Genomic DNA, 57671 nt, shown 5'->3' with positions numbered 1-57671 from the left:
TTTGCTGCCCTCAAAGTATACGGCACCAGTGTTGTTACCTCGGTTACAGCCCAGAATACCTTGGGAGTACAAGGGAGCTACGATCTGCCGGCTGATTTTGTAGCCCGACAATTAGATTCTGTTTTGGGGGACATAGGGGCTGACGCGGTAAAGACGGGTATGCTGGCCAATGCTGAAATAGTTAGCACAGTGGCCGCTAAGCTCAAAGAATACGGTGTTACAAGGTTAGTTGTGGACCCTGTGATGGTAGCCAAAAGCGGCCACTTCCTTTTAACTCCTGAAGCTAGGGAAGTACTGAAGAAGGAGCTTTTTCCCTTAGCCCTGGTAGTTACTCCCAATATAGATGAGGCCGAGGCCCTCACCGGTTTATCCATACAAAGTGAAAAAGATATGGTGGAGGCGGCCCGGCAGATACGGGAGTGGGGGCCTAAGTTTGTAGTAGTTAAGGGTGGCCATTTAGCGGGGGAAGAAGCTCTGGATATATTATTTGACGGGAAGGAAGTGTTACGTTTTAGCAGCCCCCGCCTTACTACTTCTAGCATCCACGGTACAGGCTGCACTTTTGCAGCCGCCATAACAGCCTTTCTGGCCAGAGGGTGGGAGGTACCCGAGGCGGTGGAGAAGGCAAAAGAGTATGTCCGTCAAGCCATGCTCGCCGGCAGACCGGTAGGTGCAGGTTACGGCTGCCTTCATCATTTAGCACCGTATTACTCTTGGGAAGATAATTAAATGGCTTAAGGAGAGAGGTAAAGGCGGAACATGCCTGTGTTATTGCTGACCCTGGTAGTTCTCTTAACTGATCAGATAAGCAAGCTGCTGGTACGCCAGTGGTTAGAGCCCAACCAAAGCATTCCCGTGTTGAAGAATATATTTCACCTGACCTACATCAATAATCCCGGTGCGGCATTTGGCATTTTGGCTTACCAAACCCCTTTATTTATAATTTCCACCCTGGCTGTCATAGCGCTAATTGTTATAGCTTACAAGCAGTTTCCTGTTCACCGGCTTACCCTTAAGCTCGCTTTGGCTCTCCAGCTCGGTGGAGCTCTGGGTAACCTTTTGGACCGGATACGCTTCGGTTATGTAGTGGACTTTTTGGATTTTCGGGTGTGGCCGGTATTTAACCTAGCTGATGTGGCAATCGTTTTGGGGGTAGGGCTTACCATATGGGAGCTGTGGAGAAGGGAGGAGAAAGAGGGAGCCCAGTGACCGGGCGCTTTTCTGTAGAGGTCAGACCTGAGGAGGCCGGAAAGCGCCTGGACGTGTGGCTTACAGAGAAGCTGCCCGGTATTTCCCGCTCGCGTATCCAGGAACTTATAGAACAGGGCCTAATATTGGTGGAGGGGAACACGGCAAAGGCCAGCCATAAGGTACGGCCGGGGCAAAAGATCTGGGGAGAGGTACCGCCGCGCCCGAGCCTTAAGGCCCGGCCGGAACCCATCCCCTTGGATATAGTTTACGAAGATGAAGATTTGGTCGTAGTTAATAAACCCCAGGGAATGGTAGTGCACCCGGCGCCAGGGAACGAGAGCGGAACCCTTGTAAATGCCTTGCTTTATCATTGTGGTGGCCTATCCGGGATGGGTGGTGCCATTCGCCCCGGGATCGTTCACAGGCTGGACAAGGACACCTCGGGTCTACTGGTCGCGGCAAAAAACGACTTCGCTCACAGGTCCCTTGCTGCTCAGATCAAAGCCAGGAAGGTAACACGTGTGTATCTGGCACTTGTATATGGAGAAATTAAAGAGGCCGCAGGGAAAATAGAGGCTCCTATCGGCCGTCATCCTGTGGACCGCCAGAGGATGGCGGTAACTTTAAAAAATTCGCGTCCAGCCCTGACGTATTACCGTGTTCTTAGGCGTTTTGACGGTTTTACCTTGTTGGAGGTGCGCCTGGAAACTGGGAGAACCCACCAGATACGTGTCCACATGGCTTATGTGGGACACCCGGTAGTGGGCGATGCCTTATACGGACCGAAGAAACAGGCCTTTAAAGTTCCAGGCCAGCTTCTTCATGCTGCAAAACTGGGGTTTTATCATCCTCGTAGCGGGGATTATCTGGAATTTACAGCCCCTTTACCCCAGGCTTTTTTACATGTACTAGAACTTTTATCGGGCGAAACAAATATTGACATAACCCTACTTTTTTCCTGAAGGAATTGGGGTCATTGGTGTCAAATAATTCCTCTGATACCAAGTTATAGAAATATCTAAAGGAGAGGTGACACCAATGGCCAAAAAAGGGAAGCCCGCTCCTGTTCCTAAAGTGGCTAAAGTTCAGGTTACGGGCAGGCTAGATTCCCTCACAGACCTCTTGAAATTGCGCCTTTTTGAATATTCGCCCCAGCCTGTAGACGAATTGGTTACTGCAGCCCAAAAAAAGCTTTTAAGCGGCCAATCTACGGCTAAAATCCAGAAGAATGTCAACCGTTGTTTAAGCAGGAATCCCTGCTTTCGCCATGAAGGCAAGGGATTGTGGTGCCTTCGGCTGGATGGCTTAAAAGAGAACGATCCGGCTCACAGGCTCCTGCAGAGCAAAGGTGAAGCTCTACGCCTTGATGAGATCAACGGGCACTTGCGGGATATGGGTCAGCCTGAGGTGCAAGGGGAGCAGAAGCTCGTCCATGATGGTAGATTCGTCCGGCTTAAGGATGGGAGATGGGGGTTAATCCACTGGTCCTACGTAGAACCTTCCGAGGAAACAAAAAGGGCGCCAGAAGTTGAAGAGCCCATATATCCTTTGGCTAACCCACCTAAAGAACCTGAGGAGCAAAAGCAGAAGGATCTTTGGGATAAACTTCTTCCCTTGCCTTCCTACGAGGGCGGGAAGTTTACGCCCTTTGCCGCTGAACTTGTTTCGGTTTCCGAAGAAGTAGCAGCAGGAGCCGAGGTAGCTACTCTCACCTTGGTGGAAGGGGGTAGGTCAAGCCGCACGGCAAGTAGTAACCGGGAAGCCAGTGGATCCCAGGAAGATAATGAGGAAGTACTAGCCTTGCGCCAGGAAGTGGAAGAACTACGCCGGGAAAACAGAAACCTTCTCGCTGATTTGGAAAAGCTACACCAAAGAAAAGAGGAACTTAGGCAGGAGTTGACACATGTAGAGGAACAACTAGTGAGCTTACGTGTAGAAAGGGATGCCCTAAAGAAAAGGGTGAGCCACCTGGAAACCCGGCTTATGCAACTGCAAGGCGCCCTAAATAAGGCCGTGGCTGATGCCCAGGCTGAGCAGGCTAAGTTAAAACAACAATTAAGGGAACAGGAATATCGGTTACAGACTACCTTAATCGCCAATGAAGACCTAGAAAGGGCGGTGGCTGAACTCCAACGGGAAAAACAGGAGTTAAAGAAGCAACTTTCTTTGTGGCCCGTAAGGCTAGCTCTCAGATTATGTAGCTTATTGGGGCTTAACTATTCCCGGCAGAGGGTAAACTTAAGACCCTTAAACAGGTAGGCTCGGTTTTATAGCGTTATTTTAATAGCCTATGCTTGAAGAGGTAGATAGGAGGATAAAAGAAAAGAACAGAAAACCCTACAAGCCAGAGGATATGGAGCCAGGCAGTGCTAGTCGCCTGCCCTAAGGCCAGGGGACGTACTAATTCCACAGTATGGTAAAGGGGAGACGAAAAGGCAAGCCCCCGGGCAAAAGAAGGCATCGCTTGTACAGGGAAGAAAACACCGGAGAAAAGGAACATGGGGGTAATGATCAAGGTAAAATAATAACTAAAAGTATCGATTTTAGGTACCAAGCCCGTCCATATCATGCTCAATTCAGCAAAAGTAAAACACGATAAAGCTAGTACAAGAGGGATAAGGAGGCTTAAGGGAGAAAGGATGAGGCCTAACGCGGCCTCCACCAATAGTATTACCGTTCCGTATAAAACCCCTTTAAAGGTGCCGAAGAGTAGCTCGCCCAGGACGATCTCTTCAAGGCTTATTGGGGTAACGACGAGAGCATGGTAGATCTTTTGGTAATGCATCCGTGTGAAGCTATCGTAGGTGCATTCTGAAGCTGTAGCCCACATGGCAGAAGAGGCGATGATACCAGGGGCTATAAATTGGAGGTAGGTTAACCCTTCGATGGAAGGTACATAGGCTCCTAACCCCAGTCCCATGGCCCCTAAATAGAGAAGGGGTTCTACGAAGTTAAACATTATATTGGCCAACCAGGTCTTCCGGAATACGACAAAATTTCGCCAGAAGACCTTCCACGTGCGGTGGGAGATCTCTAGCCTCAACCGGCTAAGCCTCCTTCTGAAGCAGAGTTTACTTTGTTAGTCCCCGGCCCGTTAGCTTGAGAAACACATCTTCCAAGGTAGCCGGCCGTAATATCTGGTGGCGAAGATAGCGGTGGCGCCCGCTGATATCCTGCCAGATGCTACGGCCGTTGTTGGAGTACAAAAAGAGGGTTTCTCCCACGAGTTGGTATCCCAAAACCTTGGAGGCCAAGGCAGCAACCAGCTTTTCCGCTTGGGCCTCCTGAACGGGGGCCAGCTCTATTACTTCTTTACCAATATATTTGTTCACCAATTCCCCTGGCGAGCCTTCGGCCAGTATCTGGCCTTCGTCCATAATCAGAATCCGGTCGCACAAGTAAGCGGCTTCTTCCATGTAGTGGGTGGTCAAGAGGAGGGTTACCCCCCGTTCTTTTAACTGGCACAGCTTTTCCCATATCAGGCGCCGGGCTTCCGGATCCAAACCGGTCGTCGGTTCATCAAGAATGAGAAGTTTGGGATTGTTGAGCAGGGCTCGAGCGATGGCTAGGCGCCGCTTCATGCCGCCAGAAAGCTCTTCCACAGGGGTTGAAGCTTTATCCTTTAGGTCTATAAAATTCATCAATTCCTCCGCCCTCTGCTGGGCCACCCGGCCCGGCAGGTCGAAGTAGCTGGCATAAAGGAGCAGGTTTTCTTTCACAGTCAGCTCGGGATCCAGGTTATCTTCCTGGGCGACAACTCCTACTTGCGATTTAATAGACCGCTGGTGACGGCGGGCATCAAGGCCTAAAACATACAGCTCGCCGGCGGTTATAGGAAGAAAACAGTAGATCATCTTAACTGTGGTACTTTTCCCAGCCCCGTTAGGTCCCAGAAACCCCACACATTCCCTCGCTCTTATAACGAAATTTATTCCCTTTACTGCCGGGATTCCGTTATAGGATTTAACGAGGTTTTTGGCCTCGACAACAATATCCGGATACACACCCATTTGTAATCGTCTCTTTGCTCCTCCGGTTTGTTCGTTCCATGGAGAAAGAGTTCGACGGCAGCTATTATTATAGCCTGTTGAAAGATCCGCAGCAACTTGCTCGGGAGCAGCTCTTATGTTATCTATGGTGATAGATACTCGGTTAGAAAGATTTAATCCCGGGAAGGAGCTCGTTGCATGTTTATTTTTGGTAGCATTTTAAGCCCTTGGGCTTGGATACTTATTCTTGTGCTGGCGTTGATTTTGTTTGGCCCCGGCAAACTGCCCGAGCTGGGTAAGGGCCTCGGTAAGGCAATTCGCGGTTTTAAGGAAGAAGTAAAGGATAAAGAGGATAATGTAGAATAGTGGGTCCTTTTTTTGAGGTGCAGATCCGTAACACGTTTTATAGATATTAGGCTAAATGGGAGCAAACAAGTTAGAGGTGAATAGGGTTGAAAATTGCCATCCTGGGCGCAGGTAGTATGGGTAGCCTCTTCGGGGGTTTTTTGGCGGAGGCGGGAGAAGAGGTATGGTTGGTGGATGTCTGGAGGGAACACGTTGAGGCTATAAACAACAGAGGATTAATTCTTGTGTCCCAAGGCAAAGAGAAGAATATAAAAATTAGGGCCGTTACAGATCCGGTTTTGGTGGGGGAAGCCGAGCTTGTGTTGGTTTTTGTTAAATCTTATTCTACCGAGGAGGCCCTGCGGAACGGCCTTCCTACCATAGGGAAGAATACAATGGTTCTGACCTTACAGAACGGCGTGGGTAACGCGGAGAAGATAGCAGAGATAGTAGGAAGGGAGAAGGTGCTGGCAGGGTCAACTGCTTTTGGGGCTAATGTCTTAGAGCCGGGCAGGATCAGTTACGCCGGAAGCGGGGATACGTATCTGGGTGAGTTGGATGGCAAAATTACAGATAGGCTTAATCTTATTGCACAGGTTTTTGAACGGGCTGGACTTCGTCCTGTGGTTACTGACAATGTGATGGGTGTATTGTGGACTAAGCTGTTGGCTAATGTAGGTATTAACGCTCTGACAGCCCTTCTTAAGGTGCGTAATGGGCAACTTTTGGAGATTGGGCCGGCAGAGGTACTTATGGAGAAAGCGGTACTGGAGGCATTGAAAGTTGCGGAGGCTAAAGGTATTAGACTGGTAGTTTCCGATCCTCTCGGGTACGTAAAGGAAGTGGCCCGAGCTACAGCAAACAATATTTCTTCTATGAGGCAAGACGTTGAGCGCTTGCGCCCGACCGAGATAGACGTGATAAACGGGACGATCGTTAGGGAGGGAAAAGTTTTAGGGATCCCCACCCCTTACAACGAGAGCTTAATGCTTCTCATTAAGGCTTTGGAGAAAACATATCTATAAAAGCTTAAGCTTTTTTGGTTGCAGGAGGTCATAGATATGCCCAAGAGAAAGGTGACTATTCCGGAGTTGCTGAATATGAAAAGAGAGGGAAAAAAGATCCGGATGGTAACTTCCTATGACTATATAACGGCTCTACTGGTCGAGGAAACGGATATTGAAATGATCCTTGTCGGAGATTCTCTGGGTATGGTAGTCCTCGGTTACGAAGGTACTGTGCCAGTCACCATGGAAGAGATGTTACACCATATTAAGCCCGTAGTAAGGGCAGCACGTAATACCTTTGTAGTGGGTGATATGCCCTTTGGGTCGTACAACGAAAGTATAGAAAGCGCTATCCATAACGCCAACAGGATCCTTAAAGAAGGTGGAGCGGATGCGGTCAAACTGGAAGGCGGTTTGAATGTAGTGAAGACCGTAGAAGCGTTGGTCAGTGCCGGAATCCCGGTTATGGGGCATATAGGGCTTACTCCACAGACGGCTACCCAATTAGGCGGGTTTAAAGTACAGGGGAAAGATATAGAGGCAGCTAGGAGGTTACTAGAAGAGGCTCAAGCTCTAGAAGCCGCAGGAGCTTTTTCTATAGTACTTGAGTGCATACCTTCTCCATTGGCGAGGGCCATTACGGAAAGGGTAAGCATACCGACTATAGGTATAGGCGCTGGACCCTATTGCGATGGACAAGTACTGGTCATACACGATATGCTGGGTATGTTTAAGCGCTTTGTACCTAAATTTGTGAAGAAATATGCGGATCTTGCGCCTCAGATCCTGGAAGCTCTTAAGAGATATGCTTCCGAAGTTGCTGAAGGGGTATTCCCAGGGCCGGAGCACTCTTTTGGGATGAATGAAGAAATTTTAAGCCAGTTAGCGGCCGGCGAAGGTAAAAGATGCTAAAGCCCGGCTATTGCAAGACTGCCCTTAACAGGACGGGGATCCCGGGCTACCGTTACTGTTTGAACCCTTACTCAGGATGTTCCCATGCATGTCGTTACTGTTACGCAGATACGGTGCTCAGGTTTTACGGCCGGGAAGCCAAGTGGGGAGAATTTGTGTATGCCAAGATCAATTTTCCGGAGGTGTTAAGCCGCGAGATAAGGCGGAAGCGAGCTCCTTTAGGTAAGGTTATCTTAGGCACTGTGACAGATGCCTACCAGCCGGCAGAGGGCGAATACGGACTTACTAGGGCCTCGCTGAGGGTTCTTGCGGAAGAAAGGCCGGAAATAAACATCGACCTACTTACCAAATCGGACCTTGTAGTCCGGGACATAGAGCTCTTTAAACAACTTAGAAACTGTTCGGTCGGTTTTACCTTAACCACCCCGGATGATGCTGTTGCGAATATTGTGGAGCCGGGAGCCGCTCCGCCTTCAGCGCGCCTTCAAGCTGCAAAAAAGCTTGCTGGTGAAGGTATAAGCGTGTGGGTATTTATAGCCCCTATCCTTCCGGGATTAACCGATGCACCGGGGGCGCTGGAAGAGCTTCTAGCCAGTCTAAGGGATATCGGGGTTAGAGAGGTCTATCTGGATCCTTTAAACCCCTACCCGGCAGCCGTAGAGCGGCTGCGGATTACCTATGAACAAAAGCTTTCCTGGGCGTTAACACATCTAGAGCGCTTTCTCCGCGACCCGCGCGGGTACCTGAAACTTTTAGCGAAGAAGCTGGAGACTCTTTCCCGGAGGTACAAGTATAATTTGAAGCTTTAGTGGCGAAGTTAAAAGGCGGTTGATGGCCAAAGCAGAAAGCCTGGTTAGGCGTATAAGCCGGGGAGATACCTTCTAGGTTGCTGGCCAGATTATGGCTTGCCCGGCGGCTGCCTTGTTGGGGGTGGCCGCTTGGGTGAAGAGCGCTCGTTTGCAAGTACAAGCAGCCCTCTCCTGAAAAAAATGGCAGTAACTCAAAACAATTAGCTATTGACAGGGCAGATAAGAGTAATATAAATTAGAGTAAGCGAGCATCCTTTAAGTTAGTCCGGTGAGGCTAGCAAGGAGTGAACAAAAAACTCCTTACCTGGATAATGTGGTGCTAAACCTGCGCCGGATGAGCGTGGGTTTTTTTGTGCATGAGGGGCGGTGGGATAATTTTGAATGTAAAGGCTCAGATTATGGATGCCGATAAAATGCGAAGAGCCTTGGTAAGGATCGCCCACGAGATCTTGGAACGTAACAAGGGCACGGAGAACCTGGTTCTCGTGGGTATCAGGCGCCGGGGCGTTCCCTTGGCCAAGAGGTTACAACGAATAATAGAAGAGATCGAAGGGGTGAAACTTCCCTTAGGGGTTCTAGATATAACTCTTTACCGAGACGATCTTACTACCTTAAGCCCGCACCCCGTCATCCATAGCACAGAGATACCCTTTAACATAACTGGGAAGAAAGTAGTGCTGGTAGACGATGTGCTATTCACCGGGAGGACAGTGCGGGCAGCACTAGATGCTTTGATGGATTTGGGTAGGCCCAGGAGCATTCAACTTGCGGTGCTGATTGACCGGGGACACCGGGAATTACCCATACGGGCGGACTATGTAGGTAAAAACGTTCCCACTTCCCTTAAAGAGGAGATTGCAGTACAAGTGAAAGAGATAGACGGCGTGGATCAAGTTCTGATCTGCGCCGTACCGGAAAGAACAGCCGGTCCTTGAAATTAGTCCCGTGAGGCTAATAAGGACGGCAGGAGACCTCCTTATTAGCCTCGGGCGATAAGGAGGTTTTTAATTTATATGGTTCTTAAGAGCAAGCATCTGTTAGGGCTTAAGGATCTCACTCGCCAAGAGATCGAACTTATACTGGATACCGCCGGACCTATGAAAGAAATAATCCAGCGTGATATTAAGAAAGTCCCCACGTTGAGGGGGAAGCTGGTGGTCACCCTTTTCTATGAACCCAGCACCCGCACCCGCACCTCCTTCGAGCTGGCCGCCAAATATATGGGCGCGGATACTGTGAGCATAGCTACTTCTACTAGCAGTGTAGCTAAAGGAGAGTCCTTACGGGATACAGCCCAAACCCTGGCCGCCATGGGGGCTGATGCGGTGATCATCCGGCATTCCGCGGCAGGGAGTCCGGTACTACTAGCGAGGTATATCAAGGCTTCGGTAATCAACGGCGGAGACGGCATGCATGAACATCCCACGCAGGCTCTCCTGGATATGTTTACTATTCGGGAAAAGATGGGTCGTATAGAGGGGCTTAAAGTGGTAATTTTAGGAGATATACTTCATAGCCGCGTGGCCCGGTCCAACATTTGGGGATTAACTAAGATGGGAGCGGAAGTGAGGGTAGTCGGGCCACCGACCCTGATACCGGAAGGGATAGAGAACTTAGGGGTAAAGGTATTTTACCGGGTGGAGGAAGCTTTGAGAGGTGCTGACGTAGTAAACGTCCTACGCATCCAGAGGGAGCGGCAGAAAAAGGGGCTGTTCCCTTCCCTACGGGAATACGCCCTCCTTTATCAGCTCACACCAGAAAGGCTCCGGCTGGCCAAGCCCGGTGCACTGGTCCTGCACCCCGGCCCCATGAACCGCGGAATAGAGATCTCTCCGGCTGTAGCCGACGGCTTGCAGTCGGCCATAACTGAACAGGTGACCAACGGGGTGGCTGTCCGCATGGCTTTGCTGTACTTGCTCATTGGAGGTGGAAGATGATGAAAATCTTGCTCCGGGGTGGAAGGGTTATTGATCCCTCCCAGGATTTGGATAAAGTGGCCGATGTTTTAGTTTCCGGTGACCGTATAGCGGCTATAGGAGAAAATTTAGAAAAGGACCGGGAAACTAAAGTCTTAGACGTGGGCGGTTGCATTGTGGCTCCCGGTTTTATTGATATGCATGTACACCTCCGGGAACCTGGCTACGAGCAGAAGGAAACCATAGCTACGGGGACTCGGGCCGCAGCGGCCGGGGGTTTCACCGCGGTGGCTTGCATGCCCAATACCCAGCCCGTAGCTGACAATGCAGCGGTTATTGCATATATAAGGGAAAGGGCGAGAGCCGTTGGGGTGGTTCGTGTCTATCCCATAGGTGCTCTTTCCAAAGGTTCGAAAGGCGAAGAGCTGGCCGAGATTTACGATCTGGTGGAGGCCGGGGCTGTAGCCATTTCCGACGATGGGAACCCTGTTATGAATGCGGAAGTTATGCGCCGGGCGCTAGAGTACACCCGGTTATTTAATATTCCGGTGATATCCCATTGTGAGGATCTTAACCTTACTGCCGGAGGAGTAATGCACGAAGGTTTCGTTTCCACGATTTTGGGATTAAGAGGTATACCCGCCGCTTCCGAGCAAGTTATGGTCGCACGTGATGTCATCCTGGCCGGGCTTACGGGAGGCAGGCTTCACCTCGCACACCTAAGCAGTGCGGGGTCCTTGCATATTTTAAAGGAGGCTAAATCCAAGGGGGTCAAGGTTACCGCTGAAGTAACACCCCATCATCTCTGTTTAACCGATGAGGCAGTAATAGGATACGACACTACTACTAAAGTCAACCCTCCCTTAAGGAGCGAGGAAGACCGGCAGGCCCTGGAAGAAGCCTTAAGGGATGGCTTACTGGATGTCCTGGCCACGGACCATGCCCCGCACACAGAAGAAGAAAAGGACGTGGAGTACGATATTGCTCCCTTCGGCATATCCGGTCTGGAGACAGCTATACCCCTGGTGGTGACCCGGTTGGTGGAAAAAGGAAGATTATCCTGGCAGCGTCTCATAGAGGCTTGGAGCTGCCGCCCAGCCAGCATCTTAAATATTCCCGGTGGCTCCCTTAAGGAAGGAAGTATAGCCGATATTACAGTTATTGCACCCGACTGGGAAAAAGAAGTAGATGTGGATACTTTTTATTCCCTGGGTAAGAACTCACCCTTCCAGGGGTTAAAGCTTAAAGGCTGGCCTTTAGTTACCATTGTGGCCGGGCGGCTAGTAATGGAGAATGGACGGGTCCTGTATTAGAGAATTAGGCCGGCCCGAGTTACCAGGTCTGGTTTTAGGATATTTGAAGTAAGCTGTTTAGGAGGGGATTTCCAGTGGAAGCTTACTTGGTCTTAGAAGATGGGACCATATTCCAGGGGGAAGCCTTGGAAGAGGGATATTTTTGCCACGGAGAAGTGGTGTTCAACACCAGCATGACCGGCTATCAGGAAATCCTCACCGACCCCTCCTATTGTGGCCAAATTGTTGTTATGACTTACCCCCTTATAGGCAACTATGGTGTAAATGAGGAGGACAGGGAGGCTCCACGACCACAGGTTCAGGGGTTGGTAGCCCGAGAGATTTGCCGGGAGCCGAGCAACTGGCGTTTGCAGGAAAACCTAATCTCTTACCTTAAGAAGCACGGCGTCCCCTTTATCCAGGGGGTGGACACGCGGGCTTTGACCCGCCACCTGCGTAGTAAGGGTACCATGTACGGGATTTTAACTTCAGGTCCAGTGGATTTAGAAGAGATTAAGCGTCTTGTACGGGAGAAACCTCCTTTGAGTGGAGATAAGCTCGTACCTACGGTGACCAACAGCCGGCCTTATGTCTTGGGAGAGGGTTCGCCCAGGGTAGCTGTCTATAATTTGGGGGTCAAAGGTAGCATCTTAGAATGGTTTGTAAAGCAAGGTTGTAGCGTCATCGTTTTTCCGGCGCATAGCACTGCCGAAGAAATTCTTGCTTCTAAGCCTGACGGGGTAGTGCTTTCCAACGGGCCCGGGAACCCTAAGGATGTGCCCTACGGGGTGGAAACTGTAAAAGGACTTTTGGGCAAGGTGCCCATCTTAGGGATATGTTTGGGGCACCAGATCTTGGCCCTCGCTTTGGGCGGTGACACCTTTAAACTTCGCTTCGGCCACCGGGGAGGTAATCATCCCGTTAAGGATCTTGCAACCGGTAAAGTATACATTACTTCCCAAAACCACGGATATGCGGTTGTGGCCAGCTCTTTGCCACCGGAGGAAGTTTGTGTTTCTCATATTAATTTAAACGACGACACCGTAGAGGGTTTCCGTCACAAGTTCCTCCCCGTAATTTCAGTTCAATATCATCCCGAAGCGGGGCCAGGACCTACAGACAGCGAGTATATCTTTAAGGAGTTCTTAGAGCTTATACAAAATAGATAGTCCAGTATGCCGAAAAGTTCGAGACAGCTCATATATTTTGGGGAGGTGAAGGAAGGGATGCCCCTGCGCAAGGATCTTAAAAAAGTCATGGTTATAGGATCGGGTCCTATAGTTATAGGCCAAGCTGCTGAATTCGATTATGCGGGCACCCAAGCTTGCCGGGCCTTGAAGGAAGAAGGCCTGGAAGTTGTACTCGTTAATTCTAATCCCGCTACCATAATGACGGATACCGAGATGGCGGACCGGGTATACCTTGAACCCCTAACCCTAGATTTCGTCGTGCCCATATTGCGCCGTGAGCGCCCCGATGGGCTCCTCCCTACTTTAGGAGGCCAAGTAGGCCTTAACCTGGCGTTTAAACTTGCAGAGGCCGGCGTTTTGGAAGAGTTGGGAATAGAGCTTTTGGGTACGCCTTTAAGCGCGATACAGAAGGCAGAGGACCGGGAGCAGTTTAAGTCTTTGATGGTATCTATAGGTGAGCCTGTTCCTGCAAGCTGCATCGTTACTCGAATTGAGGAAGCCCTAGATTTCGCCCGGCAGAACGGGTACCCGGTGATAGTGAGGCCTGCCTACACGCTGGGGGGCACCGGGGGCGGTGTAGCCCGTAACGAAGAAGAATTGAAGGCGATTGTATTAAAGGGACTTAAACTTAGCCTCATAAACCAGGTTCTTGTAGAGCAATGCGTTATTGGCTGGAAGGAAATTGAATACGAGGTTATGCGGGATGGCGCCGATAACTGCATTACCATTTGTAATATGGAAAACATCGATCCCATGGGGATCCATACAGGAGATAGCATAGTCGTAGCCCCGTCCCAAACCCTTTCCGATAAGGAATATCACATGCTCCGTGCCGCAGCACTAAAGATCATTAGGGCTTTAGATATTAAGGGAGGGTGCAACATCCAGTTCGCTCTGGATCCCCAGAGCTGGCGGTATTATGTTATAGAAGTTAATCCCCGTGTAAGCCGTTCGAGCGCCTTAGCTTCTAAAGCCACCGGATACCCCATAGCGCGTGTGGCGGCCAAAATAGCTTTGGGTCTAACCCTTGATGAGATACCTAATGCTGTGACGAGAAGCACTAAAGCCTGTTTCGAACCGGCACTTGATTACTGTGTAATAAAAATACCTCGCTTCCCCTTCGATAAGTTTTCTTTGGCTGACAGGACCCTGGGGACTCAAATGAAGGCTACAGGGGAAGTTATGGCTATTGACCGCACTTTTGAGGGAGCACTGCTCAAAGCCGTACGTTCTTTAGAGCTTAAGCTCGACGGCTTGTATGTAGAAAGCCTTGCTAGATTGACGGATAGCTCCTTAAAGCAAAAGCTTAAGGAAGCCGATGATGAAAGGCTTTTTGCTGTGGCTGAGGCTTTAAGAAGAGGTTATGATATTAAGGAATTAAACGAGCTTACGGGTATAGATCCCTTTTTCCTGGTGAAGATACGCAATATAGTGGAAATGGAGCAGAACCTCAGGCGGGCGGGCGCAGGAGGCCTTACGGCGGATCTTTTACGCCAGGCCAAGGAAATGGGCTTTAGCGACTCCCAGATCGCCCGCTTGACAGGGCTTAAGGAAGGGGAAATAAGGCAGCAGAGGAAGCTTTACAACCTTAAACCGGTATATAAAATGGTCGATACCTGTGCAGCAGAATTCGAAGCTGTTACACCCTATTTCTACTCGACTTATGACCGGGAAGATGAGGGTAAGATCCTGCCGGGGTCCAAAGTAGTAGTCCTGGGTGGTGGACCCATACGTATTGGTCAAGGTATAGAGTTCGATTACTGTTGCGTGCATTCGGTGTGGGCCCTGCGGAAGGCAGGGATACAGGCTATCATCATTAACAACAATCCGGAGACAGTGAGCACTGACTTCGATACTTCTGACCGCCTTTATTTCGAGCCCCTCACACCTGAGGACGTAATTAACGTACTGGAAAGGGAAGAACCTCAAGGAGTGATTGTTCAGTTCGGAGGCCAGACGGCTATAAACTTAGCCCGGTTTGTGGAAGAAGCCGGTTTCCGGGTTTTAGGTACCGCAGTGGAAGATATCGACCGTGCGGAAGACCGGGAGAAATTCGACAACCTTTTAGAGGAGCTGGGTATCCCCCGACCCCGCGGTGGAGCGGCAAGCTCGGTAGAGCAGGTAATGCGCACATCCAAAGAACTGGGCTTCCCGGTGCTGGTACGTCCTTCTTACGTATTGGGCGGAAGGGCTATGGAAATAGTGCATAATGAAGGAGAACTCCTGGAGTACGCTACCACGGCGGTAAAAGTTACACCCGAGCACCCTATTCTAGTGGATAAATATCTGCCCGGTAAGGAAGTAGAAGTGGATGCTGTGAGCGACGGAGAAGAAGTACTCATACCGGGTATCATGGAACACGTGGAGCGCGCAGGGGTACACTCCGGGGATAGTATAGCTCTATACCCGGCCCGCTCCTTAAGTAAGGAGATCAAGGATAAAATTGTTGATTATACTTTTCGCTTGGCCAGGGCCCTTAAGGTCAAAGGAATGCTCAATATCCAGTTTGTGATCTACGAAGGCGAAGTGTATGTACTGGAGGTAAACCCGAGGTCTAGCCGTACAGTTCCCTATATAAGCAAGATAACTGGTGTACCCATGGTATCTCTGGCAACCAATATCATGCTCGGCCGGAGTCTAAAAGACCAGGGTTATGCGGGAGGATTGTTGCCACCTACTAAATATGCGGCTGTAAAGGTGCCCGTATTTTCCTTTGGGAAATTGCTACAGGTAGATACTTTCCTGGGCCCGGAGATGAAATCTACCGGGGAAGTGCTGGGTATAGATGTGGACTTCGAGCGGGCTCTATATAAAGGCTTAGTAGCGGCAGGTTGTAATATACCTGTGCAGGGTACGCTGCTGGCTACAATAGCGGATAAAGATAAGGCCGAAGCCGTTCCCCTTCTTAAGGGTTTTGCAGAGCTAGGTTTTAAAATTATGGCTACCGCCGGTACGGCCGGCGCCCTGGCGGCGGCAGGACTGTTTGTCGAGCGTGTCGCCAAACTACGGGAGGGTTCCCCGCACATTCTAGATTATATACGGGAAGGGAAGGTGGATTTTATTATAAATACCCTGACACGTGGAAGGATACCAGAGAGGGACGGGTTTAAAATCCGGCGAGCGGCTGCAGAGCTGGGCATACCTTGCCTCACTTCCCTGGACACGGCCAAAGCATTATTGGAAGTGGTAAAATCCTGGCGCAAAGGTTCGGTGTTTACCATCAAGTCGCTCCAGGAATATTTGGAAGAGCGGGGGGAGTAACTTTGTCCAAAGAAAAATTAAAGGAAAGGTTGATAATAGCCCTGGATGTTCCCGAATTAGCCAAAGCCGAAGAGCTTGTAAATAAACTTTTGCCTTTCGTGGGTATGTTTAAGATAGGTCTTGAACTTTATTCTGCCGTAGGCCCCGCCGCCGTAAAACTTGTAAAAGAGCTAGGTGGCCGGGTTTTCGCCGATCTAAAATTACACGATATCCCGAATACCGTAGCGGGGGCTGTGCGGAGCCTGGTACGGCACGGGGTCGATATGCTTAACGTCCACGCGGGAGGTGGGAGGGAGATGCTCCTTAGGGCCCGGGAGGCGGCAGAAAAGGAGGCGGCCCTTCAGGGGCGGAAACCTCCCTTACTTATTGCTGTAACCGTCCTCACCAGCCTGGACAGTACCAGCTTAAGGGAAGATGTGGGGATTGAGCGGCCTCTAGAAGAGCAGGTCGTCCACTGGGCGCTGCTTGCCCAGAAGTGCGGTCTTGACGGAGTTGTGGCTTCTCCGCAGGAAGTGGAGACCATCCGCCGGGCTTGCGGCCCCGATTTTATCATAGTTACCCCCGGGGTCCGGCCAACCGGAACCCTTCTTGATGACCAGCGCCGGGTTTTAACTCCGGCCGAAGCTTTACGCAGGGGGGCTACTTACTTGGTAGTGGGACGGCCGGTACTTTCTGCTCCGGACCCTGTAGCTGTGGTAGCCAACATATTGGGGGAGATGGGCTCTATATAGATGGTACGGTAGTTATCGTAGAGCACCATGCCCGGACGGGCTCCAGGGGGTTTACGAACATGTTTGGCCAAAGTATAGTCTACCGACACGCGGCCAGCCTGGCGGGAGCGGCTGAAGTACGCAGCCAGCCCGGCCGCTTCCTCTAAGGTGCGCGGAGGGACAGGCCTTCCTTGGGTACGAATAATCACGTGGGAGCCCGGTACGTCTTTGGCATGGAGCCAGATGTCTTCGTCGTCGGCCACTTTTAAACTTAAAAGATCGTTTTGACGGTTGTTCTTCCCGATGAGTATGGTGAAGCCATCACTAGAAATAACTTTTAAAGGCTCGAAAGCCTTCTTGGAAGGAGCTTGTACTGCTTTTTTGTTTTGTTGAGCAGGTTCTAAATAGCCCGACCGGACCAGCTCTTCCCGGATCTCTTTTAGATCCTCTAAGGCCTCGGCCATCTCTAAAGCCTGCATTACGGAATTAAGATAAGCAATTTCTTCCCGGGTTTCTTTTAGCTGCTCGGAGGCCTTTTGAGCAGCATTTTTGGCCTTCTGGTAGCGTTGAAAATATCGTGCTGCATTTTCAGTCGGCGTAAGGGCAGGGTCTAATTCGATGACTATTTCGGGCGATCCCGCTTCATAAAAGTTTTCGGTTGTAAGCTGGCGGTCTCCTTTCTTGAGACGGTAAATATTAGCCATGATAAGTTCTCCGTAAAGCCTGTAACGGGAGGCTTCCTCCGCAGAAGCTACGGCTTCGGCTTGGATGGCCTCTTTTTTTAGGCAGCGCTTTAGCTCCCGCTCCACCAGGCTAGTGAGGGACCGTTTTTCAGATATAAATAGGTGGCGAATTTGTTTCTCCTTATAGAAAGCTTCGCAGGCCTGGGAGGGGGAGGTAAAGCGCTCACGCTCAAAGCCGGTAAACTGTTTAAGGTCGAAGGCCGCAAAGGCCAGGGCTCCCTTGAAGGGATCCCTTACTACTGTCGGTTCCCAGGAAGGGGGGCGGTTTAAAGCCAGCACTTCCTCCAAGGCTTGGTGCAGGCGGACCAATTCGTATTCGCCGCAATCTTGCGGTTTAACATCTTCCGGTAGACCGGCCCGGTAGATTATTTCCCGGGCTGTGAGAGGACCTATTCCCTCCAGGCGTTCTACCAGCACTTCTTTAAGAGGTTTGTCTAAGGGTTCCCGCCAGATCAGCTGTGCCAAATCTTCTCCCAACTCCCGGGGGTCCTGTTTCCCTTGATACGGCGGAGGGACGTATTCCCTACCGGGTAATACTTCACGATAGCGGCTTACCGCGTGAGTATATCGTCTCAAGGCATCTATTATGGTAGGCCCGGAAGGATCGAGAAGCAATAAGTTAGAATGCTTGCCCATGATCTCAGACACCAGGTAGCGTTCCAAAGGCCGGCCTAACTCATCTTTAGCCTGAAAGACAAATTTTAAGACTCGTTCAAGTCCAGGCTGTTCTACTTGCGCCAGTACCGCACCGGAGAGGTGTTTACGCAAGACCATGCAAAAAAGCGGGGGTTCAGGCGGATTAAGGAAATCGGCCTCCGTAAAGTGGATACGGCAGTACTCGGCATGGATAGATATAAGAAGTTTCCTTATTTCCCGGGCTTTCCGGAGATGAAGAAGAACCGTATCCTTATCAGGCTGATAAATACGGTCTACTTTGCTACCTACCCAACCCAACAGTTCCTCTCTAATAGCGCTTAAAAAAAGCCCGTCGAAGGCCATGCTTTTTCTCCTTTCTTAAGATTGTTCTTCTTCCCCGAACGATCTGGGTCTTCAAATCCTTTTGCCTAGAAACCAGTATATCACTTAAAGTCGATTTTGCGAGTATCACCAAGCCTACCGGTACCGGTAGGAAAGCGGTTTTGTTCGAAACGGCGCCTTCAAGGTGTCTTGACCTTTTTTGGACCGCAGGTGTTCTTTTGCCGTGGGGACAGGCATACAAATTTAAGGTGGGGGCGATGGGGTATGCATTTGTCCGTTAAGTGGTATCAGATGGATGGAGGGCAGGCCTTAAAGGAGCTAAAAAGCGACGCAGAACGGGGTTTGACCAGTCAGGAGGCCCGCCGTAGGTTACAAGAAAAAGGGTTTAATCTTCTTAACGAGCAGGGGCAGGTTTCCCCTTTTCAGATCTTTCTTCAGCAGTTTAACGATTTTATGGTATGGGTACTTTTGGCCGCTACGGCTATTTCAGCTTTCTTGGGCGAAGTAGCCGACGCCATCACCATTGTAGCCATTGTAATTATAAACGGCTTTCTCGGGTTTATCCAGGAGTACCGTGCCGAGCGTTCCATGAAGGTTCTTAAAGAAATGTCGGCTCCCTTTGCCAGGGTAATTAGAGATGGAGAACCGCAAAGGGTCCCGGCCCGGGAAGTAGTACCGGGCGACATACTCTTGGTGGAGGCAGGCGACCGCGTGGCTGCTGATGCGCTGCTTTTATGGTCTAGTGCATTAGAAGTCGAGGAAGCGGCTCTCACAGGAGAATCCCTTCCCGTGGTCAAGGAACCCGGGGCCTTAAAAGGAGAAGTCCCCCTTGGCGACCGTAAAAATATGCTGTTTCAAGGCACCCTGGTTACCCGGGGAAGGGGGAAAGCCTTAGTTGTAGCAACGGGGATGGACACAGAAATAGGAAAGATTGCCGGTATGCTCCTAGAGGTAGAGGATGAAGATACGCCCCTTAAGAAGCGCTTAGCCGGACTGGGGAAATGGCTGGTAGGCATCTGCCTTTTCATATGCGGGCTTATGGTGGTGGCCGGTGCTGCGCGGGGTGAAAATCTATACAACATGTTCCTTGCAGGAGTAAGCCTGGCGGTGGCGGCCATCCCGGAAGGGCTACCCGCTATAGTTACGGTTTGTCTGGCCTTAGGGGTACAGAGGATGGCTAAGCGCCAAGCTATTATCCGCAAGCTTGCAGCAGTGGAGGCCTTAGGATGCGCAACCGTCATCTGTTCGGACAAGACCGGCACTCTTACACAGAATCAAATGACCGTCAGAGAGCTTTGGGTAGATAATAAGGTATATCAGGTGACGGGAACAGGATATATTCCCCAAGGAGCTTTTTATGTTGAAGGCCGCAAGGCAGAGGTGGACGAAGCCCTAAAAGCGCTTCTTACGGCCGCAGCTTTGTGCAATAACGCCACGTTAAAAAGAAACGGGTTAACGATCAAAGGATGGTTACGGGGTAGAAAGGGCAGTCCTGTATGGTCAATTAACGGGGACCCGACAGAAGGCGCCTTGCTGGTGGCGGCCGCCAAGGCCGGAATTTGGCGGGAGCATCTAGAGCGTGCTGCCCAGCGCCTTCAGGAGTTTCCCTTTGAACCCGAACGCAAAAGGATGAGCGTCGTTTACCAGAGAAATGGCAGGCGCTGGGCGTACGTTAAGGGGGCTCCGGACGTTGTTTTGGGCCTGTGCAATTCTGTTTACCATAAGGGCAAAAAGGTTCCACTTACAGCGGAACGGGCACAGGCTATAGAACGGCAAAATGAAGATATGGCCCGCCGAGCTTTCCGAGTTCTGGCCCTGGCCTTCCGGGAACTGCCTTCAGGGGTGAGTAGCGCCGAAGAGGTAGAGCGAGATCTCACCTTCCTGGGTTTGGCCGGTATGATCGATCCTCCCCGGCCGGAGGCCCAAGAAGCAGTTCGGATCTGCCAACGCGCTGGGATTAAAGTAGTGATGATCACCGGAGACCACCGGCTTACAGCCCAGGCCGTGGCGCAGGAGCTGGGGCTTCCTGCAGGAGACGATCAGATCTTGACAGGTTCCCAGCTGGATTCTTTAAGCGATCAAGAACTGATCCGGGCCGTCAAAGACGTTTCCGTGTACGCTCGCGTTTCACCGGTGCACAAACTGCGCATTGTCCGAGCACTCAAGGCTAATAGCCACGTAGTGGCCATGACCGGTGATGGAGTAAACGATGCACCTGCCATTAAGGAAGCTGACATAGGGATAGCTATGGGTAGAACGGGCACCGACGTAGCCAAAGAGTCGGCGGCCATGATATTGGCAGACGATAACTTTGCGACCATAGTTGCTGCTGTGGAAGAAGGGAGGGCCATCTATACCAACATCCGGAAGTTCATCCGTTACCTTTTGTCTTGTAATGTGGGAGAGGTTTTAACTATGTTTGTAGCCGCGTTAGCAGGCTTACCTTTACCCTTGCTTCCCATTCAGATACTATGGATGAACTTGGTGACGGACGGGCTACCAGCCCTGGCTTTAAGTCTAGATCCACCCGAACCTGGGCTTATGTCCCGCCCGCCTTACCCGCCGGGAGAAAGCATATTTGCTCGTGGTCTGGGTTGGCGTATCTTAAGCTTAGGGATGGAGATAGGTTTGGTAACCTTGGGGGTGTTCCTTTTAGGCCTTTTTTTGGGGGAAGGGGACCTACCTACGGCCAGGACCATGGCCTTCACCTCTTTAGTTATGGCCCAGCTGTTTGCCGTCTTCGAGTGCCGTTCAGAAACCCAATCTCCCTTTGCTGTGGGGTATTTCAGCAATAGATACCTAGTACTGGCCGTAGCCTGCTCTTTGGCCATGCAGCTTTTAGTACTTTATGTACCGCTACTTCAAGCGGTCTTTGATACAGTTCCCCTCAATCCCTTTCAATGGTTATTAGTTCTTCTGGCTTCCGGGTGGCGGACGTACCTGGCCGGTATAGGTTATTACCTCATAAGACCGATTTGGCGTATCTTGTTAGAAAAACCTAGCGCATTAGGCTGAAATCGTGTTAAAATAACCCTCGAGATGGCTAAACTACGGAGCCACACGGGGGAAAGGAAATGCACACCTTGCGTTTTACCAAAATGCACGGGTTGGGCAATGATTTCGTGCTGGTCAACGGTTTCCGGGAGAAAATAGAAGGGGATATGGGGCAACTTGCCCGGCGCATCTGCGATCGCCGGTTTGGAATAGGGTCTGATGGCCTTATTTTTCTTTTGCCTTCGGATGTGGCAGACATAAAGATGCGCATGTTTAACCCGGATGGCAGCGAAGCGGAGATGTGCGGTAACGGGATCCGTTGCTTGGCTCGCCTGGCCTATGAGGAAGGACTGGTTAGGGGTACGGTTATCCGGGTGGAAACGCTGGCCGGTGTCGTTGTACCTGAACTAATTTTGGACGGGGGTAAGGTAAGTCAGGTTCGCGTGGATATGGGTGAACCTAAGTTTTTGCGCCGGGAGATCCCTATGCTGGGAGAGGGGGATACGGCCGTAGAAATTCCTCTAGAGGTAGAAGGGGAAATATGGAAAGGTACGTGTCTTTCCATGGGCAACCCCCATTGCGTAATCTTTGTACCACGGGTAGAGGAGGCTCCGGTGAGCGAAGTGGGACCCAGGTTGGAGCATCATCCGCTATTTCCGCAGAGGACGAACGTGGAATTTATCGAAGTCCAAAGCCCGGCCGAAATAAAAATGAGGGTATGGGAGCGAGGAGCGGGAGAGACACTTGCCTGCGGGACCGGGGCTTGTGCGGCTGCGGTGGCCTCGGCTTTAACTGGCCGTACCGCGCGGGAGGTTGTTGTACATCTTACAGCCGGGGACCTTAAGATCGAGTGGGCAGCCAACAATCACGTCTTCATGAGCGGACCGGCAGTACGGGTCTTTGAAGGTATATACTACTTAGAAACCTAGTGTTTATAACACTCTCGCGTTGGTATAAGTATGTTTTGACTGCAGCTATCTACTAGAGCTTCCCCTTTACGTTATTTCCGGTCGTCGTTAACTTTAGGCTATGGTCTCTTTATATTACGAATTGGCCACTTCCTTTTAGAGCCCGGCCTCCCGGTCGAGCCCAAGGACAGTCTTTATTCTTACTTTGTTTCTTTAGTAAAATGAGCATACATAAGTAAGGAGGTAGGCTTATTACCATGGAGCTATCACAACGTCTTCAAAAAATACCCCCTTATCTTTTCGCCCGTATTGAAAAAAAGATCGAAGAAGCCCGGGAAAGGGGAGTAGATATCATAAGTTTAGGTATAGGAGATCCGGATTTGCCTACCCCCAGCCATGTCATCGATAAATTAGCCGAGCAGGCCCGGAATCCTGAAAACCACCGCTATCCTACTTCTGTAGGCCTGCTTTCATTTAGAAAGGCCGTTGCCAACTGGTACCGTGAGCGTTACGGAGTGGACCTCGATCCGCATAGAGAAGTAGTTACCCTGATAGGTTCTAAAGAAGGTATCGCACATATATCTTTTTGTTATGTCAATCCTGGAGACATAAATTTGGTTCCAGATCCCGGTTACCCGGTATATGGTTTGGGCACTCTACTTTCTGGGGGAGAACCCTACATTATGCCCCTTAAAGAAGAGAACGGTTATCTTCCGGACCTTACCTCTATACCTACAGATGTAGCTAAACGTGCCAAGCTCATGTTCCTCAACTATCCTAACAACCCCACAGGTGCCGTAGTACAGTCCAAGTTTTTCCAGGAAGTGGTGGAATTCGCCAAGACTTATGATATAATAGTCTGCCACGATGCAGCCTATTGCGAGATAACCTTTGATGGGTACCGTGCACCGTCTTTCCTAGCTACCCCGGGAGCTAAAGAGGTGGGTATCGAGTTTAATTCTTTATCCAAGCCCTACAATATGACAGGGTGGCGCCTGGGATGGGCATGCGGAAGGGCTGATGTGATAGAAGCCTTGGGCCGCCTTAAATCCAACCTGGATTCAGGTGTGTTCCAGGCCATACAGTATGCCGGTATAGCAGCCCTTACGGGGCCTCAGGATAGCCTGGAAGAAGCGCGCCGGGTTTACCGGTCCCGCCGGGATTTGGTGGTAGAGGGACTTAACTCCTTGGGGTGGCGTCTAACCAAGCCCTTGGGGACCTTTTATGTCTGGGCTCCGGTGCCTCCCGGTTACACATCCGAAAGTTTCGCAGAAACGTTACTGGATAAGGCGGGGGTTATTGTAACACCGGGTAACGGCTACGGGCATTATGGAGAAGGATATTTCCGTATAGCCTTAACTATTAGTGAGGAACGCATTAAAGAGGCACTTGAAAGGATAAGGCGCGCTTTGGGAAGGGTGAAATTTAGCTGATGCTTTGCAGCATGACCGGATTCGGCCAGGGTGAGGCCAAAGGAGAAGGTAAAATAGTAAAGGTCGAGATCAGAACCCTCAATAGCCGCTTCCTAGACATAGTAGTAAAACTTCCCCGGCCGTATCTAGCCCTGGAGGAGCGGGTCCGGAAAGAAATCAAAAATCGCCTTGCTAGGGGGCGTGTAGACGTATTTATAAGTATTAGCGAAGAAAATCCCGAAAATCAGCCCATATCCGTTGACAAAGGCCGTGCAATAGCTTATTATAGTGCTCTGAAGGAATTGGCACAAATTTTGGCGATTCCGGAGGATATTACCGCTTACCAGATTTTGTCTCTGCCGGACGTTTTGGTTATAAACGAACCCCAGTGGTCGGAAGAAGCCTTGTGGCCCGTAGTCCGAGAAGCTTTAGAGAAGGCTTTGGAGAAGTTAATGTCCATGCGCCTTTCCGAGGGGGCACGGTTACAGCAAGACCTGGAAGAGAGGGTGCAGACCCTGAAGAGGTATGTAGAGGCTATTTGCCAGCGGGCCCCTTTGGTGCCGCAGGAATATGCTTTGCGGCTACGGGAGCGGATAGCCGGGCTTGCGGGCGAAGGAGTATATTTGGATCCCGGGCGCCTGGAGGCCGAAGTGGCTTTTTTGGCCGAAAGGTGCGATATCCAGGAAGAGATAACGAGGCTTCGGAGCCATCTGGAGGAGTTGGATCAAAACCTTAAAGAAAGAGGACCCGTGGGGCGCCGAGCGGAGTTTATACTGCAAGAGATGTTCCGGGAGATTAACACTTTAGGAGCCAAGGCTAGCGACCTAGAGATAAGCCGCTGGGTTATAGCCTTTAAAACAGAGCTGGAGAAGATACGGGAACAAGTCCAGAATGTGGAATAACTTCTAGGAGGAGGCTATATGGACAAACTTATAAATATAGGTTTCGGTAATATCGTTTCTGCACGGCGTATTGTAGCCATAGTAAGCCCGGAGTCTGCCCCTATCAAGAGGATAATCCAGGAGGCACGGGACCGGGGTATGCTCATTGATGCTACTTACGGCCGGCGTACCCGCGCGGTTATTATCACGGACAGCGACCACGTTATACTTTCCGCAGTACAGCCGGAAACGGTGGCCCACCGCCTTTCTTCTCGGGAAACAGCCTCCAACGAGGAGACGGCCGAATAAATGAGAGGCCTACTTTTAGTAATATCAGGTCCCTCGGGGGCCGGGAAAGGTACTATTTGCCGTGCCTTACGAGCAAAAATACCTCAAATAGGTTATTCCATCTCGGCCACCACCCGCCCTCCGCGGCCGGGAGAAGAAGACGGAGAGAGTTATTTTTTTGTTGACCGGGAAAAGTTCCTAAAGATGGTAAAAGAAGGGGCGTTCTTGGAATGGGCAGAAGTATACGGGGAGCTATATGGTACCCCGCGCAAGCCGGTTGAAGAAGCCCTGGCCCGGGGTCAAGATATCATTCTGGAAATAGACACCCAAGGGGCGGCCCAGGTAAAGAGGTGTTATCCCGAGGGCGTCTTTATATTTGTTATCCCCCCTTCCTACGCTGAACTAGAGAGAAGAATTAAAGGGCGGGGTACGGAGAGCCCGGCAGCCATCAGTGACCGCCTCGCCTGGGTTAAAAAAGAGATGGACCAGCTCGATCTTTATGATTACGTGGTGGTAAATGACCGGGTGGAAGATGCGGTGGCTAAGATTGAAGCTATAATCATAGCTGAGAAATGCCGCACCAGGCGGCTAAAAAATACCGATTGGTATGAGCTCTTTTGGAGCTAAGGAGGGATCCTATGGACCGTCCTTCCATTGATGAATTATTGCGCCAGATAGATAGCAAATATGCACTAGCCGTTTTAGCAGCTAAGAGGGCGCGTATGCTTACTCACGCTCAATTTGAAAACTTGTACCCTAAGGGTACCAAACCTGTAACTGTGGCTTTAGAAGAGATAGCCCAAGGCAAACTTAAGATGGAATGGGGTAAGAAAAAGGCGTGAAAGTACTACAGGGCAAGAAAATAATCCTTGGTGTTTGCGGAGGCATAGCGGCCTACAAAGCGGCGGACCTTTGCCGGCTGCTGGTAAAAGAAGGAGCTGAGGTACAAGTTTTAATGACCCGGGCGGCCCGGGAATTTATCGCTCCATTAACTTTCAGTGTTCTTTCGGGCCGCCCGTGTTTAAGCGAAATGTTTGGGGAGGAAGGGGTAAACCCCCTGCTTCATATTGAGGTAGCTCAAGGGGCTGACCTGCTTTTGATAGCCCCGGCTACGGCCAATATCATTGCCAAGTTAGCCTGGGGGCTGGCCGACGATCTTTTAACAACCACGGCTTTGGCTGTCACCTGCCCGGCTATCCTTGCACCAGCCATGAACGTAAACATGTACAACAACCCTGCTGTACAAGAAAACTTGGACATTCTTAAGAGGCGGGGTTGGGGAATTGTAGAGCCTGAGGAAGGTGAGCTGGCCTGCGGTGTAAAAGGGAAGGGGAGGCTGGCTTCTTTAGAAAAGATAGTAGCTTATGCACGCAAGGCTTTATTTCCGCAGGATTTAGCCGGGAAAGTTTTTCTGATAACAGCTGGGGGTACCCGTGAGCCCTTAGATCCCGTACGTTTCATAAGTAACCGGAGTTCGGGGAAGATGGGACATGCTCTAGCCCAGGCGGCATGGGAGAGGGGTGCACGGGTGTTGCTTGTTAGCGCAGCTCAAGGGATAGAGCCGCCCTGGGGGGTAGAGTATTACCCGGTAGAGACAGCAGCCGATATGGCTGAAAAGGTGTTATCCCTGTTCCCCGAGGCAGACGTAGTTATAAAAGCTGCTGCGGTAGCTGATTTTCGGCCGGCAGAGGTGGCGGGAGAAAAGATAAAAAAGGGCGATTACAAAAGTTTTGTTCTTACCCTTGAACCTACTGTAGATATATTAGCGGAGCTAGGTAAGTCCAAGCGGCACCAGATACTGGTGGGGTTTGCTGCTGAAACCCGGGAACCCCTTAATGAGGGGGCCCTCAAGATGAAAGCCAAGAATGTAGATCTCATGGTCGTCAATGATGTGACCCTGGAAGGGGCTGGCTTCGGGAGCGACACCAACATTGTCACCCTACTTCGTCCCGATGGGCGGAAGGAAGAGCTGCCTCGACTACCTAAGTTAGAAGTTGCCCACCGGATCCTCAATGCTGTTAAAGAGTTACCTCGTTTTAAGGAAAAGGCCGAGATTCTTACACAGAAGGAGTGAGAAGCTTGGTACGCAGGTTATTCACTTCTGAGTCCGTAACTGAGGGTCATCCAGATAAAATGGCGGACAGCATATCCGATGCCATTTTGGATGCTATTTTAGAAAAGGACCCCCTGGCTAGGGTGGCTTGTGAAGTACTGGTAAGTACAGGTCTAGTACTGGTAGCCGGCCAGATCACTACGGAATGTTATGTGGACATCCCTAGGATAGTGAGGGAGACGGTACGCGATATAGGGTATACCCGGGCCAAGTTCGGTTTTGATTGTGACACCTGCGCAGTGGTTACCTCAATTGACGAGCAGTCTCCTGATATCGCCATGGGAGTAAACCAGGCCTGGGAAAAGAGAGAAGGGCTCGAGGATGATGAACTCGCTTCTTTAGGCGCGGGAGACCAGGGGATGATGTTCGGGTATGCCACCCGGGAGACGCCGGAGTTCATGCCCTTGCCCATCACGTTAGCTCACAAGCTGACTAAAAGGCTGGCTGAAGTTCGTAAACAGCGTATTCTTCCCTTTTTGAGACCTGATGGCAAATCCCAGGTGACCGTAGAATATGAAGGGGATAAACCCGTTCGGGTGGATACAGTAGTAATTTCTGCCCAGCACCGGCCGGATATCGACCTGGCCGACTTGAGAGAAGGAATTTTAGCCGAGGTTATTAGAAAGGTTATCCCCGAAGAGATGCTGGATAAAAACACTAAGTATTTTATCAATCCTACGGGGCGCTTCGTCATCGGGGGGCCGCAGGGGGACACGGGGCTTACCGGGAGAAAGATCATAGTAGATACCTATGGAGGCATGGCCCGCCACGGGGGAGGTGCCCTTTCGGGCAAGGATCCCACTAAGGTAGACCGGTCGGGTAGCTATGCAGCCCGCTATGTAGCCAAAAACATCGTAGCCGCAGGTTTGGCAGAGCGTTGTGAGGTACAGGTAGCCTATGCCATAGGGGTGGCACGTCCGGTTTCTATCTCTGTAGATACCTTCGGGACAGGCATACTTCCCGATGAAAAACTAGTAAATATAGTACGGGAACTTTTTGACTTACGTCCAGGGGCTATCATCCGCAACCTAGATCTACGCAGGCCTATTTACCGTCAGGTGGCAGTTTATGGCCATTTTGGCCGTAGCGATTTAGACCTTCCCTGGGAACGCCTGGATAAAGTTGAGGCCCTGCGGTCTGCAGCAGGATTGTAATTCTTAAATAAGAACGGGGGTATGGCTTTTGGAGCTCGCCTTTATCTTTTCCACCGCTTTTTTAGTGGGATTATCGGGTGCTTTAATGCCTGGCCCCCTTTTAACTGTAACCGTAGGAGAGAGTGCCCGGCGAGGATTCATAGCTGGGCCTCTTTTAGTTATGGGGCATGGTCTGTTGGAAGGACTATTGGTAGTGGCTTTGGCGTTAGGCCTTTCTTCGGTCTTTCACCATCCCCTTACAAGCAGAGTGGTGGCTTTGCTCGGTGGGAGTTTCCTCGTCTACATGGCTTGGGGCATGATCCGGGATGCCAGAAGCGGTAGGCTAGATTTTGAACCCAGTAAAACCTCCGGGGAGGCGGCTAGTCGAGAAGAGCCTTCTCGGGAGATCCGAGGTGTCGGCTTAAGGTTGATATGGACGGGGATCCTGGTTAGTTTATCCAACCCTTATTGGAGCCTGTGGTGGGCTACTGTAGGATTGAGTTATATCACCCTATCTTTACAGCAGGGAAGTTTAGGATTACTCAGCTTTTTTACGGGACATGTATTGTCTGACTTAATCTGGTATAGCCTAGTGGCGGCTTTGGTAGCCGGCGGGCGCCGTTTCTTTACCCCCAACCTATATCGGGGTATAATTTTGGCTTGTGGCCTTTTCTTACTGTTTTTAGGGGGCTCCTTTATTGTATGGGGGATAAGAAGCTAGGTGTTGATTGCGTTCAAGTTTAAAATAGCTCAAAAGGACGAATTGCGCAGTTATAGGAGGCTGTGCTATATTAATATCTGAGGTGGTTATTGGTGATCCTAGAGCCCACGGTAGTCAGACAGTTGGCGGCCAGCATTATATACCGGGCCGTTTTGGATTTGATTTATAAAGACGAACGCTCGCCTTACTGGCATAGCGCCAGGTCTTTTTTTGCTTCGCCCTGGTTTGAGGATCTGGCCGACTACCTGGGTTATGATATAGAGTCCGTCAGGAAAGCTGTAGATCAGATATGCGCCAACCGGGAATACTACCGTAACCTCCTGCGTTCGTTAAGTTAGCTGCTAGCCTTGATTTTTAGGTTGGGATAATGTTATAATCCCTTAAGAAAAGTGCTGATGTAGCTCAGCGGTAGAGCAGCTCACTCGTAATGAGCAGGCCGTGGGTTCGAATCCCACCATCAGCTCCAAAAAACCGGTGTCTATGCGGGTTTCGTGCCACATAACGTTTAACCGTGTGGTCACGACCCGCAATTTTTTTGCAAGCACTAAATCGCCTTCTACTCGAGTTTGGCAGTACCTAGCTAGAACCCCTTATAGGGTATTTTAAGGTTCCTTTTCACCTCCCGATCTGCTATAATGACCTGTGGATAAATCAGCCATTAGGATCGGACCTTGGGGATATGCTGGCTTCTGTTATTATCAATTCAAACAAACAGTGGGTGGGCCAGCCCTTGATTTATGAAATCCCCTCCCCTTTGATAGGCCAAGTGCATCTAGGAGCATGGGTGAGGGTTCCGGTAGGCAACAGGGAAGCAGATGGGGTTATAGTTGGCTTTTCTCAGGAGACTGCCATCCAAGGACTGAAGTCTATAAAAGAAGTGCTAGATCCCGAGTTACTGCCCGCACCGGTTGTAGAGCTTTTGTTATGGATGAGCGAATACTACCTATGTCTTCCGGGAGAAACTCTCCCCCTTTTTTTACCTCCCGCTTTGAAACGCCGCCAATGTTTCTGGGCCTGGCTGGGAGGGAAGGGCAGGGATGAGCTTGACCCTGCCCTATTTATTAATCCACTAACTTTTGAAGTAGCAACTTATTTAGCTAAGCGGGGCCGTGTGAGCCAGCGTTCCTTAAGACGTAGATGGTCGGATAAAGAGATAGGTTTAGCCTTAAAGGAACTTGAGGCGCGGGGTTTTGTAACCAGGCAATGGAACTGGGAGTTTAAGGAAGGCAAAAAAGGAGTTTCTTCCCTTGGGTTAAAAGACCAAGAATTTCAGAGCTTAGAGAAGCGGGTTATACACTTAACTTCCGAACAACAGTTGGCCCTTAAATTCCTGGAGATGGGTATTAAGGAAGGTAAAGGCAACTTTTTACTGCACGGGGTTACGGGAAGCGGGAAGACAGAAGTTTACCTGAGAGCTATTGCTTCCACTTTAGACCTGGATAGAGAAATTATCGTGTTAGTTCCCGAGCATTCCCTCATCCCACAGATGGCCGGGCGGCTAAAGGAGGCATTCGGGGACTTAGTGGTGGTCCTCCATGGAGATTTACCGGACGGGGAGCGTACGGCTGTCTGGGAGAAAGTGCGCAGTGGTGAGGCCAAAATAGTTGTTGGTACGCGTTCGGCTCTTTTTGCCCCTTTTGCTAAGCTCGGCCTTATAGTTATTGACGAGGAACATTCTCCAACCTACAAGAACGAGGCTAACCCCAGATATGATGCTAGGGAGGTAGCTTTAAAGCGGGGGCAGATCCAGGAGGCCGTAGTGGTTTTGGGTAGCGCGACCCCGAGCACGGAAGCTTATTTTTTGGCCTCTCGCGGCCACCTAAAATTGTTGGCTCTTAAGCAGAGGGTGGCCGGAGGGCAGTTGCCTAAGGTTGAGATAATCGATATGAGGGAAGAATATCTTGAGGGTCGTTCGGGTTATTTAAGCGCACGGTTACAAGAAGAGATACAGGCCACCTTACAGCGCGGGGAACAGGTCCTTCTTTTCCTTAACCGCCGCGGCTATGCCCCCCACGTTACTTGTCGCAGTTGCGGTTATGTACCTACCTGCACCAACTGCGCGGTTAGCTTAACGTACCATGCTGATGGGAAGTTACGCTGCCATTATTGCGGGTTAGTACAGAATTGGGAGGGAAGCTGTCCGCAGTGCAGGGGATCCCTGGCACTACTTGGCGCAGGAACCCAGAGGGTGGAGGCTGAAATCCGTGTCCTATTTCCCGAGGCCCGGGTTTTACGAGCCGACAGCGATAGCCTCAAAAGTCCCCGTCGGTGGCGGGAAATTTACAACCTGTTTTTATCCCGGCAGGCTGATATCCTTATCGGTACCCAGACCATAGCTAAGGGGATGGATTTTCCGGGGGTAAGTCTTGTTGGAGTTATTAATGCCGATATATCTTTGTTTCTTCCAGATTTTCGCGCCCGGGAGCGCACCTTTCAGCTTTTGACTCAGGTAGCGGGTCGGTCTGGCAGGCGTTCGGATAGGGGACTGGTATTGATCCAGACCTTCAATCCCGAGGATCCGGCCATAATGTTGGCTTCCCGGCAGGATTATGAAGGATTTTATCGGCTAGAGATCGCTTCTAGGCAGGCTCTTCGTTATCCGCCCTTTGTTAAGCTAGCACGTTTAGGGCTCGCTGGTCCTTATGAAGGAGAAGTGATAAGCGCCGCTTTTTCCCTGGCCAGGGTGTTAAAGGAGATAGGGAGTTCCGTAGAAATCTTGGGGCCCGCGCCGGCGGCTATACCTAAAGTAAAGGGTGAATATCGGTGGCAGCTCACTCTTAAAGCTCCCGGTTGGCATTTGCTCAAAGAAGCGCTGGAAAAAGCTTTGGAAAGGTACTGTTGCCCGCCGGGAATAAAACTAATTAAGGAGATAGGTCCGGTAAACCTGTGGTGACTGCGAAATAAGTAGTGATTAGGTAGGGGGTAATACGGGTGGCTATCTTTAAAATTGTAACGCTGGGTGATCCCATCTTAAGAGAGAAAGCCGAGCCAGTGCGCAAAATAACTCCGCAGATTCATAAGTTGCTTGATAACATGGCAGAGACCATGTATGCCGCACCGGGGGTGGGGCTGGCCGCCCCCCAGATAGGAGTTAGCAAGCGGGTCATTGTGGTAGATGTGGGAGAAGGGTTGGTAGAGCTTATAAACCCGGAAATAGTAGCTAAAGAAGGAGAGGAGATCGGGGTAGAAGGATGCTTGAGCATTCCCGGTGTACAAGGAGAGGTAGCCCGGGCGGCTCGTGTGGTGGTAAGAGGGTTGGACCGTCACGGCCAGATGAAAGAATACAAGGCTCAGGGGTTGTTCGCCAGGGCTTTGCAACATGAGATCGACCATTTGGAGGGCATTCTTTTTATAGACAAAGTAATCCGCTGGGTGGAGGATACCCAGGGGGGGATATAGGGTTGAAAGTAGCTTTTATGGGGACCCCGGAGTTTGCTGCTTCTTGCTTGAGGGCTTTGTTAGAAAGCCGGCACCGGGTAGTAGGAGTAGTCACTCAGGTAGACCGTCCCCGAGGTAGAGGGAAGAAGTTAGCCTTCTCTCCCGTAAAGGAGCTAGCCCTGAAGCAAGGCTTGCCAGTGCTTCAACCTTCTAGCTTAAAAGATCTTGAATTCCTGCGCACTTTAAGGGAGTGGGGCCCTGAGGCGATAGTGGTAGCCGCTTTCGGCCGTTTATTGCCTCCGGTCGTACTGTCTCTACCGCCTTACGGTTGCATTAATGTTCACGCTTCATTGTTACCCCGTTACCGGGGGGCAGCACCCATACAGCGAGCCATAATGAACGGAGAAAAGGATACCGGGGTAACAACAATGTACATGGTAGAAAAATTAGATGCAGGAGATATCATACTCCAGGAGAAAGTAGCCATCCCTCCCGAAATGACGGCCGGAGAACTTGAACAGGAGTTGGCTTGTCTAGGTGCCCGGTTGCTGGTACGTACCTTAGATTTAATTGAAAACGGACAGGCTCCCCGTATCCCCCAAAACGAGGAGCTGGCTACTTACGCCCCCCCTTTAACTCCGGAGGAAGAAAAGATAGACTGGACAAAGGAAGCGGTTAAAATTGTAAATCACATCCGGGGCCTCAGCCCTGTCCCGGGGGCGTATACCCTGCGGGGGGAAGAGCGGCTTAAAATCTACCGGGCCCGAGTATGGCAGGGAGATAAGAAAATATTTGAAGGGAAGCCGGGACAAGTTACGGCAGTATTTCCCCAAGAAGGCTTCTTGGTCCAAACGGGTGAAGGGGAGGTATTGATTTTGGAGGTGCAGCCGCCGGGGAAAAGGGTGATGTCGGCGGCCGAGTATCTCAGGGGATACCGCCTGAAGGCAGGTGAATATTTAGGGTGAGGATAAAAAAACGGCTGTTTCTGGGTCTGTTGGTCATGAGCTTAGTCTTTATTATTTTGACCCTTCTAGGTGTCTGGTATATTTTAGCCCACAGGAGCGCTATATGGACTAAATTTTTATTATTTCTGGGCGCTTTTACTTTAGCTGGCTTTTTCTTTTTCTTAATCTTAGGTGTAGGCGGATTGGCCCTTATCCTTTGGCGCCATCACCCCCTTCCTTTTCTGCAACAGATGGGTATTTCTGTAGCCAATTTATTATTCCCCTTGGCCGTAATGCTCGGAAAGAGGCTGGGCATCTCTTCAGATACTGTCCGGGCCTCTTTTATAGAAATTAACAATCAGCTTGTACGGATGCAAAAGACAAGGGTTAAACCGGAGGAGATACTTCTCTTGGCGCCCCATTGCTTGCAGCGGAGTGACTGCCCTCATAAGATAACGGCGGACGTTTATAACTGTCGGCGCTGTGGTAGGTGCTCCATCCATATTCTTCTTGATTTAGCTGACCGTTACGGGGTTCGGTTGGCTGTAGCCACGGGGGGTACTCTGGCTAGGCATTTTGTGAAGATTTACCGTCCGCGAGTGGTAGTAGCCATCGCCTGCGAGAGGGATTTAACGAGCGGGATACAGGATACCCAGCCCTTGCCCGTATGGGGTATTGTTAACCTAAGGCCTTACGGCCCTTGCCTTAATACCCAGGTCGAAGTCACTAAGGTGGAGGAGGCTTTATGCTTTTTCTTGGGCTTAGAAGCCCAACTTCCGCAGCAGGCTGACTATCAGTATTTACAGGGCAGTAGAAGCATAATATAATTCCAGGTGAAAGAATGTCTTGACAGAGTAAAATTCTGCGCTTGAAGGAGGGGTGGAAGTTTGTTTTTTTGGGGAGATCCTACTTTTGTTCTATTAATACCGGCTATTCTACTTTCTTTGTACGCCCAGTTCAAGGTTCAGGCCACCTTTGAACAGTACTCGCGTATACCTTCGAGGAGAGGATTGACTGGTGCTCAAGTGGCCAGAGAAATCCTCGACCGTGCAGGGCTCCATGACGTAAGGGTGGAGATGATTCAGGGTTTTTTATCAGACCATTATGATCCCCGAAGCAAAGTGTTGCGCTTGTCCCCCGCAGTCTATCAGAGCAGCTCCCTGGCATCTTTAGGTGTAGCTGCCCATGAGGCGGGCCATGCTTTGCAGCACGGGACAGGGTATATCCCTTTACATATCCGGTCTAGCCTTGTCCCCCTAGTATCTTTCGGTTCCAACCTGGCTATCCCCTTACTAATTTTGGGCTTGATTATGGGGATTCCCTCTCTGGCCCGCCTAGGTATATACGCCTTTCTACTGGTAGTCATCTTCTCCTTGGTTACCTTGCCCGTAGAGTTTAATGCCAGCCGTAGGGCTGTTGCCCTGTTAGAAGGCGGGGGCTATCTAACAGTCCAGGAGCTCAGAGGAGCTAAGGAAGTATTAAATGCAGCAGCCCTAACTTATGTGGCCGCTGCTTTAGCTGCGATTTTAAACTTGCTACGCCTCATAATGCTGATGGGGTTCTTCGGGCGCCGTGAGGAATAGCCGGGAAGCAGCCTTACACATTATATACCGGGTTCTGGAAGAAGGAGCCTATACTAATCTTGCGGCTAATGAGGTCTTGAGGGAGAGCGGGCTTAAGAGCCGAGATCGAGCTTTAGCCCGGGAGATAGCTTATACAGCCATTAAGGCTTGGAATACCATCGACTGGGCCCTCAATCTGTATCTAAAGAAAAGGAAACTAGAGGACCTTCCTCCCTGGATCCGATGCATTTTGCGGGTAGGAGCGTCTCAGATTCTTTTTTTGTCCCGGATTCCTCCTTGGGCTGCTGTTTTCGAGACGGTGGCCTTGGCCAAAAAGTACGGCCATCAAGGAACGGCGGGCCTTGTAAACGCTGTTCTGCGCCGCCTTTTGCTCCATAAAGAACAACTTCCTTATCCTGACGTTAAGGAGGACCCGGTAGGACATATTTCCTTGCGCTATTATCACCCGGCCTGGATGGTGTCCTATTGGTTGTCCCGCTGGGGTCTGGACGAGACTATAGCGTTATGCAAGGCTAACAATATACCGCCACCCTTAACCGTCAGGGTAAACACCTTGAAAGCCACAGTTTCTCGGGTGCAAGAAATTCTGGATAAGGAGGGAGCAAAAGCCCGCCCCTGCCGTTTTGCTCCCGAAGGTCTAATAGTAGAAGGTTTTGATACGCTAGAAGATGCTCCGGCCTTTCAAGAGGGCCTGTTTTACGTTCAGGACGAAGCTTCCATGCTGGTAAGCCATGCAGTAAATCCGCACCCGTTGAGTACGGTGGTGGACGCTACGGCCGCACCCGGAGGCAAAACCACCCATTTGGCTCAGCTTATGAATAATGAAGGCCGGATTTTAGCCTTTGATACTCACAGGAAGCGGCTCCGCCTTATTGCCGATAATTGTCGACGCCTGGGGGTAACGTGTGTAGAGCTAAACCTGGGGGATGCCCGGTTGCTGGGCGCCTTGTATCCCGGCGTAGCCGATTACCTTTTAGTGGATGCGCCTTGCTCAGGGCTGGGGGTGTTGCGCCGCCGTCCTGATGCCCGTTGGCGCAAGGATACCGGTAATGTGCAGGAGCTAGCCGAAATACAGCTAACTATTTTAAAAGGAGCCTTTGGGGTCCTGAAACCGGGAGGCGTTTTGGTATACAGTACCTGCACTTTGACTTGGGAGGAGAACGAAGGGGTAATAAAGCGCTTTCTTGAGGAGAATCCTGAGGTAACCCTGGAGGACCTTTCGGCTTACCTTCCCAACCTTCCGCAAGACCTTGTACACAAGGCGCGGGGTGGGCAAGTGCAGTTTTTGCCCCACCTGCACGGTACGGACGGTTTTTTTATAGCCCGCCTGCGCAAAAGAAGTCGAAGTTACTGATAAGGTAATAGTTAAGGAACTAATTAAAAAACAGAGGGAGTAATTTTTAGAGATGGATTTTATGCCTTGGCAAGCTATAGTTTTCCAATCTATTCCGGAAAGTATAATATTGGTCAGCCTGGGGTTGGGACTGCTGGGTTTGTATCCCCCCTTTAAAAAGGTCGTTTTAATAAGTATTACTTATTCCCTTTCGTCGGTAATAATTCGTGCGTTACCCTTTCCCTTTGGCGTACATACCCTTATCCTTTTACCGTGGTTAACAGTGCTCCTCAAGAGCTTCTTTAAAATGGACTGGTGGAAGGCCTTTACGGCTGCGTTATTAGGAACCATAATTTTTGGCCTCGTAGAGAGTATTTCCACACCTTTCTTGCTGTCCCTTACTGGATATGATCTGGGGACAGTAATGCGCGACCCCTGGTTGAGGGTTCTATTTCCTTTACCTGATGAAGTTCTATTAGGGTGTCTGGCGTGGATAGTTTGGAGAAAGCGTCTTTTTTTCTTTCGTTCGGGACGGTCTAAGTTTTATTAAAAGGGAATGGAAGGGAAGATGATTAAAAGCCCCTTAGTTTTAATAGCTTTATTCTTAGTTCTCCTAGAGACTCTTCTTTTCGTTTTACTGAATCTAAGTTTTATAGCCGCCCCGGCTTTTCCTGCCCTATGGCCCGACGCAGTTACTGCCATCCAGATCATCGCGCCCTTTTTTATAATCACTTCTTTAAGCTTGATTTTCTTACTTTTCAAGTATGTAAATATAGAGCTAGAGGCGTCCAACCAGCGTATACACATAGAGAATTTACGCGAAAGCCTAGAAAATCTCCGGGCTCAGCGCCACGATTTTATGAGCCACTTGCAGGTAGTCCATGGATTACTCCAACTGGGGATGACCGATGAAGCTAGAGAATATGTAGCCTCTCTGTGTGCTGAAATCCGCCAGCCCACCCGTATCATCTCCCTAAACCATCCTGCCCTTGCCGCCCTAATCCAAAGTAAGATCGCTCTGGCGGAATCCCAGGGAATAGCCTGCCAATGTGAGGTTACCACCGAGTTAAGGGAGTTAATTATCCCTGGAACAGATATAACCAGAATATTTGGTAATTTATTAGATAATGCCATCGAGGCTCTTCAAAGAGCTAAAGGCGAAAGACGCCTATGGCTGAGGATATACGAGAAAGAAGAAGGGTATATATTCGAGGTAGGCAACACCGGCCCTGCCATTCCTTTGGCCTTGCAAGCTAAAATTTTTGAGCGGGGATTTACTACAAAGAAAAATAAGGAAGGCCATGGCCAGGGCCTGTTCATCGTTAAGACTTTAGTCGATAAGTATGAGGGCCGTATTAGCGTACATAGTAGTGACCAGGGCACCGTGTTTACCCTTCTTTTTCCCCAGCACAGAGGGTCGCAAGGATTTTCTTTTTAAATGTAGAAATATGCAAATATGGTAAGTCTTCACCACATAGCCGAGAAATGGGCCAGGACTATACTTTTCAAGGCGGGGCTAGACGGTGAACCCCGGCCGAAATATGGGGAAGAGACTCTGGCGGTGGTAACCTATGGCCTCGAAGTGGCTCTGGGAGCGTTAGGGGAGGTAGCGGCTGTTGTAGGGGCAGGGGCACTACTAAAGGTGTTCCCCGAGGTGATGGCAGCTTTCCTTACGCAGGCCATGTACCGCTTGGGGTCCGGGGGGGCCCATTGTACTGCCTATTACCGCTGCTTAATAAGTTCCCTAGTAGCCTTACTTCTTATAGCCGGTTCTGCACGGTACCTTGAGAAGATAATGCCAGACTGGGGGATCAGGGGACTTACACTTGCTGTTACGTTAGTTGCGTTAGCGGTAGTTGCTCGCTGGGCTCCGGCAGATACACCGGCGAATCCCATAACTAACCCTTTAAGAAGAAGGTCTCTCCGCCGGCTAAGTTTTTTATTCTTAGCCGGGTGGACAAACTTCGTTCTCTTAACAGTTGGAAAAATTAAAGCTAGCGTTCTTTATGCTTCCATAGTAGCCGTCCTCTTACAGACCGTAACCGTAACACCGCTGGGGTACCGGCTGATTATGAAGGTGGACAGAATTTTAGGTGGAAAAGTGTAGGAAGCTAGACCAGAGAGAGGAGGTGAGAAGGAATGTGGCGTAGGGCTTTAACTTGGGCAGTGTCGGCCCTTTCCCTTTTTGCTGTGCTGGTAGCCCAGAGCAGCGTATTACCCGCCAGCACCCTGCTCTGGTACCAGCCGGAGGTACCCAAGGCTTTAAGGAGATAGGATATAAATAACAAAGAGATAAACAGACGGCCGGTAAAGCTGTAGAGGATTAGGTTAGGGGGGGATATCCTCCCTTTTTCGTTTTTTGGTATATAATGGTATGAGTTTAGCCATACTAGTTTTCAGGCCTGGTATAATATTTACCAGGGGAATTTATACTTATGAATAAACTGTCTATGCCCAAAATCGAACTGCATGGGCTTGAACTACATGAGTTAAGAGAGCTTGTGACACGGCTGGGGGAGCCCGGTTACAGGGCTACCCAGCTTTTCCACTGGATTCATGCCCACCAAGCCGGAGAATGGGAGAGAATGACTAATTTACCCCGTGAATTTAAAGAAAAATTGAAGGAAGTGGGCTGCCTTCCGCAGCTATCCTGCCAACGCCGGTGGCAAGACCCGGTGGATGGTACCACTAAGCTTTTGCTTAATTTGCGCGATGGGGAGAAGATCGAATGTGTTTTGATGAAGTACGGAAAGGGAAGTGAGGTTTGGAGGTACACGGCTTGCGTTTCCAGCCAAGTAGGGTGTGCACTAGGATGCGCGTTTTGTGCTACAGGGAAGTCCGGTTTTAGGCGGAATCTTACGGCCGGAGAGATAGTGGAGCAGGTTTGGGTTCTGCAACGCCATCTGGGACCCCGCGAAGGAGAGAGGCGCATCGGCAATATAGTATTTATGGGCATGGGGGAGCCCTTACTAAATTATGAGGCTGTTCTTAAAGCGAGACGCATTTTAATGGATCCCCATGGCTGGGGGATAAGCCACCGGAGGATCACCCTTTCTACTTGTGGATTGGTACCTGAGATTAAACGGTTGGCTGAAGAAGAGCCGCCGGTCGAGCTCGCTGTCTCCCTACACGCTACGACCGATGAAACTAGGGATAAATTAGTTCCCATCAATAGGCGTTATCCTCTAAAAGAACTTCTTAAAGCCTGCCGGTACTACGCGCAAAAGACTAACCGTAGGATTACCTTTGAATATATTTTAATCAAAGGAATTAACGATACCTTGCAAGATGCCGATAGATTAGCCGGGATGGTGAAGGGTATCCTGGCTTATATCAATCTTTGGCCCTTTAATCCTATTCCCGGTTCTTCTTGGGAGCCCCCTCCGCGCAAGCAAGTACAAGATTTTGCCCTGCGTTTAAAACAGAGGGGCATAGAAGTGGCTGTAAGGCAAAGCCGGGGTAGCCGTATAGCGGCTGCCTGTGGCCAGTTGCGTTATTACCCGGCGGAGGAGGTTTAATCCGTGGGTTGGCTTGAAAATATAGAGAGCTGGGGGCGGCGGCTTTTTGAAGGTATTTTCCAGCGGGGGAAGGAGCATCACCTCCAACCAGTAGAGATCGCTAAAGCCCTGAGCAGGGTTATGATGGATCATCGTTCCGTAAGCGTTAATAAGATCTACGTACCGAATATATATTTAGTGTATTTAAGCCCCCGGGATTTTGAAAACCTCTCCATGTACAAAAAGGCTTTGGCCGCTGAATTAGCCGAGTATCTAAAAGAAAGAGCTGCGGCACAAAATTATACGTTGGTCGGCGATATAAAAGTTCAGTGGGAGCTTGACGAGGAACTTCCGCCTGGAGAACTCCGCGTCCATGCCCGGATGGAGGAGCAGTGGTCTCCCTCTTCTGAAGAGGATACGATGATATACCATCCTGTAAAGGACGGGGTCTCGTCTCCATCCCGCCGCCAGGAACTCAGGCTTTTGGTATTGGAGGGTCCTGACCAAGGTCGCAGTTTCGTTTTACATGAAGGCCGGCAGGTACTGGGACGCAATCCTACTTGTGAAGTCTTCTTAACGGATGAGCAAGTCTCTAGGCAGCATTGCCAAATTGAAGTAGAAGAAGGGAAAAGCATCTTAACCGATTTAGGGAGCAGAAACGGTACTATGGTGAACGGCCAGCCGGTCCAGCGAGCCCTCTTAAACCCTGGAGACTATATCCAGGTAGGGCGTACCCTCTTGCAGTTGCAGGTGGTAAGCCAATGACCCCCTGGCTTATGATCATATTTCGGTTTTTGTTCGTCTTTCTCCTTTATTTGTTTCTATTTCATGTTTTACGACTAATGTACCGGGACTTATTCAAGGATGCCCGGGTAAATTACCCTGTAAAGTCAGGGAATCTAGTTCTCAGGGTAAGGGAAAGCCTGAATGCTAATCTAAAAAAAGGACAAGTGTACCCCCTTGCAGAAAGTATTATGATAGGAAGGGAGGAATGGAACGATATTGTTATTAAGCAAAGCCATGTCTCCGGTCGCCACGCTATAATTACCCGCCAAGGCCCGAGATGGCAGATACGCGACTTGGGTAGCACTAACGGGACTTATGTAAACGGTGTGCGCATTAAAGGGCCTGTAGACCTGGTACCAGGAATGAAAATACGTATCGGCGGGGTGACCTTTGAAGTGGGGTGGGAAAATGCGGGCCGAAGCACTTACCCATACCGGCTTAATACGACCAGATAATGAAGATGCCTTCTTAGTGGATGTGGAGAAAGGAGTTTTAGCTGTTGCTGACGGGATGGGCGGACACCAGGCGGGAGAGGTAGCAAGCTTTCTTGCCCTTAAGGCTCTGTCAGAAAGATTAAAAGAAGGTGTAGCTAACGATCCATTGGCCGAGCTACAGGCCGCTGTGCGTTTCGCAAACGAAATAGTGTATCGTTCAGCCTGCCTGAGGCCCGAACTTAGCGGAATGGGGACTACTTTGACAGTGGCGTGGGTAGTCGGTTCCCAAGCCTTTTTGGCCCATGTAGGTGACAGCCGAGCCTATCTTTTCCGTGACGGACATTTAGAAGCCCTGACTTGCGATCATTCTTATGTAGGCGAACTCGTAAGAAGCGGTGGCCTATCGGCAGAGGAAGCGCGTTTTCATCCGCAGCGTAATATACTTACGAGGGCTTTAGGTACAGAAGCCGACGTTATAGTAGACACGCGGGTTGTTGGGCTTAAAACAGGAGACCTTTTACTTCTTTGTACCGATGGGCTCCTTGAAGTCGTAAAGGATGAAGAGATCGCCGAGATTTTGACTTTAAATAGGGAGCTTCAAAAAGCAGTGCAAAGCCTTGTCACCCTGGCGTTGGAACGGGGAGGCCCGGACAACATTACGGTGGTGCTGGGAGCTTATGAATAGAAGGTGGAGGGAGTTTACCCTCCTTTTATGGCCAAACCTTTTACTATTAAGCGGTTATTTTTATGGACAGATGGGAGAAGGGTCGCTCGCTTCTATAGACATTGGTGAGCTCAGCCTTTTGTTCAGTTCTTTTCTAGGCGCGCATTTTATACTAAAAGCCAGCAAACATGAAGGAGACGAATATTTATTACCCCTGGCTGCCATGCTGACTAGCCTAGGACTAATTTTTCTTTTTAGGTTAGATCCTGTATTAGCCAGACGGCAGGTGGCCTGGACGGGATTGGGCTTGCTTACTTTAGTCGGTGTCTGTTTAAAAGGCAGAGATTATCAACGGATGCTCCGGTATCCGTATCTGTATCTCACTTTAGGGCTCATCTTTTTAACTTTAACCATAATTGCCGGAACCCGCATAGGCGGAGCTAAAAGTTGGATAGTTTTGGGTCCTTTGAGCCTTGAGCCGGTAGAAGCGGTAAAAGTACTGGTCGTGCTTTTTTTGGCGGGATTTTTGGAAGAAAAGAAGGAGCTTATGCTGGTTGAGCCGGGCTGGTCCCGGTCGTGGGGACCTCTTTTCGTTGGTGTAGGTTTAGCGGTCCTTCTCTTAGTGTTCCAACGTGACCTCGGCTCTGCTTTAATTTTGTTGGTTGTTCTCTTAGGTATAATATACCTGGCTACTGGAAAAAAACGTTATGTAGCAGCAGGCAGCTTTTTGTTTGCATTGGGATCCCTCGGAGCATACCTAATTTTTCCCCATCTTAAGGTTAGGGTGAATATATGGCTTGATCCTTGGGAGGATCCCCAAGGAGCAGGGTACCAGGTGATTCAAGGAATGCTAGCTATAGCCAGTGGAGGAGTCTGGGGTACAGGTGTAGGATTAGGATACTCACAGATCATACCTGCAGTGGCCACTGATTTTATTTTTGCCACCATAGCGGAAGAAATGGGTTTCGTAGGGAGTTTTGGAGTAACCCTGCTTTACCTTCTCTTAGGCTACAGGGGTTTACGGGCAGCCCTAAGAGCACCTGAGGAACAAGGTACCTTGCTAGCGGCCGGTTTGACTATGCTCATTACTTTTCAAGCCTTTATTATTATAGCTGGAGTAAGTAAACTTTTGCCCCTGACCGGTGTCACTCTTCCTTTTGTGAGCTACGGGGGAAGCTCTCTGATCATTAGTTACCTTATTTTGGGCTTGCTTCTAAATGTGAGCGCAGCTCAGCGTAAGGTGTAAGGGAATTATGGACAGGTATGTGAGGCACTTGGCTTTGGCAATGGTAGCGATGTTTTTTATACTGCTTCTCCATCTCACCTATCTTCAGGTCCTTAAAGCACATGAGCTTTACCTTCATCCCTTAAACCCTCGTCTTAAACTGGTGGAAGAAAAGACCTTAAGGGGGAGTATGCTGGATAGGGAGGGGAAGGTTCTCGCCCGTACAAATTACTCTCCGGGGAGGCCTGTTAGAGAGTATCCTTTAGGAAGGGCCGCAGCCCATATAACAGGTTACACATCACCTAAGCTCGGCATGAGCGGTTTAGAAGCAGCTTATAATGGGGAATTGTTGGGGCTTAGGGGGAGCCTGGGTTATCTTAATGAGTTCCGCCAGTTGCAGGGTATGCTTCGTAAAGGATACAGCCTAGGCTTAACCTTGGATGCCGAATTGCAGCGTTTTGCTTTCCGGTTGTTGGAAGGATACCGGGGCGCGGCGGTGGCCTTAAATCCCCGGACCGGTGAAATTTTGGCCATGGCCAGCAGCCCTTCCTTCGAACCGCAGAATATAGAAGAGCAATGGGAACTACTACAAGATCCCAGGCAAGGTAGCCCCCTTTTGAATAGGGCTATTCAAGGACTATATCCTCCAGGCTCCACCATGAAATTAGTGGTCGCCATAGCAGCTTTGGAAAGGAATTTAAATATAGCCGAAAGGCGTTTTTACTGCCCGGGATATATAGAAATTGAAGGCCGTAGGCTGACTTGTCCCAGAGTTCATGGTAATATTAATTTCAGGGAAGCCCTGATGTATTCATGTAACGTAGCCTTTGCGCAACTGGCTATGGAGGTAGGGCCCACGGCCCTTAAAGAGGTGGCAGATAATCTCGGCTTTAACCAGGACCCTGATTTTGATCTGCCCGTGGCCACCTCCCTGGCACCTTTTACTGAAGATAGTGACGCTAATTTATTGGCCGAGGGTGCTATAGGCCAGGGGAAGGTATTGGCTACTCCTTGGCAGATGGCCATGGTGGCCGCAGCCATAGCTAATGAAGGCTTGTTGATGAGACCTTTTCTGGTGGCCAAAATCATAAATGATAAAGAGGAAGTTACCAGGGAAGTAACACCCAGGTTGGCGAGAGTGGTTACTTCACCCAGCATAGCGAGTATTGTTAGAGGAGCTATGGTTTCTGTCGTGGAAGAGGGTACTGGTCAGACCGCTGGGATACCTGGAATACGAGTTGCAGGTAAAACGGGTTCGGCTCAAAACCCGCAAGGTAAGGCACATTCTTGGTTTGTCGCTTTTGCACCGGCGGAAAATCCTCGGATAGCCGTAAGTGTTGTTATGGAGAATGCCGGAGCGGGAGCGGAAGCAGCGGCTCCAGTAGCTCGCGAAATCATAGCTAAAGCCTTAAGGCGGTGAAAGTGTGATCGGGAAAACTTTAGAAGGCCGCTATGAAATCAAGGAAGCTTTAGGTGGCGGCGGCATGGCTGAAGTATACCGTGGTGAAGACCGTCTGCTCCACCGGAGCGTTACTATTAAAATCTTGCGCGAACAGTTTGCTAACGATAAGGATTTTATAGCCCGTTTTCAACAGGAGGCGCGATCCGTAGCTAAGCTTTCCCACCCTAATGTGGTTAGTATCTACGATGTAGGCCAGGAAAACGGCCTGCATTATCTCGTTATGGAATACGTAGAGGGGCGTTCCTTAAAGGAAGTCATTAAACAAAAGGGATGCCTGCCCGTTGCTGAGGCGCTAGATATAGCCATCCAGATCTGTGATGCCCTAGAACACGCCCATGAAAATGGAGTAGTCCATAGAGATGTAAAACCCCACAATATTCTTATTACCAAGCATGGGCGGGTTAAGGTCACCGATTTTGGAATCGCCCAAGCCATGACCGAAGCCACCCTCACCTATAGCGGAACTTTGCTGGGGTCTGTACATTACCTGGCTCCCGAACAGGCTCGCGGCGAGCCCGCAGGGACGGCTGTAGACATTTATGCTTTAGGGGTAGTGCTCTATGAAATGGTTACAGGTGAGGTCCCTTTCCAGGGAGATACGCCTTTAGCGGTAGCTTTAAAGCACCTCCAGGAAGAGCCCCGGCCACCTAGGGAGTTAAACCCTAACATACCTCCTGCCCTGGAAAGAGTAATCCTGCGGGCGCTAGACAAAGACCCAAGCCGGCGCTACCCTACTGCAGCTGCCCTAAGGGCTGACCTGCGGGCTCTTCGTACCATGTTAGAAGATGATAATTTTGCTACCAAAGAGTTGCCCCTTTTGGCACAGGAAAAGGACCCTCCTACGCAGGCCAATGCACGCAAGCCTAGGATATGGGCCTGGGTGCTGGTTGTACTTGCCTTTCTGGGCTTGGCGGCCGGAGGGCTTTGGGCCGGTTTCCGGTATTATCTTATCGTAGGGGAGGTAGTAGTCCCATCGGTTGAAGGTTTACCTGAGGGTGAAGCTCTGGATAGGCTGGCCGCGGCAGGTCTTAAGGGGCAGGTGACTGCCAGGCAGAACCACCCGGAAGTTCCCCCGGGGAGGGTGATTTTTCAAGATCCTAAACCGGGAGAGAAAATTAAGCGGTCACGTCCGGTACTCCTTACAATTAGTTTAGGCCCGCGGATGCACCAGGTGCCAAATGTTGTGGGTTATCCCGAACGGTTGGCCAGAACCACGTTGCAGAATGAAAAATTTGCAGTAATCGTTGATCCCCAGGGGGTACACCATCCTACCATCGAGGCAGGTTCTGTAGTAGCTCAGGACCCGCCGGCCGGTACTCTGAGGCCGGAAGGAAGCGAGGTGAGGATTACTTTAAGCAAGGGGCCGGAACCCAGATATGTGCGCACACCCAACCTGATAGGCTTGAATTTAACCGAAGCCCAGCAGAGGATAAAGGAAAGCGGGTTAGAGCCGGGCACTATAACTTACCAGCGAAATGAGGAACACTACGCAGGAGTAATAATAAACCAAGATCCTCAACCGGGAACCTCTATCTTGCAGGGGAGCCCAGTTAATCTGGTGGTCAGCCAGGGACCGGGACCGGCTAGGCAAGAAGCGGTGGTTACCGTACCACCCAGCTCAGACGGAAAGGAACACAGGATAAGGATTGTCGTTATTGATGCCAAGGGTACCCACGAGGAATATAATGATATTCAGAAGCCGGGAGAAAAGATTGTGGCGGTCGTTCCTTATTATGGAAAAGGGAAGTTACAGGTTTTCAGGGACGATGAAATGATCTTAGAAAGGGCGGTGCCATAGGGGAAGGTTGTGAGTGGGAAAATATCTGAAAAAGATATTTTGAAGGAAGGGATACTGCTTAAGGGTGTCGGGGGCTTCTATTTTGTAAAAGGTGACGGAGGGGTCTACCAATGCCGCTTACGGGGCCGTTTCCGGAAGGAAGAAAAAGAGGTCTTGCCGGGGGATCGCGTTAAATTTCGGGAAGTGGCCCCTGGACAGGGAGTTATCGAAGATGTTTTACCTCGCAAGACCAAGCTTGAGCGACCCCCGGTGGCCAATGTGGATCAAGTCATTATAGTTATGTCTTTGGAGGAGCCCCCACCCGACCTTGAACTTTTGGACAGGCTTTTGGTCCTTAGCCTCGCCAACGGTACGGAGCCTCTTATTTGCTGGAATAAAGCCGATACGGCCAGAAAAGATTTTATACATCTGCCGTCCTTATATGAAGGCTTAGGTTACCGAGTATTGGTTACGAGTGCTAAAACGGGAGAAGGCATAGAAAGCTTACGAGAGGCTTTAAAAGGGCATATTAGCACCTTTGCGGGTCCGTCGGGTGCAGGGAAATCATCCCTACTTAACGCTATTCAGCCAGGGTTAAACTTAAAAACCGGTGAGGTAAGCAGGAAGCTAGGAAGAGGGCGTCATACCACAAGGCAAGTGGAACTCCTTATGCTTGATGCAGGGGGCATGGTTGCTGACACTCCCGGCTTTAGCCGGCTTTACCTCCCTGAAATGAAGCGAGAAGAATTAGCCGGCTATTTTCTAGAAATGGAGCCATTAAGGGCAGAGTGCCGCTTCCATTCTTGCTTGCACCGGGCCGAACCCGGTTGTAAAGTACGCGAAGCGGTCGAGGAAGGTCTTATCCCCCGACACCGTTATGAACACTATCTAAAATTCTTGGCAGAGGTCATAGAAGCCGAGAGGAGTTACTAAGGATAATGGCCATTATAGCACCCTCCTTACTTGCAGCCGATTTTGGGCGCCTGCGGGAGGAAGTCGCTTGTGTAGAGGCAGCAGGAGCTAAATGGCTACACGTGGATATAATGGACGGGCATTTTGTACCCAATCTCACCTTTGGTCCGGGCGTAGTCTCCGCTTTAAGGCCCTACACCAATATGACCTTTGATATACACTTGATGGTAGAGCGTCCGGAGAACTTTATAAAGGAATTTGCTGAAGCTGGAGCAGAATGGATTTCAGTGCATATAGAAGCTTGCCCCCATCTTCATAAGGTAATTCACCAGATCAGGGAGGCCGGTTGCCGTCCAGCGGTGGCCTTGAATCCAGCTACTAGCCTGAGGGGAGTGGAGTGGATCCTCGATGAAGTAGATATGATCCTGATCATGACTGTGAATCCCGGCTTCGGGGGTCAGCGTTTTATTCCAGCTATGTTAAAGAAGATAGAGGAATTGGCTAAATTAATAAAAGACCAGGGGAAAGAAGTGTTAATAGAGGTGGATGGAGGGATCAGCCAAGATAACGCTGCTGCTGTATGCCGGGCCGGCGCACAAGTTCTAGTTGCGGGGAGCGCTATTTTCGGCCAACAGGACAGGGCGGCCGCTTTTAAAGCTCTCCATCGTGCTGCAAGCCAAGCTGGCTAAACCAAGATGAGGGGATTAAACGATTTTTCCCGGCATTTTCCGACGGAAATATGCTTCAACGTGTTCCCTGCTAGGTAGCCCTGGCGCTGAGGGCAGGGCCCACACGTACGATACCCGTTTCTTCGATTTCCAAAAGGTGCACACGGGGATCGTGACCACATACGCGACAGCCATCAATCCTTATTGTACGTACTATGTCTCCGGGTTCTTTTCCATAAAAGGAAGACGTGCTGCGGCTGACCACCATTTTGGTCAGAACGAGCGTGCAATCCAAAATGTGGGATACACCGTATCCGCCGGCTGCTTCGGAGGACATTTCCTCGTGGCTGCTGCGTTTCTGGGAGATGAAGATAGCCGTCTGGTAATGCTCCTTCATCAGCTCATAGAGCCGGCGCACTATTGAGCGTGCTGCAGTTTCTTTACCTTCATAAAGTCCAGTAATTGAGTCTATAACACAACTTTTTATATCATGTTCTCTGATGATCTGCGCTAAGTGATTGCACAGGTCTCCTATATTGTCCCGCACCTCAGGCAAACGGGCAAGCTCTAATATAAAGATATTGTCTTCGATATCCTCCCAAGTCAAGCTTAGCGCTTGCGCCCTTTGACGGAGTCCCTGGGCCAGGAAGGGAGCAGGGACTTCCACAGTAACGAAAAGGGTAGCGAATTGGCGGGAAGCCTGGGTTAAAGCGAACTGCTCAGCCATGAGGGTCTTACCTGTATCAGGTACACCGGTAATATGGATTACCGAAGCTGAAGGCAGACCCTTTAAAGGTACCTTACGGTAGCCCTCCTCTTCCATGGTGAAGGTAAAGAAAAGGTCGTCTAGTCCTGGAATACCTGAAGGGATACCGAAAAGCTTAGGAATACGGTCCTCAAGTTGCTTAAGGGTTAGAAGTCGCAACTTCTTCCCCCTCTCTAGACTTATTAGGCTGTATGGCGCTTACCTGCTGTCCATTTTAGAATGGTACCGGAACCCGAGTCAAGGAGTAGAAACTCGGCGAGTACAAAAGGGAGGAAAGTAAAAATGAAAGCTTATACCAAATACCTCTGGTTTAACACCCCGAAGCGCCGGGAGTATATAAATATCACTGGTGAAGTAGAAAAGGCGGTAAGAGAGAGCGGTATCCAGGAAGGAATGGTTCTGGTATCTGCTATGCATATTACTGCCGGCGTATTTGTAAACGACGATGAAGAAGGTTTTATCCAAGATTTAGATGGGATGCTGGAAGAGATCGCTCCCTTTGGTAAACCTTATCACCACCACCGAACAGGCGAGGATAACGGCGATGCGCACCTAAAGAGTATACTGGTCCACCACCAAGTTGTCTTGCCTGTTACGGGAGGCAAGCTGGATTTGGGGCCCTGGCAGCAGGTATTTTACGCGGAGTTCGACGGGCGGAGAAGAAAGAGGGTTATTATTAAAGTACTGGGTGAATAGTTTCTATACCGCCGGAACGGCAAGTTGCTGTAAGCGAGGTTATCGTTGATACCGGGTGAGATAGCCCGTTTCCCTTGACGGTAGAAAGTGAGGGGTGCTATAATTCATTCAGACGTCTTCGGGGCTAGGTGAAATTCCTGACCGGCGGTGAAAGCCCGCGAGCTGCTTTAAAAGCAGTTGACCCGGTGGAATTCCGGGGCCGACAGTGAAAGTCTGGATGGGAGAAGACGTCAAAAAGTGTTCTTTTTCCTGCCCCGAGGAGGCCGAACGGGGTTTTATTTTTTATGTGTAGGGTTGACGATAAGGTCTTTATGCAAAGGGCCCTTGAGCTTGCCAGGCAGGGACTGGGGAGGACAAGGCCCAATCCCGCGGTTGGGGCCGTTGTGGTTCGGGACTGTAAGATAGTGGGTGAAGGTTATCATCAGAAGGCAGGTACCCCCCATGCTGAAATACACGCCTTGAAGGCGGCCGGGGAAATGGCCCGGGGTGCGACCCTTTACGTTACCTTGGAGCCGTGCTGCCATTACGGCCGGACACCTCCTTGTACCGAGGCCATTAAAGCTGCGGGTATTCGTAAGGTAGTCATAGCCATGCCCGATCCCAATCCTAAAGTAGCGGGTGAGGGGATAAGGCAGCTCAAAGAGGCCGGCATAGAGGTAGAGGTAGGGGTTTTAGCGCAGGAAGCCGGGCGGTTGAATGAAGCCTTCAGCAAGTATATAACTACCGGCCTGCCCTGGGTAACTATGAAGGTGGCTATGACTCTGGACGGTAAGATAGCCACGCGCACTGGTGCCTCGCGCTGGATAACCTGTGAGGCGTCGCGCCAGAAGGTTCACGAGCTGAGGGACACCCACGATGCTGTCTTGGTAGGTATCGGAACGGTTCTGGCTGATGATCCCCTACTCACCACCCGCTTGCCCGGAGGACGGGATGCCGTAAGGGTTATTTTAGACAGCTCTTTGAGGCTGCCCCTTAACGCTAAGGTTATCAATCCTTCTTCTCCGGCGCCCACGTGGGTGGCTACTACTGACCGGGCTCCGGTGGAGAAGATAAAAGAATTAGAAAGATTGGGAGTAGAAGTGCTCATCCTTCCCTCCGAACGGGGCCGGGTTTCTTGGGCGGCCTTGCTCAAAACTTTAGGTGAGCGGGAGATAACTAGTGTACTTCTAGAAGGAGGGGCAGAAGTCAACGCTTCAGCCTTAGAAAACGGTATAGTGGATAGAGTAATAGTTTTTATCGCCCCTAAGATTTTTGGAGGGAGGGAGGCCCCTGGACCTGTAGGAGGCGCAGGCATAAGTCGGCCGGATGAGGCCTGGAGACTGGAGGAAGTAGAGGTCCAGCCTTCAGGTACCGATATAATGATAACCGGCTTAGTAAAGAAAGACTCTACGTAGTAGGGGGAGTCTACAGTTAAGGAAGGAGTTTAAAAAGAATTCGGTAGAGCTTAAGCGGGACTTGGGTTCCAAAGGATGGCGACAGGGAGGCTAAAGGCCTGTGTTTACTGGAATAATCGAAGAGATCGGAAGGGTAAGGGAGGTAGAAGTTTACTTCTTAGGAGCGCGCCTTGTCATTCAAGCTCAAAAAGTGTTGGAAGGCACCAAAGTAGGTGACAGCATAGCTGTAAACGGAGCCTGCCTTACAGTGGTGGAAATTAAAAAGGGGGCTTTTGTTGCCGAAGTAATGGAGGAGACCCTTAAGGTCACCAACTTGGGTCGGCTAAAGGTGGGAGAAAGTGTAAACTTGGAAAGGGCCCTGCGCTGGGGAGACCGCATGGGAGGGCATCTGGTAAGCGGCCATGTGGATGGTGTAGGGCGTATACTTGGGCGAAGACCCGTGGGGCGGGCTCAAGAGATAACGGTAAGCTTACCTGAGCACCTAAAGCGCTATGTGGTTCCTAAAGGTTCCATAGCCCTGGATGGGACGAGCTTAACTGTGATAGAACGGCGAGATTCTACCTTTAAAGTGGGGCTCATTCCCCATACTCTGCACACCACCATCCTGGGCTCAAAGGGCGTAGGTGAAGAGGTAAACATTGAGGTAGATTTGATAGCAAGGTATTTAGAAGGTCTTTGCGGTCTGGAAGCGGTATCCTCGAAAATAGAACAGGCCAGAGAAAGAGGAATTACACTGGAATTTCTTTCTAGATATGGTTTTATTTAAATCGGGCACCTAAGGAGGTGGGGGAGAATTGACCGAAGAATTCCGCTTTAATACTATTGAAGAGGCTTTGGAGGATATACGCCAGGGTAAGATGGTGGTGGTAGTAGACGACCCTGACAGGGAAAACGAGGGAGACCTGGTTGTAGCGGCGGAAAAAGTCACTCCTGAGATCATAAATTTTATGGCCACCTACGGCCGCGGCCTTATATGTATGCCTATAATAGGGCAGAGGTTGGATGAATTAGAGTTAGGACCTATGGTAGCCGAAAATACAGAAGCTCAAGGCACGGCGTTTACTGTTTCCGTAGATGCAGCCGAGGTGACAACAGGAATCTCTGCTTACGAGCGAGCCCTGACGATAAAAAAGATAATCGATCCCAACACTAAACCCAGCGATCTGCGCCGTCCCGGGCATGTATTTCCCATCCGGGCCAAGGAGGGCGGTGTGCTTAAGCGTGCAGGGCATACGGAAGCTGCTGTAGACCTGGCTAGACTGGCCGGTCTATACCCTGCAGGGGTGATTTGCGAGATAATGAACGACGATGGAAGCATGGCTCGTGTACCGCAATTAATGGAGTTTTGCCGGCGCCATAACCTAAAAATAATCACCATTGCCGACCTTATTCAGTACCGGCGTCGGACAGAAAAGCTCATTCGTCGTGTGGCGGAGGCCCACCTGCCTACTCGTTACGGGGAATTCCGGGCCATAGCCTACGAAGATATCCTGGAGAAAAAGGGACATCTTGCTTTAGTAAAAGGCACTGTGGATGACGGCCAGCCCGTACTGGTAAGGGTTCATTCGGAATGTCTTACAGGGGATGTGTTCGGATCCTTAAGGTGCGATTGCGGAGAACAACTAGAGAGGGCTCTGCGCCTGATCGAGGCTGAAGGCCGCGGCGTGCTTCTGTATATGCGCCAGGAAGGAAGGGGTATCGGGCTTTTAAACAAAATAAAGGCGTATAAGCTACAAGAAGAAGGTAAGGATACAGTTGAAGCTAATGAAGCCTTAGGTTTTCCCCCGGACCTGCGTGATTACGGGATCGGAGCCCAGATCCTGGCCGATCTGGGAATTCGGGAATTGAGACTCTTAACTAATAATCCCCGTAAAATAGCCGGCTTAGAAGGCTATGGGCTTAAAGTAGTAGAAAGGGTACCCCTTGAGATTAAGCCCAACGGTATCAACCGCCGTTATCTTCAGGTTAAGAAAGAAAAATTAGGCCATTGGCTCAAGATAGGATAGGAAACCAAAAAGTAGGTAAAGGGAGGACAAACAGTCTATGGTTACTTTTCAAGGAAAACTTACCGCTAAAGGCTTAAAATTTGGGATAGTGGTAAGCCGTTTCAACGAGTTTATAACTCACCGTTTATTATCCGGCGCCCTGGATGCACTGGAACGTCATGGCGCTGGAGCAGAGGATATCCATGTGGCCTGGGTACCGGGAGCCTTTGAGATACCCCTTGTTGCCAAGCGGCTCGCCCAGCGGGGTTACGATGCCGTTATTTGCTTGGGGGCTGTTATTAGAGGGGCTACTCCCCACTTCGAATATGTAGCGGCAGAGGTCACCAAGGGAATCGCTCAGGTTAGTTTGACTACTGGCGTTCCCGTAATCTACGGACTTATTACGGCAGATAATTTGGAGCAAGCTATCGAACGGGCGGGAACCAAGGCGGGAAATAAGGGATTCGACGCTGCTATGGCTGCCATAGAGATGGCCAACCTTCTTAAGGATCTAGATGGCCCCGCAGGAAGGCTAAATTAAAGGTACTTCCCTTCCTCCCGCCTTTTAAATTTCCTAACAGGCTCCCTATAACGCCCGTTGGACCTTACCAGAGCGGAGGCAACGGGTGCATACATAAATACGGCGGCGGGTACCGTTGATAACCGCTCTAACACGTTGGAGGTTGGGGAACCATTTCCTTTTGGTCTTAATATTAGAGTGGCTAACTTGATGCCCTGTAGCAGCTTTCTTACCGCATATAGCGCAGACAGCCATAAAATCCACCTCTCTTTAAAGTATCACGCCGCTTATTTTACCAAAGTTCTTTTTATAACGCAAGGATAGGGGGAGGCAAGCTGTCGAAGATGAAGACGGCTTCAACTACTGTAAAGCAAAGGAAGTGTACAGTATGAGACAGGCCAGAGGTTGGCATGGACAGAAAGCGGAGGTTATACCTCTTAGAATTACCAAGGACCTTTCTATCATGGAAGTCCTACAGGCCTATCCTGAAGTACGTTCCATTTTTATCCGTCACGGCATGGGTTGCTTGGAATGTATGGGTGCTATGTCGGAAACTATTGAGACGGGAGCGCGAATGCATGGAATTAACTTAGAAGAATTATTAGCAGACCTTAATAAGGCTATACGGGCGCAAAGGGAGGACTAAAAAAGGTCTGGGAAGCTTATGATAAATAAGCCAGTAGCTCAAGTTAAATATGTCGGGGACAAGAAGGCGGCCAAGCTTGCACATCTTGGTATTCGTACTACCGGGGATCTGCTTTATCACTTTCCCAGGCGTTATGAGGACCGGAGGCAGCTTAAGCCTTTAACTCAATTAGTCCCTGGTGAAACCGTTACTGTAAGGGTCATGGTAGTGGGTTGGGAACAAAGGGATATACGCCCTAACCTTGTGCTCGTACGAGCTGAGATATCCGACGGGCAGCATAGGGGTTATGCCCTGTGGTTTAACCAACCCTACATTAAACGGCGGCTGCCCCCAGGCAGCTTAGTGCTTCTTACCGGTAAAGTTAGCCGCCGCTCTATTTTCCCGGAAATCCAGGTAGAAGAATATGAATTGGTGGATAATGAGGGTTCAAGCCTGAATACTGGCTATTTAGTACCTTTTTATCCTTCCACAGCAGGACTAACGCAGCAGTGGTTCCGTAAGGTTATTTTCCAAGCCCTTAGTGAATGCCTTCCCTCCGTAGAGGAAACGTTACCGTTAAAATGGCGGGAGAAGTATCGCCTGGTACCCTTATCCAAAGCTTTAAAAGATATCCACTTCCCGGCCGATGAAGAAGCGTTGCGCCAGGCAAGACGAAGGTTAGTTTATGAGGAGTTACTGATATGGGAACTAGCCTTAGCTCTACATACTCATAAGCGCAGGATGATTGCTCCGGGTATTGCCCATAGCCGTGATAATACTTTAGTGGAAAGATTTTTACGTAATCTACCTTTTTCGTTGACTAAAGCCCAGGAAAGAGTCATACAGGAAATATTCGCGGATATGGAAGCTCCCCGCCCTATGGCGAGGCTTTTGCAAGGTGATGTGGGGTCGGGCAAGACCATCGTGGCCGCCGCGGCCTTGCTTAAAGCAGCTACCGGGGGCTGGCAAGGGGCCCTCATGGTACCTACCGAAGTGCTGGCTGAACAGCACTTTTTAACTTTCAAACGTCTGTTAGCCCCCTTGAGTTTGCCCGTAGCTTTGCTTACTGGAAGTACGAGCCGTAAAGACAGAGAGAAAATTTTGATCGGGTTAGAAGATGGGTATATACCTATTGTCATAGGCACTCACGCGTTGATCCAACAGGATGTAAACTTTAAAGCTTTGGGTCTTGCTGTCATCGATGAACAGCACCGTTTCGGTGTAAGCCAGAGGGCAGAACTTTCCTCAAAAGGCTTGCTGCCCGACGTTTTAGTTATGACTGCCACCCCTATTCCCCGGACTTTGGCCCTAGTAGCTTACGGCGACCTCGATGTGTCTCTGTTAGATGAGTTACCACCGGGAAGAAAACCGGTCTTAACTTATATTCTGTACGAAAGTCAGAGGCAGCAGGCTTACCGCTTGATCGCCCGGGAAGTCTTGGCCGGCCGGCAAGCTTATGTTGTCTGTCCGTTGATTGAGGAAAGTGATGCTTTGGAAGCAGCTGCAGCTACGGCCAAGGCCCAGGAGTTACAGACCGAGGTATTCCCGGATTTTAGGATAGGCCTCCTTCACGGAAGGATGCGGCCTACCGAAAAAGAAGAAATTATGGAGCGTTTTCGCCAAGGAGAAATCCAGATTTTGGTTACAACTACAGTTATTGAGGTGGGAGTAGACGTACCTAATGCCACAGTAATGATGATAGAAGGCGCTGAGCGCTACGGATTGGCCCAACTCCACCAGCTCAGGGGCAGGATAGCTCGTAGCCACCACCAGGCTTACTGCTTTTTAGTCACAAAGAGCAATGATAAAGAAACAAGGCGCAGGCTTAAAGTATTAGTGGAAAACCACGATGGTTTTGCCATCGCCGAGGCAGACCTTCAGCTCCGCGGGCCAGGAGAATTGTTCGGCACCCGCCAACACGGATGGCCGGAATTCCGCTTGGCTGAGTTTCCGCGGGACCTTAAAGCTCTGGAACAAGCCCGAAAAGATGCCCACTTCCTTATTTCTTCGGGGTACCTTGACCGTCCTGAATTTGCCGTCTTGAGAGCGCTGGCCGAAAGTAAAATCCAGCAACTTAAATTATGAATTTTTTTCTTTGCTCCAGATAAACTAAATCAGGGGTATTCAATAACTTTGGACAAAATTTCTGGGGGGAGGTAAGGTATGCAGTTGCAGGAAGGGGAGCAAGCCTTACTGGCTTACTTTTCCAGTAACAGGTCCGCCCAGGAGGCTGTGCTAGCGTTGAAGAAGGCCGGGTTCCGTACAGCTCAACTTGATAGGGTAGGCCGATTTGGGGTCCGTTTTAATGACCAGTACAACAACCCTGTGGCCAACCAGGCCAACACTATCACAGGCCTAACCTTGTACAGTGCAGATGTTAATCCCCAGGTAAAAACGGACACCAGGGCCCTTTTAGGTGCTGACCCTTCCGTGAGTGGAATGGGTTTGCATGATTATGGAGTGGCAGGAAGCGAAAGCTTTTTGGTTACGGTTGTGGTACCCGAAAATCGGGCAGGGGAGGCCAAAAAGATTATAGAGGAGCACGGCGGAAAGCTGTAAAACAAAAAATAAATTTAGTTTGTTAAGTATGTAATGACAATTTATGCTGACCAAATAATACTAGCTGTCCTTCGGCATAAAAGGGTCCTTACGAAGCATACTAGAACTAGACTAAAGGTTAAGGAGGTGAAATAGATGCCCCGTGGAGGCAGGACCAACCGCCTTTTGATCCCGCAGGCTCGGGCTCAGATGGAGAAATTCAAGCAGGAAGTGGCCAGTGAGCTGGGGATCTCCAACTACAGCGGTTACCTCGGCGATCTGCCCTCCAAGGTAAACGGCTCGGTTGGAGGGTTGATGGTTAAAAAGATGATCGCCGCCTATGAGCAAACGCTCACCGGGACTGCCGCTGGCGGCCTTGGTGGCGATGTTGAGCTGGGCGCTGCTGAGCAGGTAACCGGGCGGATTAGCGGCCCCAATCCCGCTTTTACCACCGGTGGGCAAAGGTTGAACCTCAATGCTCAGCAGTATAATGCCCAGTCTACCGGTATGGTCTAACCCTCTTTCCCTTTTCAGGCGGGCTTTCAGCCCGCCTTTTTAATGTAGGGGAATAGCCGCTTTAGTTTTTAGAAGAGTAGTATGTAAGGTTTGGTTGAGGGCAGCTCCCACCACCCAAGCCAAATTGTGGATTAGGTCGTCTATTTCTTTAGGGGTGACCGTTAAATTACCGCCGAAGGGTTTTAATATTTCCTGGATTAAACCTTTAACCCAATTAGGATCTCCAGTCCAAAATTCGGCCTGAATACTTTGATGTGTTCTGGCTAAGGTCTCGTAGATGATGACAGCGGCATGGACTACCGTTGGTATTCCTACGGCTATGACCGGTATGCCCATGGTGTCACGGTTTATAGCTATACGCTGCTTGCCTACTCCTGAACCCGGGCTGATACCGGTATCCGTAAGTTGAATACTGGTACCTATGCGATGTAGGTCTCCAGCAGCTAAAGCATCGATAGCTATGATGACTTTGGGTTGGGTACGGTCTACTACGCCCCGTATAATCTCCGCAGTTTCGATACCCGTGGTGCCAAGGACACCGGGAGAAAGGGCGCTTACCGGCCTGCTGCCGGGAGGTAAAGTTTGTGGAGCATATTGAAACAGGTGTCTTGTAACAGTAAATTCACTGATGACCTTGGGACCCAAGGAGTCTGGTGTAGCCTGCCAATTACCCAGGCCTACTACCAATACGGGGTCTGCTGGCCCAATTTTCAGGTTTTGAAGCAGTAAGGTTAATTTTTGTGAGAGCAGGTGCGCTACAGCTTCCTGTACCGGGGGATCGGCCCTAAGTAAGGCCGGAGCTTCTATAGTAATGTATGTACCTGGGGTCTTACCCAAAGCTCGGGCTCCTTCCAGATTAAAAATGTGTATGGTTGTGATAGTTGCATGGGGGTGATGTTCCTTATCTTCTTTGACCCCGGGAATTTCGCGCTTGGTAGCGCCCCGTAAAAGAGCATGGGCCTCTATTGCTAGGTCCAAGTTTACTCCACAAACCCGATAAAACTGGTAGCGGTCCACAGGCCATTTTCCTCCTTGGTTTTCTTGTTGTAGGGTATCCAGAATGAAAAAAAATATGCATGAGAAGGGAATCTTTTCCCCGGTGTTGAATAAATTCTTTAGGCTTAGAGTAACATTTTAGTGGGGATGGGCATTTGGGCAGCAGGAACGTTGGGGAA

The 57671-nt window shown here is 50.2% G+C and carries 59 protein-coding genes, 1 tRNA gene and 1 riboswitch (1 of these 61 running past the window's edge); of the genes, 54 read left to right on the top strand and 6 right to left on the bottom strand.

Annotated elements, in window-relative coordinates; genetic code table 11:
* The 4 genes from thiD to L5656_RS00285 form a co-directional block, all read left to right on the top strand.
* Positions 1-729 carry the 3' portion of a bifunctional hydroxymethylpyrimidine kinase/phosphomethylpyrimidine kinase gene (gene thiD / locus L5656_RS00300; protein ID WP_297197318.1) on the top strand. Its footprint begins 72 nt before the window's first position, so the window shows 729 of its 801 coding nt (coding positions 73-801); the start codon falls outside the window, past its left edge; the stop codon is at positions 727-729.
* A gap of 30 nt (positions 730-759) precedes the next feature.
* Positions 760-1209 carry a signal peptidase II gene (gene lspA, locus L5656_RS00295; protein ID WP_297197315.1) on the top strand — a complete coding sequence of 150 codons (450 nt, stop codon included), beginning with the start codon at positions 760-762 and terminating at the stop codon, positions 1207-1209.
* Positions 1167-2153: an RluA family pseudouridine synthase gene (locus L5656_RS00290; protein WP_428849283.1), complete on the top strand. Its 987-nt coding sequence runs from the start codon at positions 1167-1169 to the stop codon at positions 2151-2153. The genes lspA and L5656_RS00290 overlap by 43 nt, the downstream gene beginning before the upstream one ends.
* A gap of 76 nt (positions 2154-2229) precedes the next feature.
* Positions 2230-3450 carry a hypothetical protein gene (locus L5656_RS00285; RefSeq protein WP_297197309.1) on the top strand — a complete coding sequence of 407 codons (1221 nt, stop codon included), beginning with the start codon at positions 2230-2232 and terminating at the stop codon, positions 3448-3450.
* Positions 3451-3466: 16 nt separating this feature from the next.
* Here L5656_RS00285 and L5656_RS00280 read toward each other — a convergent pair whose 3' ends face one another.
* On the bottom strand, positions 3467-4234 hold the full coding sequence (locus L5656_RS00280; RefSeq protein WP_297197306.1) for an ABC transporter permease: 768 nt from the start codon (positions 4232-4234) through the stop codon (positions 3467-3469).
* 28 nt (positions 4235-4262) lie between these two features.
* Positions 4263-5201 carry an ABC transporter ATP-binding protein gene (locus L5656_RS00275; protein WP_297197303.1) on the bottom strand — a complete coding sequence of 313 codons (939 nt, stop codon included), beginning with the start codon at positions 5199-5201 and terminating at the stop codon, positions 4263-4265.
* A gap of 177 nt (positions 5202-5378) precedes the next feature.
* Between L5656_RS00275 and tatA the strand changes: the two genes are divergently transcribed.
* The 10 genes from tatA (at position 5379) to pyrF (ending at position 16643) form a co-directional block, all read left to right on the top strand.
* Positions 5379-5546, top strand: coding sequence for a twin-arginine translocase TatA/TatE family subunit (gene tatA, locus L5656_RS00270; RefSeq protein WP_297197300.1), 168 nt, complete (start codon positions 5379-5381; stop codon positions 5544-5546).
* Between the two features lie 86 nt (positions 5547-5632).
* Entirely contained in the window at positions 5633-6550 is a 918-nt protein-coding gene (locus tag L5656_RS00265) for a ketopantoate reductase family protein (RefSeq protein ID WP_297197297.1), read from the top strand.
* Between the two features lie 36 nt (positions 6551-6586).
* Complete coding sequence (gene panB / locus L5656_RS00260; RefSeq protein ID WP_297197294.1) at positions 6587-7444, top strand: 3-methyl-2-oxobutanoate hydroxymethyltransferase; 858 nt, start codon at positions 6587-6589, stop codon at positions 7442-7444.
* Complete coding sequence (locus tag L5656_RS00255) at positions 7438-8253, top strand: SPL family radical SAM protein (protein ID WP_297197291.1); 816 nt, start codon at positions 7438-7440, stop codon at positions 8251-8253. Before panB ends, L5656_RS00255 begins: the two co-directional genes overlap by 7 nt.
* A gap of 356 nt (positions 8254-8609) precedes the next feature.
* Positions 8610-9188: a bifunctional pyr operon transcriptional regulator/uracil phosphoribosyltransferase PyrR gene (gene pyrR / locus L5656_RS00250; RefSeq protein WP_428849282.1), complete on the top strand. Its 579-nt coding sequence runs from the start codon at positions 8610-8612 to the stop codon at positions 9186-9188.
* A gap of 78 nt (positions 9189-9266) precedes the next feature.
* Positions 9267-10190, top strand: coding sequence for an aspartate carbamoyltransferase catalytic subunit (locus L5656_RS00245; protein WP_297197284.1), 924 nt, complete (start codon positions 9267-9269; stop codon positions 10188-10190).
* Positions 10190-11482 carry a dihydroorotase gene (locus L5656_RS00240; protein WP_428849284.1) on the top strand — a complete coding sequence of 431 codons (1293 nt, stop codon included), beginning with the start codon at positions 10190-10192 and terminating at the stop codon, positions 11480-11482. The genes L5656_RS00245 and L5656_RS00240 overlap by 1 nt, the downstream gene beginning before the upstream one ends.
* A 74-nt stretch (positions 11483-11556) precedes the next feature.
* The gene (gene carA, locus L5656_RS00235; RefSeq protein ID WP_297197278.1) at positions 11557-12630 is read left to right on the top strand and encodes a glutamine-hydrolyzing carbamoyl-phosphate synthase small subunit; all 1074 of its coding nucleotides are present in this window, start codon (positions 11557-11559) and stop codon (positions 12628-12630) included.
* 57 nt (positions 12631-12687) lie between these two features.
* Positions 12688-15912 (top strand): carbamoyl-phosphate synthase large subunit, encoded by a 3225-nt coding sequence (carB, locus tag L5656_RS00230; protein WP_297197275.1) that lies wholly within the window; start codon positions 12688-12690, stop codon positions 15910-15912.
* A 2-nt stretch (positions 15913-15914) separates the two neighbouring features.
* Positions 15915-16643, top strand: coding sequence for an orotidine-5'-phosphate decarboxylase (gene pyrF / locus L5656_RS00225; protein ID WP_297197272.1), 729 nt, complete (start codon positions 15915-15917; stop codon positions 16641-16643).
* Here the strand turns inward: pyrF and L5656_RS00220 are convergent.
* A complete protein-coding gene (locus tag L5656_RS00220; protein WP_297197269.1) occupies positions 16556-18364 on the bottom strand; it encodes an Rqc2 family fibronectin-binding protein in 1809 nt (602 codons plus the stop codon). The two genes, pyrF and L5656_RS00220, sit on opposite strands and share 88 nt — an antisense overlap.
* Positions 18365-18607: 243 nt before the next feature.
* Between L5656_RS00220 and L5656_RS00215 the strand changes: the two genes are divergently transcribed.
* The 31 genes from L5656_RS00215 (at position 18608) to rpe (ending at position 47477) form a co-directional block, all read left to right on the top strand.
* Positions 18608-21358, top strand: coding sequence for a calcium-translocating P-type ATPase, SERCA-type (locus L5656_RS00215; protein ID WP_297197266.1), 2751 nt, complete (start codon positions 18608-18610; stop codon positions 21356-21358).
* 68 nt (positions 21359-21426) lie between these two features.
* Entirely contained in the window at positions 21427-22266 is an 840-nt protein-coding gene (gene dapF, locus L5656_RS00210) for a diaminopimelate epimerase (protein ID WP_366017777.1), read from the top strand.
* 236 nt (positions 22267-22502) lie between these two features.
* Positions 22503-23678: an LL-diaminopimelate aminotransferase gene (locus L5656_RS00205; protein ID WP_297197259.1), complete on the top strand. Its 1176-nt coding sequence runs from the start codon at positions 22503-22505 to the stop codon at positions 23676-23678.
* A complete protein-coding gene (locus L5656_RS00200) occupies positions 23678-24559 on the top strand; it encodes a YicC/YloC family endoribonuclease (RefSeq protein ID WP_297197256.1) in 882 nt (293 codons plus the stop codon). Before L5656_RS00205 ends, L5656_RS00200 begins: the two co-directional genes overlap by 1 nt.
* Before the next feature lie 18 nt (positions 24560-24577).
* A complete protein-coding gene (remA, locus tag L5656_RS00195; protein ID WP_297197252.1) occupies positions 24578-24847 on the top strand; it encodes an extracellular matrix/biofilm regulator RemA in 270 nt (89 codons plus the stop codon).
* Entirely contained in the window at positions 24848-25453 is a 606-nt protein-coding gene (gene gmk / locus L5656_RS00190; protein WP_297197249.1) for a guanylate kinase, read from the top strand. It abuts the gene before it with no gap.
* 11 nt (positions 25454-25464) lie between these two features.
* A complete protein-coding gene (gene rpoZ / locus L5656_RS00185; protein WP_297197246.1) occupies positions 25465-25668 on the top strand; it encodes a DNA-directed RNA polymerase subunit omega in 204 nt (67 codons plus the stop codon).
* The gene (gene coaBC / locus L5656_RS00180; protein WP_297197244.1) at positions 25665-26900 is read left to right on the top strand and encodes a bifunctional phosphopantothenoylcysteine decarboxylase/phosphopantothenate--cysteine ligase CoaBC; all 1236 of its coding nucleotides are present in this window, start codon (positions 25665-25667) and stop codon (positions 26898-26900) included. Before rpoZ ends, coaBC begins: the two co-directional genes overlap by 4 nt.
* Before the next feature lie 5 nt (positions 26901-26905).
* Entirely contained in the window at positions 26906-28093 is a 1188-nt protein-coding gene (gene metK / locus L5656_RS00175; protein WP_297197241.1) for a methionine adenosyltransferase, read from the top strand.
* Between the two features lie 28 nt (positions 28094-28121).
* Positions 28122-28793, top strand: a complete 672-nt coding sequence (locus tag L5656_RS00170) for a LysE family transporter (RefSeq protein WP_297197238.1) — start codon at positions 28122-28124, stop codon at positions 28791-28793.
* A 92-nt stretch (positions 28794-28885) separates the two neighbouring features.
* Positions 28886-29131 carry a hypothetical protein gene (locus L5656_RS00165; RefSeq protein WP_297197235.1) on the top strand — a complete coding sequence of 82 codons (246 nt, stop codon included), beginning with the start codon at positions 28886-28888 and terminating at the stop codon, positions 29129-29131.
* A 53-nt stretch (positions 29132-29184) separates the two neighbouring features.
* A tRNA-Thr gene (locus tag L5656_RS00160) sits at positions 29185-29259 on the top strand.
* A gap of 213 nt (positions 29260-29472) precedes the next feature.
* Entirely contained in the window at positions 29473-31686 is a 2214-nt protein-coding gene (gene priA / locus L5656_RS00155) for a replication restart helicase PriA (protein ID WP_297197232.1), read from the top strand.
* Between the two features lie 38 nt (positions 31687-31724).
* Entirely contained in the window at positions 31725-32192 is a 468-nt protein-coding gene (gene def / locus L5656_RS00150; protein ID WP_297197229.1) for a peptide deformylase, read from the top strand.
* A 2-nt stretch (positions 32193-32194) separates the two neighbouring features.
* Complete coding sequence (gene fmt / locus L5656_RS00145; RefSeq protein WP_297197226.1) at positions 32195-33136, top strand: methionyl-tRNA formyltransferase; 942 nt, start codon at positions 32195-32197, stop codon at positions 33134-33136.
* A complete protein-coding gene (locus L5656_RS00140) occupies positions 33133-33942 on the top strand; it encodes a DUF116 domain-containing protein (RefSeq protein WP_297197222.1) in 810 nt (269 codons plus the stop codon). Before fmt ends, L5656_RS00140 begins: the two co-directional genes overlap by 4 nt.
* Before the next feature lie 60 nt (positions 33943-34002).
* A complete protein-coding gene (locus L5656_RS00135) occupies positions 34003-34698 on the top strand; it encodes a zinc metallopeptidase (protein ID WP_297197219.1) in 696 nt (231 codons plus the stop codon).
* The gene (rsmB, locus tag L5656_RS00130; protein ID WP_297197216.1) at positions 34688-36052 is read left to right on the top strand and encodes a 16S rRNA (cytosine(967)-C(5))-methyltransferase RsmB; all 1365 of its coding nucleotides are present in this window, start codon (positions 34688-34690) and stop codon (positions 36050-36052) included. The genes L5656_RS00135 and rsmB overlap by 11 nt, the downstream gene beginning before the upstream one ends.
* 52 nt (positions 36053-36104) lie before the next feature.
* On the top strand, positions 36105-36581 hold the full coding sequence (locus L5656_RS00125) for a hypothetical protein (RefSeq protein WP_297197214.1): 477 nt from the start codon (positions 36105-36107) through the stop codon (positions 36579-36581).
* Between the two features lie 18 nt (positions 36582-36599).
* Positions 36600-37469 carry a sensor histidine kinase gene (locus L5656_RS00120; RefSeq protein ID WP_297197211.1) on the top strand — a complete coding sequence of 290 codons (870 nt, stop codon included), beginning with the start codon at positions 36600-36602 and terminating at the stop codon, positions 37467-37469.
* Positions 37470-37487: 18 nt separating this feature from the next.
* Positions 37488-38138, top strand: a complete 651-nt coding sequence (locus tag L5656_RS00115; protein ID WP_297197208.1) for an accessory gene regulator ArgB-like protein — start codon at positions 37488-37490, stop codon at positions 38136-38138.
* Between the two features lie 32 nt (positions 38139-38170).
* Positions 38171-38305: a cyclic lactone autoinducer peptide gene (locus tag L5656_RS00110; protein WP_297197205.1), complete on the top strand. Its 135-nt coding sequence runs from the start codon at positions 38171-38173 to the stop codon at positions 38303-38305.
* Positions 38306-38466: 161 nt separating this feature from the next.
* On the top strand, positions 38467-39549 hold the full coding sequence (gene rlmN, locus L5656_RS00105) for a 23S rRNA (adenine(2503)-C(2))-methyltransferase RlmN (protein ID WP_297197202.1): 1083 nt from the start codon (positions 38467-38469) through the stop codon (positions 39547-39549).
* A gap of 3 nt (positions 39550-39552) precedes the next feature.
* On the top strand, positions 39553-40293 hold the full coding sequence (locus L5656_RS00100) for an FhaA domain-containing protein (protein ID WP_297197200.1): 741 nt from the start codon (positions 39553-39555) through the stop codon (positions 40291-40293).
* Positions 40290-40769, top strand: a complete 480-nt coding sequence (locus L5656_RS00095; RefSeq protein ID WP_297197197.1) for an FHA domain-containing protein — start codon at positions 40290-40292, stop codon at positions 40767-40769. Before L5656_RS00100 ends, L5656_RS00095 begins: the two co-directional genes overlap by 4 nt.
* Positions 40723-41433, top strand: a complete 711-nt coding sequence (locus tag L5656_RS00090; RefSeq protein ID WP_297197194.1) for a Stp1/IreP family PP2C-type Ser/Thr phosphatase — start codon at positions 40723-40725, stop codon at positions 41431-41433. The genes L5656_RS00095 and L5656_RS00090 overlap by 47 nt, the downstream gene beginning before the upstream one ends.
* Entirely contained in the window at positions 41426-42658 is a 1233-nt protein-coding gene (locus tag L5656_RS00085; protein ID WP_297197191.1) for an FtsW/RodA/SpoVE family cell cycle protein, read from the top strand. The genes L5656_RS00090 and L5656_RS00085 overlap by 8 nt, the downstream gene beginning before the upstream one ends.
* A 7-nt stretch (positions 42659-42665) precedes the next feature.
* Entirely contained in the window at positions 42666-44057 is a 1392-nt protein-coding gene (locus L5656_RS00080) for a peptidoglycan D,D-transpeptidase FtsI family protein (RefSeq protein ID WP_297197188.1), read from the top strand.
* Positions 44058-44061: 4 nt separating this feature from the next.
* Positions 44062-45897 carry a Stk1 family PASTA domain-containing Ser/Thr kinase gene (gene pknB / locus L5656_RS00075; protein ID WP_297197186.1) on the top strand — a complete coding sequence of 612 codons (1836 nt, stop codon included), beginning with the start codon at positions 44062-44064 and terminating at the stop codon, positions 45895-45897.
* A gap of 9 nt (positions 45898-45906) precedes the next feature.
* On the top strand, positions 45907-46809 hold the full coding sequence (gene rsgA, locus L5656_RS00070) for a ribosome small subunit-dependent GTPase A (RefSeq protein WP_297197183.1): 903 nt from the start codon (positions 45907-45909) through the stop codon (positions 46807-46809).
* A gap of 5 nt (positions 46810-46814) precedes the next feature.
* Positions 46815-47477: a ribulose-phosphate 3-epimerase gene (gene rpe, locus L5656_RS00065; RefSeq protein ID WP_297197180.1), complete on the top strand. Its 663-nt coding sequence runs from the start codon at positions 46815-46817 to the stop codon at positions 47475-47477.
* A 70-nt stretch (positions 47478-47547) separates the two neighbouring features.
* Here rpe and L5656_RS00060 read toward each other — a convergent pair whose 3' ends face one another.
* Complete coding sequence (locus tag L5656_RS00060) at positions 47548-48381, bottom strand: KaiC domain-containing protein (RefSeq protein ID WP_297197177.1); 834 nt, start codon at positions 48379-48381, stop codon at positions 47548-47550.
* A 123-nt stretch (positions 48382-48504) separates the two neighbouring features.
* On the opposite strand from L5656_RS00060, the gene L5656_RS00055 reads away from it, so the two are divergent.
* The 5 genes from L5656_RS00055 (at position 48505) to ribH (ending at position 52838) form a co-directional block, all read left to right on the top strand.
* On the top strand, positions 48505-48918 hold the full coding sequence (locus L5656_RS00055) for a secondary thiamine-phosphate synthase enzyme YjbQ (protein WP_297197175.1): 414 nt from the start codon (positions 48505-48507) through the stop codon (positions 48916-48918).
* Between the two features lie 110 nt (positions 48919-49028).
* Positions 49029-49151, top strand: a riboswitch (FMN riboswitch).
* 51 nt (positions 49152-49202) lie between these two features.
* Positions 49203-50312: a bifunctional diaminohydroxyphosphoribosylaminopyrimidine deaminase/5-amino-6-(5-phosphoribosylamino)uracil reductase RibD gene (ribD, locus tag L5656_RS00050; RefSeq protein WP_297197171.1), complete on the top strand. Its 1110-nt coding sequence runs from the start codon at positions 49203-49205 to the stop codon at positions 50310-50312.
* A 100-nt stretch (positions 50313-50412) separates the two neighbouring features.
* Positions 50413-51078, top strand: coding sequence for a riboflavin synthase (locus tag L5656_RS00045; protein ID WP_297197168.1), 666 nt, complete (start codon positions 50413-50415; stop codon positions 51076-51078).
* A 28-nt stretch (positions 51079-51106) separates the two neighbouring features.
* Positions 51107-52318 (top strand): bifunctional 3,4-dihydroxy-2-butanone-4-phosphate synthase/GTP cyclohydrolase II, encoded by a 1212-nt coding sequence (locus L5656_RS00040; protein ID WP_297197165.1) that lies wholly within the window; start codon positions 51107-51109, stop codon positions 52316-52318.
* 37 nt (positions 52319-52355) lie between these two features.
* Positions 52356-52838 (top strand): 6,7-dimethyl-8-ribityllumazine synthase, encoded by a 483-nt coding sequence (ribH, locus tag L5656_RS00035; protein ID WP_297197163.1) that lies wholly within the window; start codon positions 52356-52358, stop codon positions 52836-52838.
* A 45-nt stretch (positions 52839-52883) separates the two neighbouring features.
* Here ribH and rpmB read toward each other — a convergent pair whose 3' ends face one another.
* Positions 52884-53072, bottom strand: a complete 189-nt coding sequence (rpmB, locus tag L5656_RS00030; RefSeq protein WP_297197160.1) for a 50S ribosomal protein L28 — start codon at positions 53070-53072, stop codon at positions 52884-52886.
* A gap of 133 nt (positions 53073-53205) precedes the next feature.
* Here rpmB and L5656_RS00025 point away from each other — a divergent pair, with 133 nt between their 5' ends.
* The 4 genes from L5656_RS00025 (at position 53206) to L5656_RS00010 (ending at position 56496) form a co-directional block, all read left to right on the top strand.
* The gene (locus L5656_RS00025) at positions 53206-53463 is read left to right on the top strand and encodes a DUF1858 domain-containing protein (RefSeq protein ID WP_297197157.1); all 258 of its coding nucleotides are present in this window, start codon (positions 53206-53208) and stop codon (positions 53461-53463) included.
* A gap of 18 nt (positions 53464-53481) precedes the next feature.
* On the top strand, positions 53482-55527 hold the full coding sequence (gene recG, locus L5656_RS00020; RefSeq protein ID WP_297197154.1) for an ATP-dependent DNA helicase RecG: 2046 nt from the start codon (positions 53482-53484) through the stop codon (positions 55525-55527).
* A gap of 78 nt (positions 55528-55605) precedes the next feature.
* The gene (locus L5656_RS00015; protein WP_297197151.1) at positions 55606-56001 is read left to right on the top strand and encodes a hypothetical protein; all 396 of its coding nucleotides are present in this window, start codon (positions 55606-55608) and stop codon (positions 55999-56001) included.
* 135 nt (positions 56002-56136) lie between these two features.
* The gene (locus tag L5656_RS00010; protein ID WP_297197148.1) at positions 56137-56496 is read left to right on the top strand and encodes an alpha/beta-type small acid-soluble spore protein; all 360 of its coding nucleotides are present in this window, start codon (positions 56137-56139) and stop codon (positions 56494-56496) included.
* A 39-nt stretch (positions 56497-56535) separates the two neighbouring features.
* On the opposite strand, the gene gpr is transcribed toward L5656_RS00010, so the two are convergent.
* Complete coding sequence (gene gpr / locus L5656_RS00005; protein ID WP_297197145.1) at positions 56536-57513, bottom strand: GPR endopeptidase; 978 nt, start codon at positions 57511-57513, stop codon at positions 56536-56538.
* Positions 57514-57671: the final 158 nt, after the last annotated feature.

The sequence above is a fragment of the Thermanaeromonas sp. genome (assembly GCF_021890735.1).
Classification (GTDB): domain Bacteria; phylum Bacillota; class DSM-521; order Neomoorellales; family Neomoorellaceae; genus Thermanaeromonas.
This window is presented reverse-complemented; position numbering and strand designations above follow the sequence as displayed.

Bases quoted from the DNA above. Each gene is read 5' to 3' on its own strand.
- L5656_RS00085 (WP_297197191.1), top strand. From the start codon at position 41,426: ATGAATAGAAGGTGGAGGGAGTTTACCCTCCTTTTATGGCCAAACCTT.
- L5656_RS00025 (WP_297197157.1), top strand. From the start codon at position 53,206: ATGAGACAGGCCAGAGGTTGGCATGGACAGAAAGCGGAGGTTATACCT.
- L5656_RS00090 (WP_297197194.1), top strand. From the start codon at position 40,723: ATGCGGGCCGAAGCACTTACCCATACCGGCTTAATACGACCAGATAAT.
- L5656_RS00200 (WP_297197256.1), top strand. From the start codon at position 23,678: ATGCTTTGCAGCATGACCGGATTCGGCCAGGGTGAGGCCAAAGGAGAA.
- L5656_RS00125 (WP_297197214.1), top strand. From the start codon at position 36,105: ATGGATTTTATGCCTTGGCAAGCTATAGTTTTCCAATCTATTCCGGAA.
- L5656_RS00245 (WP_297197284.1), top strand. From the start codon at position 9,267: ATGGTTCTTAAGAGCAAGCATCTGTTAGGGCTTAAGGATCTCACTCGC.
- L5656_RS00240 (WP_428849284.1), top strand. From the start codon at position 10,190: ATGAAAATCTTGCTCCGGGGTGGAAGGGTTATTGATCCCTCCCAGGAT.
- L5656_RS00115 (WP_297197208.1), top strand. From the start codon at position 37,488: ATGGTAAGTCTTCACCACATAGCCGAGAAATGGGCCAGGACTATACTT.
- lspA (WP_297197315.1), top strand. From the start codon at position 760: ATGCCTGTGTTATTGCTGACCCTGGTAGTTCTCTTAACTGATCAGATA.
- tatA (WP_297197300.1), top strand. From the start codon at position 5,379: ATGTTTATTTTTGGTAGCATTTTAAGCCCTTGGGCTTGGATACTTATT.
- panB (WP_297197294.1), top strand. From the start codon at position 6,587: ATGCCCAAGAGAAAGGTGACTATTCCGGAGTTGCTGAATATGAAAAGA.
- L5656_RS00285 (WP_297197309.1), top strand. From the start codon at position 2,230: ATGGCCAAAAAAGGGAAGCCCGCTCCTGTTCCTAAAGTGGCTAAAGTT.
- remA (WP_297197252.1), top strand. From the start codon at position 24,578: ATGGACAAACTTATAAATATAGGTTTCGGTAATATCGTTTCTGCACGG.
- gmk (WP_297197249.1), top strand. From the start codon at position 24,848: ATGAGAGGCCTACTTTTAGTAATATCAGGTCCCTCGGGGGCCGGGAAA.
- rpoZ (WP_297197246.1), top strand. From the start codon at position 25,465: ATGGACCGTCCTTCCATTGATGAATTATTGCGCCAGATAGATAGCAAA.
- rlmN (WP_297197202.1), top strand. From the start codon at position 38,467: ATGAATAAACTGTCTATGCCCAAAATCGAACTGCATGGGCTTGAACTA.
- L5656_RS00055 (WP_297197175.1), top strand. From the start codon at position 48,505: ATGAAAGCTTATACCAAATACCTCTGGTTTAACACCCCGAAGCGCCGG.
- rpe (WP_297197180.1), top strand. From the start codon at position 46,815: ATGGCCATTATAGCACCCTCCTTACTTGCAGCCGATTTTGGGCGCCTG.
- carB (WP_297197275.1), top strand. From the start codon at position 12,688: ATGCCCCTGCGCAAGGATCTTAAAAAAGTCATGGTTATAGGATCGGGT.
- L5656_RS00095 (WP_297197197.1), top strand. From the start codon at position 40,290: ATGACCCCCTGGCTTATGATCATATTTCGGTTTTTGTTCGTCTTTCTC.
- L5656_RS00255 (WP_297197291.1), top strand. From the start codon at position 7,438: ATGCTAAAGCCCGGCTATTGCAAGACTGCCCTTAACAGGACGGGGATC.
- priA (WP_297197232.1), top strand. From the start codon at position 29,473: ATGCTGGCTTCTGTTATTATCAATTCAAACAAACAGTGGGTGGGCCAG.
- ribD (WP_297197171.1), top strand. From the start codon at position 49,203: ATGTGTAGGGTTGACGATAAGGTCTTTATGCAAAGGGCCCTTGAGCTT.
- L5656_RS00015 (WP_297197151.1), top strand. From the start codon at position 55,606: ATGCAGTTGCAGGAAGGGGAGCAAGCCTTACTGGCTTACTTTTCCAGT.
- L5656_RS00220 (WP_297197269.1), bottom strand. From the start codon at position 18,364: ATGGCCTTCGACGGGCTTTTTTTAAGCGCTATTAGAGAGGAACTGTTG.
- L5656_RS00275 (WP_297197303.1), bottom strand. From the start codon at position 5,201: ATGGGTGTGTATCCGGATATTGTTGTCGAGGCCAAAAACCTCGTTAAA.
- L5656_RS00080 (WP_297197188.1), top strand. From the start codon at position 42,666: ATGGACAGGTATGTGAGGCACTTGGCTTTGGCAATGGTAGCGATGTTT.
- L5656_RS00110 (WP_297197205.1), top strand. From the start codon at position 38,171: ATGTGGCGTAGGGCTTTAACTTGGGCAGTGTCGGCCCTTTCCCTTTTT.
- L5656_RS00010 (WP_297197148.1), top strand. From the start codon at position 56,137: ATGCCCCGTGGAGGCAGGACCAACCGCCTTTTGATCCCGCAGGCTCGG.
- rpmB (WP_297197160.1), bottom strand. From the start codon at position 53,072: ATGGCTGTCTGCGCTATATGCGGTAAGAAAGCTGCTACAGGGCATCAA.
- L5656_RS00205 (WP_297197259.1), top strand. From the start codon at position 22,503: ATGGAGCTATCACAACGTCTTCAAAAAATACCCCCTTATCTTTTCGCC.
- L5656_RS00120 (WP_297197211.1), top strand. From the start codon at position 36,600: ATGATTAAAAGCCCCTTAGTTTTAATAGCTTTATTCTTAGTTCTCCTA.
- ribH (WP_297197163.1), top strand. From the start codon at position 52,356: ATGGTTACTTTTCAAGGAAAACTTACCGCTAAAGGCTTAAAATTTGGG.
- L5656_RS00290 (WP_428849283.1), top strand. From the start codon at position 1,167: ATGGGAGCTGTGGAGAAGGGAGGAGAAAGAGGGAGCCCAGTGACCGGG.
- L5656_RS00215 (WP_297197266.1), top strand. From the start codon at position 18,608: ATGCATTTGTCCGTTAAGTGGTATCAGATGGATGGAGGGCAGGCCTTA.
- recG (WP_297197154.1), top strand. From the start codon at position 53,482: ATGATAAATAAGCCAGTAGCTCAAGTTAAATATGTCGGGGACAAGAAG.
- pyrR (WP_428849282.1), top strand. From the start codon at position 8,610: ATGAGGGGCGGTGGGATAATTTTGAATGTAAAGGCTCAGATTATGGAT.